Source organism: Amorphoplanes digitatis, from assembly GCF_014205335.1.
Taxonomy (GTDB): Bacteria; Actinomycetota; Actinomycetes; order Mycobacteriales; family Micromonosporaceae; genus Actinoplanes; species Actinoplanes digitatus.
This window is the reverse complement of record NZ_JACHNH010000001.1, coordinates 8,926,309-8,981,954: the sequence shown is the minus strand read 5'-3', so window position 1 is coordinate 8,981,954 and position 55,646 is coordinate 8,926,309. Positions and strand designations below refer to the sequence as shown.

Sequence of the window (55,646 nt, the reverse complement as noted above, 5' to 3'; positions counted from 1 at the left end):
CACAAGGGTGACGAGGCGTTCCCGACCAAGGCCGAGATCGCGATGACCTCCGACCCGGCCAACCCCCGCGTCCTGCTGACCAACTGGAAGATCGCCTACGGCTCGAACTGGGCCAAGGTCGCCAAGGGCGAGCAGGACAAGCGCATCGACGCGTTCGCCGCCCGGATCAAGAAGACCTACGGCGACAAGAAGTTCTTCCTCGTGCTCAACCACGAGCCGGAGAACGACGTCATCGCCAAGAAGGGCTCCGGCTGGGAAGCCAAGGACTTCGCCGCCATGTACCGCCACACCATCAAGCGCCTCGAGAGCAAGGGCGTCGACAACGCGATCAACGTGATGGCGTACATGGGTAACGAGAAGTGGATGGCCCAGTCCTGGTGGGCCGACCTGTACCCCGGCGACGACGTCGTCGACTGGATCGGCCTCGACTCCTACGTCAGCGCGGAGAAGGGCTACTACCACTACGGCAAGTTCGCCGACCTGCTCGACCGTAAGGCCACCGGTAACAAGGGCCTGGGCTGGTACGACTGGGCCACCACCAAGCACGCGTCCAAGCCCATCATGATCGCCGAGTGGGGTGTCTACCACCGCATCGGTAAGCCCACCGACAAGACCGCCGGCTACAACTCGGTGCTGCCGGAGCTGGCCAAGCGGCCCGGGATCAAGGCCATCGTCTACTTCGACACCAAGAACGACGACGAAGGCAACCGCGACATCAGCATCGACAGCACCAAGAACAACCTGGCCGCGTTCAAGAAGCTCGCCGCCAACCCGATCTTCAACGTCAAGATCGGCTGAACCACCCGCACTTCCCCACGAGCCGCCCGGCTGATGCCGGGCGGCTCGACCGCTTTTGTCGTACGCATCGGGCAAGCTGTCCCCATGCACGCGATCACGATCGAGCAGCCCGGCGGACCCGAGGCCCTGCTCTGGACCGAGGTCCCGGACCCGACGCCCGGCGAGGGTGAGGTGGTCGTCGAGGTGACGGCCGCGGCGGTCAACCGGGCCGACGTGATGCAGCGCCAGGGCCACTACCCGCCCCCGCCCGGCGCCCCGCCCTACCTGGGCCTGGAGTGCTCCGGCGTGATCACCGCGATCGGACCGGGCGTCACCGGCCGCCACGTGGGCGAGCGGGTCTGCGCCCTGCTCGCCGGCGGCGGCTACGCCGAACAGGTGGCGGTCCCCGAGGGTCAGCTGCTGCCCGTGCCGCAGGGCATGTCCCTCCAGGAGGCGGCCGCCCTGCCCGAGGTCGCCTGCACGGTCTGGTCGAACGTGGTCGACATCGCCCGTCTCCGCAAGGGCGACACCCTGCTGGTGCACGGCGGCGGCGGTGGCATCGGCACGTTCGCCGTCCAGCTGGGCAAGGCGCTCGGCGCCACCGTGATCGTCACCGCCCGCGAGCCGAAGCACGCCCGGTTGCTGGACCTCGGCGCCGATCTGGCGATCGACTACACGTCGTCCGATTTCGTCGGGGCGACGCTCGACTTCACCGAGGGGCGCGGGGCGAACGTCATCCTCGACATCGTCGGCGCGAAATACCTGGACCGGAACGTGGCGGCCCTGGCGCCCGACGGCCGCATCGCGATCATCGGGTTGCAGGGCGGGCGGCGCGGCGAGCTCGATCTAGGTGCGCTGATGGGCAAGCGCGGCTCGGTCTCGGCGACGACGCTGCGCGCCCGGAGCGTCGCCGACAAGGCACGGATCGTCGCGGGGGTGCGTGAGCGGGTCTGGCCGCTTGTCGACGCGGGGGCGATCCGCCCGATCATCGACCGCGCGGTGCCGATGCGCGACGCCGCGGACGCCCACCGGCTGATGGAGAGCAGCGACCACGTCGGCAAGATCCTTCTACTGCCGTAGTTGCGACGGCGGGTTCAGGATGAGCTGAGGGCCCTCGCCGAGCCGCGCCAGGCGGTCCTCCGGGTTGATCAGGCGGCAGCGTTGCAGGCTCAGGCAGCCGCAGCCGATGCAGCCCGTCAGCTGGTCGCGCAGCCGCTCCATCATCGCGATGCGTTCGTCGAGCGTGTGCCGCCAGCGGGCCGACAGGCGGGCCCAGTCCGCCTTGGTCGGCGTGCGGTTCTCCGGCAGCGCCGCGAGCGCCTCCCGGATCTCGTCCAGCGAGACACCGACCTGCTGGGCGATCCGGATGAACGCGACCCGGCGCAGCTCGTGCCGCTCGTAGCGGCGCTGGTTGCCGCCGGTGCGGGTGGCCCGGATGAGTCCTTCCCGTTCGTAGTAGCGCAGTGCCGACTGCGCCACCCCGCTGCGAGCGGCCATGTCGCCGATCGTGAGAAGCTCCACCCCGAGCACCCTTGAGTTGAAGTGAACTTTAACTAGCAGGCTGAGAATATGACTGCTACGGCCGTTAGATCAAACCTGCTGGGCACCTTGCTGACCCGGCTGACCGGCGACGAGAAGCACGCGCCGAGCGCGTTCTCGACGCTCGACGTGCTGTGGGTGCTGTACGACCGCATCCTGCGCGTCTCGCCCGAGACGGCGGACGAGCCGGACCGGGACCGCTTCCTGCTCTCCAAGGGGCACGGGCCGGCCGCCTACTACGCCGTGCTCGCCGCCAAGGGCTTCATCCCCGTCGACTGGCTCGACGACCTCGGCGGGCCGCACAGCCACCTCGGCCACCACCCCGACCGGGTGCTGATCCCGGGCGTGGAGATCGGCACCGGGTCGCTGGGCCACGGGCTCGGCCTCGCCGCCGGTACCGCGCTGGGGCTGCGCGCGCAGGGCTTCGACGCCCGCACGTTCGTCCTGCTGGGCGACGCCGAGCTGGACGAGGGCTCCAACCACGAGGCCATCGCGTACGCGGCGGCGGCCCGGCTGGACCGGCTCACCGCCATCGTCATCGACAACCAGTCCTCGACGCACGGGTGGCCGGGCGGCATCGCCCGCCGCTTCCCAGGGTGGTCCACCTCCGTGGTGGACGGGCGTGATCACGACGCCATCGAGGATGCCCTGTCCCAGAGCGACGGTGACCGGCCGCACGTCGTCGTCGCCGTCGTCGAACCGAAAGGCTGAGGATCATGCGAGAGACCTTCGTCCGCACCACGACCGCGCTGCTCGACGAGGACCCGCGGACCGCGGTGGTGCTCGCCGACATCTCCGCCGACGCGTTCGCGGCCGCGCACCACAGACACCCGGACCGGGTGCTCAACGTCGGTATCCGCGAGCAGCTGATGACCGGCGTCGCCGGCGGGCTCGCGCTGACCGGGCTGCGGCCGTACGTGCACTCCTACGCGCCGTTCCTGATCGACCGGGCCTACGAGCAGATCAAGCTCGACCTCGGCCACCAGGACGCGGGCGCCGTGCTGGTCAGCATCGGCGCCTCGTACGACGCGTCCGCCGAGGGCTACACGCATCAGTCGCCCGGCGACGTCGCGCTCCTCGACACCCTCGAGGGGTGGACCGTGCACGTGCCGGGTCACCCGGACGAGGTGGCGCCGCTGCTGCGCGCGGCGGCCGGCAACGACGACCGGATCTACGTGCGGCTCTCCTCGCAGCACAACGCCCGCGCGTACGAGCGGACGGACCGGCTACAGGTCCTGCGGCGCGGCTGGGCCGGTGCACCCGTCGTGCTCGCGGTCGGGCCGATGCTCGACCCGGTGCTCGCCGCGACCCGCGACCTCGACGTCACCGTCGCGTACACGCTGACGCCGCGGCCGCTCGACGGTGCCGGGCTGCGCGAGCTGGTGAGCCGCGAGGTCGTCGTCGTGGAGCCCTACCTGGCCGGCACGTCGAGCCGGCTCGTGGCGGCGGCGCTGTCCGACGTACCCCATCGGGAACTGCACCTCGGCGTGGGCCGCGCCGAGCAGCGGCGCTACGGCACCCCCGCGGACCATGCGCGCTGGCACGGCCTCGACCCGGCGGGCCTGCGGGCCTCGATCTCGACGTTCCTGGACCGGGCCTAGGCGGCGGCGGTGAGCCGGCCGGCCGGGCGACGCTCGCGGAAGACGTGCTTGAGCAGCGCGTCGAAGTGCCACACCTGCTCCGGCTGGCCGAGGCGCATCCGGAACCGTTCGCGGACACCGTCCACCGCGGTCGCCGCGACGTCCACGGCGGACATCCGCAGGTCCGGGCGCCAGGTGACGTTGCTCAGGTGACGCAGGTTCGCGTTCAGGTGCAGCCGGAGCCGGTGCAGCACCCGGGTCTCCTGGGTGACGACCAGCCGGCGGTAGGTAAGCAGCAGCAGGAACTCCCCGGACAGGGGCCGGTCCGGGCACACGCACCGGGTCACCAGCACGGTGGAATCGTCCGGTTCCACGCAGCGGCGGAAGATGGGCAGATGCCGGCTCACGGTGGGGATCGTGACCCCGGCTTCGGCGGCGGCGGGGAGGAACGTACGGGAGAACACGTCCATGTGGCGTTTAACGCGGCGCAAAGGGGGAAGCTGCGGCCACGGCACGATGAATATCGAATTACAGAAGCTCGACCACCGTGGCGTTCGCCATTCCGCCGCCCTCACACATGGTCTGCAATCCGTACCGGATGCCGGTCTGTCGCATGTGGTGCAGCATCGTCGTCATGATCCGCGCACCGGACGCGCCGAGCGGGTGGCCGAGGGCGATCGCGCCGCCGAGCGGGTTGAGGCGGGACGGGTCGGCGCCGGTCTCGGCGAGCCAGGCCAGCGGCACGGGCGCGAACGCCTCGTTCACCTCGTACACGCCGATCTCGTCGATGGTGAGGCCCGAGCGGTCCAGCGCCTTGCCCGTCGCCGCGATCGGCGCGGTCAGCATGATCACCGGATCGTCGGCCGCGACCACCGCGGTGTGCACGCGGGCGATCGGCACCAGGCCGTGCGCGGCCGCCCAGCGGGACGTGGTCACCGCCAGCGCGGCGGCGCCGTCGGAGATCTGCGAGGCGGAGCCGGCGGTGACCACGCCGTCGGCCTTGAACGGCGTCTTCAGCGCGCCGAGCTTGTCGAGCGTGGTGTCGCGCCGGATGCCCTCGTCGCGGGTGACCGCGCCGACCGGCACGACCTCGACGTCGAAGACACCGGCGTCCTGCGCCTTGGCGGCCGCGGCGTGGCTGGCCAGGGCGTACTCGTCGAGTAGGCGCCGGGAGAAGCCCCAGCGCGCGGCCATCATCTCGGCGCCGACGCCCTGGTTGAAGACGGACGTGCCGTAGCGCTCGGCGATCGCCGATCCGTACGGGTCGGCGCCGGCCGCGCTCGACCCCATCGGCACCCGGCTCATCGACTCGACCCCGCCGGCCACCACCAGGTCGGCCTGGCCGGAGAGCACGGTCGCCGCGGCGAAGTGCAGCGCCTGCTGGCTCGACCCGCACTGCCGGTCCATGGTCGTGGCCGGCACCGACTCGGGCCAGCCGGCCGCGAGCACGGCGCTGCGCCCGATGTTCCAGGACTGCCCGATGTTCCAGGACTGCTCGCCGACCTGGGAGACGCATCCCCACATGACGTCCTCGACGTCCGCCGGGTCGAATCCGGCGCGCGCGGTGAGTGCCCGCAGCACGATCGCCGACAGGTCGGCCGGGTGTGTCTCCGCCAGCCCTCCGTTACGCCGCCCGACCGGAGTACGGACAGCACCGACGATCACCGCGTCTCGCATACCGCCGACGGTACGCGGGCTGCGATAGTTGTTGCATGTCGCCTCTTCAGTGGCGGGTGAAGCCCGTTCTGCCGATCACCAAGCTGCTGGGCGCGGTGGCGGTGGTGGTCCTGGTCGCGGTGTCCGGCCGCGAGGACCCGGTGCAGTTGGTCCTCGGCGGGGTGGCGACCGCGGCGCTGACCGCCTGGGCGGCCCGGGACCTGATCGCACCGGTCCGGCTGAGCGCGGACACGAGCGGGGTCACCGTGGTCACCGGCTTCCGCCGGCGCCGGCACCTGGCCTGGCCTCAGATCGAACGGGTACGGGTCGAGCGCAGCGAGCGCCTCGGCCTGCGCAGCAGCCTGCTGGAGATCGACGCCGGCGAGAGCCTGCACATGTTCAGCACCAGCGACCTGGGCGCGGAGCCGGAGGAGGTCGCCGAGGCGCTCAACGCCCTGCGCGCGAACGCCCCGTCCTGACGCCCGGGTCAGCTCAGCAGCACGCCGGTGCGGTAGATCGTCAGCGCCACCAGGACCAGGAAGATCCCCGCGCAGCCGGCGCCCTGCACCAGGTTGCGCCGTTCCCTCGGCGCGTAGGCCAGCACCGCCGCCACCGCGCCGCCGACCGCCAGGCCGCCGAGGTGGCCGGCGACCGAGATGTTTGACGCGACGAACGTGAAGATCACGTTGATGACGATCACCGGCAGGATCGGGGCGATGCTCAGGTTCAGGCGCTTGAGCAGCACGAAGATGGCCGACATCAGGCCGAAGACCGCGGTGGAGGCGCCGGCCGTCATGGCGTTCGGCGCCGAGAAGAGGTACGCCGCCACATTGCCGCCCAGGCCCGCGAGCAGGTAGAGGCCGACGAAGCGGAGCGGGCCCAGCTCCCGCTCGATGTCGCGCCCGAGGAACCAGAGGGCGTACATGTTCATCAGCAGGTGCAGCACGCCATAGTGGATGAACATCGCCGTGAACAGGCGGTACCACTCGCCGTGCGCGATGCCGTGCACCGACATGTCGCCGACGGGCCCGTAGAGGGCCTCGCCGAGCACCGCGCCCCACTCGGTGAGCGGGGTGCTGCCGCCGAGCAGGCCGCCCCAGCCGCCGCCGGCGACGGCGCTCGAACCGCCGGAGATGATCGAGGCGACCATCATCAGGACGTTGACGCCGATCAGGACCCGGGTGGCCGTCCCGGCGCGGCCGGCGACGCTCCCGCCGAAGGCGGTGCGCGCCGGCCGCTGGGTGCGCCTGCCTTGGGCGACACACTCCGGGCACTGGTGGCCTACCGAGGCCTCGTTCATGCAATCCGGGCAGATCGGGCGTTCGCAGCGCGTGCAGCGCACGTAGGTCTCTTTTGACGGATGGCGGTAGCAGACCGGAGCCGTCACCGGAGACTCACTCATGCCTCAAACGTACCCGGAAGAGGGCTGCGTTCCCTATGCCCGCTCGATCTCCACGCGCTCGACGACGACATCCTCGCGGGGCCGGTCGCCGGGGCCGGTCGGGGTGGTCGCGATCGAGTCCACGACCTTGGCGGACTGCTCGTCGGCCACCTGGCCGAAGATCGTGTGCCGCCGGTTCAGGTGCGGGGTGGGTCCGACGGTGATGAAGAACTGCGAACCGTTCGTGCCCGGGCCCGCGTTCGCCATGGCGAGCACGTAGGGGCGGTCGAACTGCAGCTCGGGGTGGAACTCGTCGGCGAACTGGTAGCCGGGGCCGCCGCGGCCGGTGCCGGTCGGGTCGCCCAGCTGGATCATGAAGCCGGCGATGACCCGGTGCGAGATCGTCCCGTCGTAGTACGGGCCGCTGCCCTTCTGGCCGGTCCGCGGGTCGACATAGTCCTTGGTGCCCTCCGCGAGCTCCACGAAGTTGCGGACGGTCGCCGGTGCGTGGTCCGGAAAGAGCTGGAGCCGGATCGGGCCGTGGTTGGTGTGCAGGGTGGCGTAAAGAGCGTCGGCCACGGGTACTCCCCCTCAGTGTCGCGGTCGCCGGTCCGCTACGTCGGGGCCGGCGCTGGACAGTTCTTTGCATTCGGATCCTCCCCCATGTGTCAGATCCGGCAACGCGGGGGTACCCAAGAGGGCAACATGGCGTGGGAGAGAACCACAGGAGGTGGGCACTGGTGTTCGCAACGATGCGACGGAAGTACCGCAGCGCTCGGATGAAGCGGGAGCTCGGTCAGAGCGTCGACCACTTCAAGCGCGCGGCAACCATCGCCGCGCACGAGACCAGCTCGACCGTGGGTCCCAAGATCACCGCGGCCCGGGAGCGTGTGCAGCCGACGGCCGCCAAGGCGATGGACGCCGCGTCGCAGAGCTGGGACAGCGCCATAGCGACGCTGACTCCGCTGGTCGTCACCGCGGCGGAGAACGCGCGGCAGGTGAGCTGGCCGGCGGTCGAGGCCGGCTTGAACACCACCAAGGCCGGCCGGAAGAAGGCGAAGCAGCTCAAGCGGCGCGCCCGCGGGCGCCGGCACTCGGGCCTCCGGCTCGCCGGCCTGCTGCTGGCCGGCGCCGCCGTCGGCGCGGCCGGCGCGTACGTGGTCCGCATGCGCCGCCGCGAGCAGTGGGACGAGTACGACCCCGCGGGCCCCCTGCCGACCCCGGTCGCCGGCGCCGACGACGCCGCGTTCGAGCCGGACCTGTCGGGGCCGACGGGCCTGGTCACGCCGATCGACGAGACCGACCCGCTCACGATCGACGAAGGGGCCGACCAGACCTCCTCGGCGCAACACAGCCCGACGGTGGCGCGGATGGCGAGCGGCAAGAACAAGAACTGAACCTGGTGGAAGGCACGGTGAAGGGCGGACCCGCGGGTCCGCCCTTCACTCGTCCGTGGCGTCCGACTGCCGGGCGCGTACCGGATCCAAGGCCGGGCCCTGCGGCAGCAGGGCGACCAGCTGGCCCGGGATCGGGTCGGGCTTGACGCCGCCGTAGCCCAGCCGGGGCAGCACCTCGCGGCTCGCGACCGGATAGCGCCGGCCGATGTCCGTCACGATGCTGACCGTGCCGCTGCCCGCCGGCGCCGTCGGCGACGCCGCGGCGACGACCAGGGCGCCCTTGCCGCGGGGCACGTAGACCAGGTCGGCCTGTACGCCTCCGGGCACGGCCGGGGCCCCGCCGACCGGGCTGCCCTTGGCGACCGTCGGGCCGATCCGGATGCCGACCTCGGGGTTCTCCGCGTCCTTGCCGTCGTGGGTCAGGCAGACCTGGCCCGGGCCGTTCAGCAGCACCGGGACGGCCGGCGGGAAGCCGGCGTTCGCCGCGGCCGCGACCAGCTGGGTCTGCGAGCGCGGCAGGTTGCTGTAGGTGCCGAGGTCCACCTCGCTCCGGTCGTCGGTGTCCCGGTCGACCTGCAACAACCGGGCCTGCACGTCGGTGATGTCGGCGACGCCGTCGCCGAGCACGACGGCCCACTTGTCGCCGGAGTCGCCGCCGATCCGCAGCAGCCGGCCGATCTCGAAGTCGTCGATCGCCGGGGACGCCTCGCCGCGGTCCGGGATCGCGGGCGGCTTCAGGTCCGGCCCGACCGGCACCGCGTTGATCCACGCCGTCGCCACCGGCAGCGGCTGCTGGGTCCAGCCGAAGAAGACCTGGGTCTGCTGCACCCGGCCGGCCGGGATGAGGAAGCGCCGGTTGTTGTAGACCAGGTAGGTGCGCTCGGCCGGGTCGGAGACCAGCAGGCCGCGCAGGTCGGCGGCGGGGGTGTCCGCCCGGGGCACGGGCAGCACCGTCCCGTCGGTGAGCCGGTCACCGACCGACAACAGGCTCCGCGGCGCCGTGGCGCCCTCCGGCGGCAGCGAGCACACCGTCCACACCGGGTCGAGCAGGCCGCCCTTGGCCGCCGGCAGCGAGTCGGGCGCGTCCGGTATTCCGAGCGGGTCGCCGAGCGGCACCTTGGCCAGGCTCTCCGAGGAGGCGTCGACCAGCTTCGGCTCGTTGGTGTTGGCGATCAGCAGCCCGGAGCTGTAGTTGAGCACCGGGTGCATGCGGTCGTCGGACTTCAGGTAGACGTAGCGGGCGCCGGAGCCCTTCTCCAGGAAGACCACGGCCTCGTTGCGCGGCTCCACGGTGCTGCGGCCCTTGAGCAGGCCGTACACCGCCGCGCCGCCGACGGCGAGCGAGGCGACGACCAGGCTGATCAGCGCGGCGCTGCCGGCCCGGCGCAGGGGCGAGCGGTGCGGATCGGGGTCGTGGGTGACCAGCGCGGCCACCACCCGCTGCTGCGAGTACTGGTACGAGTGCAGCTGATCCTGGCGCGACGGCACGCGATTTCCCTCCCCAGGGCGACACCGTCACTCTAAGGCCCGGCGAGAGGCTCCGGGTGCCCGCTCAGAGCCAGCCGTTGCGGCGGAAGGCGCGGTACAACAGGACCGAGACGCCGAGCAGCACGGTGATCAGGCTCGGGTAGCCGTACTGCCAGTGTGTCTCGGGCATGAACTCGAAGTTCATGCCGTAGACGCCGGCGAAGGCCGTCCACACCGTCGCGATACCGGCCCAGGCGGCGATCTTGCGCATGTCGTTGTTCTGGTCGACGGTCACCTGCGCCAGCCGCGCTTGCAGGATCGAGTTCAGCAGGTCGTCGTACGAGGAGACCTGCTCGACCGTCCGGGTGAGGTGGTCCTGCACGTCGCGGAAGTAGCGCCGGATCTCCTTGGGCACCAGCCGGCTCTGCGGCGCGGTGATGGTGGCCAGCGGCCGCTGTAGCGGCACCACGGCCCGGCGGAACTCCACCAGCTCGCGCTTCATCTGGTAGATCTGCTGCACCGGGCTGCCCCTGTCGCGCGAGAACGCGCCCTCCTCGATGATGTCCAGGTCGGCCTCCACCTGGTCGGCGACCTCGACGTACGCGTCGACGACCCGGTCCGTCACGGCGTAGGCGACGGCCCAAGGTCCATGCTCGAGCAGCACGCCGCGCGACTCCAGATCCGCGCGCACCGGCGCGAGTCGCGACGCGTCCCCGTGCCGGACCGTGATCACGAACCGCTCGCCAACGAAGATCATCATCTGGCCGGTCTCGACGACCTGCGAGGTCTCGGTCAGCTCGCTGTGCGGCACGTAGCGCGCGGTGCGCAGCACCAGGAAGTGCACGGTGCCGAACTGCTCCAGCTTGGGCCGCTGCTCCGCCTTGACCGCGTCCTCGACGGCGAGTTCGTGCAGGTCGTAGGTGCGCGCGATGGCGGACATCTCGTCCTCGGTCGGCTCGTGCAGGCCGAGCCAGACGAACGCGTTCTCACGGCTGCACGCCTCGCGCAGCGCCTCGTCGGGCGAGAAGTCGCCGGGCGCGCGCTTGCCGTCGACGTAGACGCCGCAGTCCACCACCGAGGTGCCGGTGAACACCTGGCCGGGCTCGGCGATGCCGTCCGTGGTGCCGAGGAAGCGGTTCATCGCACGCACGGGTGCGGTCCACGCCCGTGACAGTGACCGGTTCACGCCCGTCGCCCGGTTGCGCTGCGCGCTGCTCTCGGTCATGTCTGCCCCCCAAGGGTGGATCCCGGCCGGCCCCCGTAGAGAGGCCCGCACGAGGCTACGCCCAAGGTGGCGCTACTCCCGCCGGCTGGTGGCGCCGAGCGGACCGGCCGCATTTCGGGGGGTGAGGGTGCGATCGGCCCGCCCGGCACCGAGGGGGAGCGGTTGTCCACGCGCCGAACCGCATGGTCATGCAACCCGGCGCCCAGCATTGTGAGCCGGACGCCGGCCCCGGGGGCAACCCCGGAACCGGCGTCCGCGGACTCTCTGTCGGAATCCCGACAGCGGGCCGGTGCGTCAGGCGGTGATCTCGGCGATGGCCGCGGCGAGCCGGCGGACACCCTCGTCGATCTGGTCGACAGTCACGGCCGAGAACGCCAGCCGGACCGAGGACTTGCCGCCGTCCAGCAGGAAGTCGCTGCCCTTGACGATGGCGACGCCCTTCTTCATGGCCGCCGGGAAGAGCTTGTCGACGTCGACCGCCTCCGGCAGGTCGACCCAGAGGAAGTAGCCGCCGTCGGGCTCGGTGAAGGTCGCGCCCGGGATGTGCTCGCGCAGCGAGGCGGCGAGCACCCGGGCACGCTCGGCCAGAGCGGTGCTCACCGTCGCCACCGAGCGCTCGATGTCGCCCGAGACGCAGAACTGGTGCACGATCGCCTCGGAGACCATGCCGGGCGAGATGTAGAGGTTGGTGGCCTTCTTGGCGATCGCGTCGATCAGCGCGGCCGGGCCGACCAGGTAGCCGACGCGGACACCCGGGCACACCGTCTTGGTGAAGCTGGAGGCGTGCACGACCACGTTCTCGGTGTCCATCGACAGCATCGACGGGAGCGCGTCGCCCCGGAAGCGGATGTCGACGTACGGGTCGTCCTCGAAGATCATGAAGCCGTACTGGACCGCCAGGCTCAGCAGCGCCCGCCGCCGCTCCAGCGAGAGGGTGACGCCGGCCGGGTTCTGGTAGTTCGGAATGATGTGGGCGAGCTTCGGGCGCAGGCCTGCCTCGAGCAGCCCGCGCAGCTCGTCGACGTCGATGCCGTCCGGGTCGATCGTCACCTGGTGCACCTTGCCGCCCAGGTTCTGAAGGTTGAGCAGGGTGCGGTCGTAGGTCGGCTTCTCCACGATCACGTCGTCGCCGGCCTGCACCAGGTGGTTGAAGAGGAACGCGTCGGCCTGGAGGGAACCGTTCGTCACGATGACCTGGTCGGCGGAGACCCCGTGCTTGTCGGCGATCCACTTTCGCAGCGGGACGTAGCCGACGGACGTGCCGTAGGCGGTAACTCCGGCCGGATCGGCGTCGAAGGCGCGCGCGGCGGCGGCCTTGAGGCCCGCCACGTCGACGATGTCCAGGGACGGTGCCCCTCTTGCGAACGAGATCAGCTGCTCAGCGGTCATGGCCACAAGCTTACGAGCAGGCTCTATATCATTTTTCGCGTGGTACCTGAACCGCTTCGCGTCGCCGGTGCTCTCGTCGTGGACGACGACGGCCGAATATTCTTCCAACGCCGATCGGCGCAACGGAAGCTTTTCCCGAACGCCTGGGACATCGTCGGCGGCCACCTCGAACCGGGCGAGACGGTCGGCGACGCGCTGGGGCGGGAGATCTTCGAGGAGACCGGCTGGCGGCTCTCTGTGGTGCTGGGGCAGGTCGGCGAATACTCCTACACCGGAGAAGACGGCCTCGAACGGCACGAAACCGACTTTCTCGTACGGGTGGACGGCGACCTGGCGCGCCCGCGGCTGGAGGCCGGCAAGCACACGGAGTATCGCTGGCTCGGTCCGGGCGAACTGGCGGTGCTGGACGAGAGCGCCGAGATCAACGACGGGATGATCCGGCGGATCGCCGAGGACGGCTTCGTGGTCCTGCACACTCTCGGTATGTGAAACCACCGCTATCCTCGTCGGGCACGCCCCTCACTTCGGAAGGAACCATCCCATGATCGGTCTCGTACTCGCCGCCGGCGCCGGACGCAGACTGCGCCCGTACACCGACACGCTGCCGAAGGCGCTGGTCCCCGTCGACGGGGAGACGACCATCATGGATATCTCCCTGCGTAACCTCGCGGCCGCGGGGCTCACCGACGTGACGATCGTCGTCGGCTACTGCGCCGGCGCCGTCGAGGAGCGCAAGGACGCGTTCGAGCAGAAGTACGGCGTCAAGATCACCCTCGTGCACAACGACAAGGCCGAGGAGTGGAACAACGCGTACTCGCTGTGGCTGGCCCGCGACCGGTTCGCCGAGGGCGCGCTGCTTGTCAACGGCGACACCGTGCACCCGGTGAGCGTCGAGAAGACCCTGCTCGACAGCCGCGGCCCGGGCATCCTGCTCGCCGTCGACAACGTGAAGAAGCTCGCCGACGAGGAGATGAAGACGATCTTCTCCGCCGACGGCCGGCTCACGAGGATCACCAAGCTGATGGACCCGGCCGAGGCCTTCGGCGAGTACATCGGCGCGACCGTCATCGAGGCCTCGGCCGCCGCTGACCTCGCCGACGCGCTCAAGACCACCTGGGAGCGCGACCCGAACCTCTACTACGAGGACGGCTACCAGGAGTACGCCGACCGCGGCGGCGAGATCCGCGCGGCGACCATCGGCGACATCCCCTGGGTCGAGGTGGACAACCACGACGACCTCGCCAAGGCGCGGGACATCGCATGCCACTACTAGCCCGCAGCGTCCAGACCCCGCTGCACATCGACGTGCGGCGGGGCGCGGTCGCGGACCTCGGCCGGATCCTCGCCGACGGCCGGATCTCCGCCGGCGGCGACGTCGCCGTGGTGGTCGGCCCCGGCCAGGGCGAACGGATCGCGGAGATGATCCGCCCGTCGCTGGGCTCGGCCGACGTCTACACCACGGCCGGCGGCACGCTGGACGCCGCGCTGGAGCTGGCCACCAAGCTGCGCTCCCGCTCGTACGACGCGGTCGTCGGCATCGGCGGCGGCAAGACCGTCGACACCGCGAAGTACGCGGCCAGCCGGTGGGGCCTGCCGATGGTCTCGGTGGCGACCAGCCTGGCCAACGACGGCATCGCCTCGCCGGTGGCCAGCCTGGTCCACGACGGCATCAAGAACTCCTACGGCGTGCACATCCCGTTCGGCGTCATCGTCGACCTGGACTTCGTCGAGCACGGGCCGGAGCTGGTCAACCGCGCCGGGATCGGCGACGTGATCAGCAACATCAGCGCGCTCGCCGACTGGGAGCTGGGCCGCGAGGTGCGCGGTGAGCCGGTCGACGGCCTCGCCGCGTCGCTGGCCCGGATGGGCGCCGAGGCGATGCTCTCGATGCCGGGCGACATGACCGACGACGCCTTCGTGACCGTGCTCGCCGAGGCGCTGATCTCCAGCGGGCTGGCGATGGCGGTCTGCGGCAGCAGCCGGCCGTCCAGCGGTGGCTGCCACGAGATCATGCACGCGATCGACTCGCTCTTCCCCGACACGGCCTCGCACGGCGAACTCGCCGGCCTCGGCGCGCTGTTCTGCACCTTCCTGCGCGGCGACGAGCGCCGCTTCGCCCAGATGTCGGACTGCCTGGCCCGGCACAGCCTGCCGCGCACCCCCGCCGACGTGGGCCTTACGCCGGAGCAGTTCGTGGAGGCGGTGGACTTCGCGCCGCGGACCCGGCCGGACCGGTACACCATCCTGGAACACCTCGCGATGAGCCAGGATGAGATCCGCCGTAAATTGGACGATTATGTCGATGCCGTCGCTAAGCGCTGACAACGTGGAAAATCCGCCGACCGCCGCCGACTACTACCGGGTCAACCGGGGCGGCGGCCTGTTCAGCGAGGCACTGAGCCAGCGGCTGGGCGCGCGGATCTCGGTCTTCGCGTACCGGCACCGGCTCGCGCCGACCGTGCTCACGGTGGCGAACCTCGGACTCAGCTGCCTGGTCTCGTTCGTGGTGGTCGCGGCCGCGGGGCCGGTGGCGGACGGCCGGGTGCCGGCCTGGCCGATCGGCCTGCTCGCGCTGGTCGGCTGGCAGCTCGCGTACGCGCTGGACTGCTCGGACGGCCAGCTTGCCCGGGTGACGGGCCAGACCAGCGCCGCGGGCGGCCGGGTCGACGTGCTGTGCGACGTCGCCGGGCAGATCGCGCTGGTCGCGGCCCTGTCCGCGGTGGCGGAGGCCCAGGTGCCGGAGACGCCGGCCTGGCTGCTGGCGGCCTTCGCCGGCACCTGGATGGTCAACCTGGTGACCTCGGTGATGCAGTCGGGCGACCAGGCATCCAGCATGGTCACCAGCCGGTCGCTGCCGGTCCGCGTGGTCAAGCTCGTCCGCGACTACGGCGCGGTGATCGCGGTGGCCGGCGTGGTGCTGACCGTAGCCCCGCAGTGGGCGATCTGGCTGATCGGCGCCTTCACCCTGATCAACGGCGCCTTCCTGGCCGCGAGCATCGCGTTCTCCGGCCGGGCGGCCCTGAAGGGCTGACCCGCCCGGTGTGGCCCGACCCGCCCGGTGTGGCCCGACCCGCCCGGTGACCCGGCCCGCCCGGTTGCCGACCGGCCCGGCGGCCGACCGGCCCGGTAGCCGACCGGCCCGGTAGCCGACCGGCCCGGTAGCCGACCGGCCCGGTAGCCGACCGGCCCGGTAGCCGACCGGCCCGGTAGCCGACCGGCCCGGTAGCCGACCGGCCCGGTAGCCGACCGGCCCGGTAGCCGACCGGCCCGTCAGACCCGGACTGGTATCGCCGATGACCGGCCCAGCAGGGCGCCGGCGCTGTCGAGGGCCTCGGCGACGACGTACTCCGGCGTGCCGGGCAGGGTCAGCGTCGTCTCGAAGCCCGTGCGCGGCCCCTCGACCGACTGCGTCAGCGCGCCCGGCTGCCGGCCGGCACGGGCCCGCCACTTCGCGACCCGCGTCGCGCCGTTCCAGCTGGCGCTGACGATCACGTTGCCGCCGTCGACGGCCAGGCCCAGCGTCGGCTGGTCCAGCGGCTCGCCCGGCCACTCGGCCCGGTAGGCCCGGTACGACTGGTTGTCCAGCGGCAGGTGCCCGTCGAGCCGCACGGCCCCATCCGGCGCGTACTCGGTGAAGTACGGCAGCTGGCCCCACCCGACGAAGGATCCGCCGTCGGCCAGTTCGCGGAAGTTGCCCTGTGTCGGCGCGGACAGCTTCAGTGGATGCCGGAACTCGGCGGCGAAGGTGACCGAGCGGGCGGCCTCGTCGACGGTGAAGACCAGGCCGCGGGACTCCGTCCGCTGCGTGGTCACCCCCGCGCCGTTGTCGAAGACGCTGTAGGAGCCGTCGCGCCGGCGTCGGAAGTCGTGCTGCCAGCTGAACCGGGACTTCTCGTCAACGGCGAAATCCGACTTCTTACCGCCGATGCGCCACCGGACGTCGCCCGTGCGCCTGTCGATCTTGTACGCCGTCCAGGTGTGCCGGGCCGACACCAACAGGTCCCCGTCGGCGTCCAGGCCGACCGAGTTCGCGTGGAAGTAGTCGTACGGCAGGTGCGCCGATTCGCCGCCCGGCAGCGGCGCGTACGACTCGTCCGGGCCGACGTGGTCGCGCGCCCGCCACTCGAACAGGCGCCGGCCCGTCCTGATGTCGATCTCCTGGAGCACCCCGTCGTGCAGCACCCCGTCGGCCGGGCCACCGAGCGCCGTCAGGTCGTACGGGATCGGGTCGTAGATCCAGAAGAGTGCGGTGCCGTCCGGGGTGATCACGAAGTCATGCTGGTCGGCCTGCTCCGAGCCGGCCGCCCGGACCCGGGTGATCTCCCGGTAGTTCGTGTCGACGATGACGAACTCGCCCTGCCCGACACCCCGGCCGCCGGTACCGCCGATGGTGCCCTCCCACCAGGTCAGCACGGGCCTGTTCCGGTAGCGCTGGACCTTGAGGTCGATGGCGACCGTCGCCGGGTCGGGCACCTTGCGGAACCAGACCGGAGAGCCGGCCTCGTCGACGATCAGCGGCCCCCACAGCCCGATGCCGGACGCGGGGGTCAGGAAGATGTAGCCCGGTGCGGTGGCGTTCGCCGGCGTCGTGATCGTGACGTCCGGCAGGGCCCGCAGGTCGGGCCGGGAGCGGTACTTCGGCGGGGCGGCCCGTTCGGCCGGGGCACCCGTCGTGCCGCGGCCGCCCGTGTCGGCCAGCGCATAGCCGACGCCGGCGCCGGCCGCGGCGAACACCGCGGCGCCGCCGGCGCCCAGCAGGACGTTTCGGCGCGAGATCTCTGCATCGGTCACGCGATACAGCGTTCCCCGCATCGATCATGATCTACCTGGGTGACGGGTGCGAATTCTCGATCAGCGAGGTGTAGATCTCGATGAGCCGGCGGGTCACCACGTCGGGATGGAAGGCCTGGAGGTAGCGCTTGCGGGCGGCCGGCGCGACGGCCGCGGCGCCGGCCCGGGCGATCGGCAGCGCCTCCGCGAGCGCCGCGGCGTCCGGCTCGACCGTCCAGCCCGCGGCCTCGACCGGCTCGCCGATGCCGAGCAGGTAGCCGATGCCGCCGACGTCGGTGCCCAGCACCGGCCGGCCCGCGGCCATCGCCTCCAGGATCACGGTCGGCAGCACGTCGTTCCAGGTCGGCACGGCAACGATCACCGACGCCCGGGTGCGGGCGGCCACCATGCCGTCCCGGTCGAGCGCGCCCAGGTAGGTGACGTCGCCTCGCTCGGCGTCGGCCCGCTCGGCGAGCGGCCGGAGCTCGCCGTCGCCCGCGATGCGCAGCTGCCCGAGCGAGCCGTCCGGGTGCCGGCGCCACGCCTCCAGCAGCAGCCCGAGGCCCTTCTCCGGGGAGAGCCGGGCCGCGTAGAGGAAGCCGTCGCCGAGGGGCTCGGGCTCGCCCGGGTCCGGCAGCCCGTTCGGCTTGATCACGATGTGCTCGTCCGGGATGCCGTAATCCTTGAGGTGTGCGGCGATCCGCCCGGTGAGTGCGATGTAGCGGTCCACGGACTTCCACGTCGAACGGTGCACGGCGAGCGTGGTCGCCATCAGCGCGCTCTGCGCCGCCGAGCCGCGGTAGCACTTGTGCGCGACGGCCGGCCAGCCGAACGCCTTGCCGCGGCAGTCGACGCAGTTGTGACCGTCGCGGAAGTACAGCCCCGACGAGCACACCTGGCGGTAGTTGTGGACCGTCTGCACGACCGGCACGCCGTGCGCGTGCGCGGTGCGCACCACCCACGGCGAGAGCAGCGGGTACGGGTTGTGCAGGTGCAGCAGGTCCGGCCGCTCCCGCCGCAACAGCTCGTCGAGGTCCCGCTGCGCCGCCCGGCCGTAGATCGGCGAGATGGGCAGCAGCGCCTTCTGCACCAGCGGCAGGTCGCCGATCGAGTCCGAGGCGCGCTGGAACGGCAGCACCTCGATCCCGGCCGCCGTGAGCTGCGCTATCTCCGTGTCGACGATGACGTTCTCGCCGGACGGGATCGCTTCGCGGTACCTGTTGTGCGCTACGACGACCTTCACGGTGCGAAACGCTACCGTTGGGGGCGTGCCCGAGCTTCCCGAGGTCGAGGCGCTCGCCGCATACCTGCGCGAGCGCGCGGTCGGCCACACCGTCGAGCGCTTCGAGGTGTCCTCGTTCAGCGCGTTGAAGACCTACGATCCGCCGCCGAGCGCGGTCGCCGGCCTGGCCGTCACCGGCGCCGGCCGGCACGGCAAGTTCCTCGACCTGTTCCTCGGCACGGACCTGCACCTCGTGGTGCACCTCGCCCGGGCCGGCTGGCTGCACTACCGGGACTCCTTCCGGTCGCCGGCGCCGCTCAAGCCCGGCAGCGGGCCCATCGCGCTTCGGGTACGCCTCGACGACGGCTCCGGCTTCGACCTGACCGAGGCCGGCACGCAGAAGTCGCTGGCCGCGTACCTGGTGCGGGACCCGGCCGACGTGCCCGGCGTCGCCCGGCTCGGCCCCGACGCGCTGGCGGTGGACCGTGACCTGTTCGCCGAGCGGCTGCGCAGCCGCCGCGGCCAGGTCAAGGGCGTGCTCACCGACCAGGAGGTGCTCGCCGGCATCGGCAACGCGTACTCCGACGAGATCCTGCACGCGGCGAAGATGTCGCCTTTCGCGCTGACCGCCAAGCTCACCGACGAGCAGATCACCACCCTCTACGAGGCGATGCGGCAGGTGGAGACCGACGCCGTCGCACGCTCGGTCGGCCAGAAGGCGGCCGAGCTCAAGGGCGAGAAGCGGGCCGGCATGCGGGTGCACGCCCGGACCGGGCTGCCCTGCCCGATCTGCGGCGACACGGTGCGCGAGGTGTCGTTCGCCGACAAGAGCCTGCAGTACTGCCCGACGTGCCAGACGGGCGGCAAGCCGCTCGCCGATCGCAGGCTGTCCAAGTTGATCCGATAGTCACTCAGCGTGCTTGATCGGTTCCCGGAGGAAAGCGGCTGCGCATCCACTTCTTCTCCGCCGTTCCATCGGTATAGTGGCCCGGTCCCACGCTTCGTCCGCGGCGCGCGGGGATTGGCAGCCCCGGCCGGAGCCCCCCAGGGTCGTGGCAGTGCGTAATGTTCTCGGTGTGGGCGGTACGTGATGCGGGAGGACGTAGGCGAGGTGACCACGAGCCTCCAACGCCCGGAAACCAGCAAGAGCCGGAGCGGCATGCCGTACGACAGCTTCGAGTGGCAGCAGGAACCGCCGCCGAGTAACGGGGTACCCAGGTCCGCCTGGACCCGTTCGCATCGCCGGGTGTCCCGCTGGCACCGGCCGTACACGTTGATCCTGGTCCTGCTCGATCTGGTGTCCGCGATCCTCGCCAGCGCGCTCGCGGTGACGTTCATCCAGAAGGCCGACTCCGGCTTCCAGGGCCGGGGAGTAGGCCTGTTCTACTTCGTCGCCCTCGTCGGCCTGCCGCTCGGCTGGCTCTTCATTCTCTGGGCGAACGGCAGCTACGACCGCCGCTATCTCGGGCTGGGCAGCGAAGAGTTCAAACGGGTGGTTCGCGCCTTCGTCACGGTCGTGGCCTGCGTATCGCTGCTGGCCTTCGCCACCAAGACCCAGCTCTCCCGGGTGACGATCGCCTATGTCTCGGTCGCGGCGCTGATCTTCATCCTGTTCTGCCGCTACTCGGCGCGCCAGGTGCTGCACGTGGCCCGCCGGCGCACCGGCCACGGCGCGCACCGGATGGTCCTGATGGGCACGCTGCCGGAGGCGCTCGAGGTCTACACGGCCGTCACCCGCAGCCCGGCGGCCGGCCTGATCCCGGTCGCGATCCACCTCACCGACGGCTACTCCGCGGCCCGGGGCATCGAGACACCCGTGCCCGTGTACGCGAGCCGCGACGTGCTGGCCCTGGTCCGCGAGGTCGGCGCCGACACCATCGCGGTGTGCGGCTCGGCGAGCGCGGAGCCGGGCGAGCTGCGCCGCCTCGCCTGGGCGCTCGAGGGCACCGGCGTGGACCTGGTGGTCGCGCCGCAGCTCACCGACATCGCCGGCCCGCGCGTGCACATTCGCCCGATCGAGGGACTCCCGCTGCTGCACGTCGAGGAGCCGACCCTGTCGGGCCCCGGCTGGCTGGCGAAGAATCTGCTCGACCGGGTGGCCGCCTTCTTCGGCCTGCTCGCCCTCAGCCCGATACTCGGAGTAATCGCCCTCGGCATCCGGCTGGCCAGCCCCGGACCGGTCTTCTTCCGCCAGCCCCGCGTCGGCCACGAGGGCCGCACCTTCCGGGTCTGGAAGTTCCGGACCATGGACGTGGACGCCGAGGAGCGCAAGGCCACGCTGGAGGAGCTCAACGAGGCCGACGGCATGCTCTTCAAGCTCAAGGAAGACCCGCGGATCTTCCGGTTCGGCAGCAAGCTGCGGGCCACCTCGCTGGACGAGCTGCCCCAGCTGATCAACGTGCTGAAGGGCGAGATGTCGCTGGTCGGGCCCCGGCCGCTGCCCGCGGACGACGGCGACTACCTGGGCGACGTACGCCGCCGCCTGCTGGTGCGCCCCGGCATCACCGGCCTCTGGCAGGTCTCCGGCCGCTCCGACCTGTCCTGGGACGAGGCGGTCCGGCTGGACCTCTACTACGTCGACAACTGGTCGCTGACCTACGACCTGAGCATCCTCTGGCGCACGATCTGGGTCGTCCTGCGGCGTAAGGGCGCGTACTAGGCAGGCACCGCCCGCTGGCGTTTCTGGATCGTTACGGTCAGGATGCGTGCGTGGCTGGTCAGATCGGTAACGCGCTCGCGGTGCTGGCTGTGCTCGCCGCACTCGCCGGAGCGGTGATCGCGGTGCTGCGGCTGCGGGCGCGGCGCGGGATCGCCACCGCCGGCCAGCGGGCCACATACGACGTCCTGCACACCGCGTCGCTGGCGGCCGAGCCGCTGCGTACCGGCCTGACCCCGGCCTCGGCGGCCAAGGCCGCGCGGCACCTGCGCCGGCTGGTCGGCGCGCCCGGGCTCAGCATCGTCGACGCGGACCGCTGCCTGGCCTTCGACGGGCACGGCGGCCACCACAGCGCCCAGTTCGCCACGGCTGCCGCGCGCACCCTGCGGACGAACCGCTCGATCGTCCTCGGCGTCGGCGATCTGCCCTGCGACCGGATGGACTGCGAGGTCCGCGGCGCGGTGGTCGCCCCGCTGACCGGCGCCGACGGGCAGGCCCTCGCGGCGCTCGTCGCCGTCGCGGACGATCAGCCGGCACCCGGGCTGGTCCAGGCGACCATGGAGACCGCCCGGTGGGCCGGATCCCAGCTCGCCCTCGCCGAGCTGGAGTCGTCCCGCGAGCGGCTGGCCCGGGCCGAGGTGCGCGCCCTGCGTGCCCAGATCAGCCCGCACTTCATCTACAACGCGCTCACCGCGATCGCCTCGTTCGTGCGTACCGATCCGGAGCGGGCCCGGGAGCTGATCCTGGAGTTCGCCGAGTTCACCCGCTACTCGTTCCGGGCGCACGGCGAGTTCACCACGCTCGCCGAGGAGCTGCGCTCGATCGACCGCTACCTGACCATCGAGCGCGCCCGGTTCGGCGACCGCCTCCAGGTGCGCCTACAGATCGCGCCCGAGGTCCTCCCCGTCGGCCTGCCGTTCCTCTGCCTTCAACCGCTGGTGGAGAACGCCGTCCGGCACGGGCTTTCGCGCAAGCCGGGCGTCGGTATGGTGAGCATCGAGGCGCGGGACTCGGGCGCCGAATGCCACATCACGGTCGAGGACGACGGGGTCGGCATGGATCCGGCGGTGCTGGTCGCGGGCGTCGCCGAGGCGGCCGGCGCCCACGACGACGACGCCGGGCAGCACGTCGGCCTCTCCAATGTGGATGAGCGGCTGCGGTCGGTGTTCGGCGACCGTTTCGGGCTGGTGGTGGAGACCGCGCCGGGCGCGGGGACGAAGGTGAGCATGCGGGTGCCGAAATTCCATCCCGGGGTCAGGGCATGAGCCTTGTGGTGCTGGCGGTGGATGACGAGCCGCCGGCGCTGGACGAGCTCGCCTACCTGCTCGACGCCGACTCCCGGGTCGCCTTCGTGCACCGGGCCGGCGACGCCACCGAGGCGCTGCGCGTCCTGCGCGACACCGAGGTCGACGCGGTCTTCCTGGACATCCGGATGCCCGGCCTGGACGGCATGGAGCTCGCCCGCATCCTGCACCGTTTCGCCCGGCCGCCGGCGATCGTCTTCGTGACCGCGTACGACGACGGGGCGGTGGACGCGTTCGACCTGGGCGTCACCGACTACGTCCGCAAGCCGGTCCGGGCCGAACGGCTCGGCGAGTCCCTGCGCCGCGTCGCCGGCCTGCGGGCCGCGCCCGCGCCGGTACCGGCGAAGCGCGAGGAGGAGCCGAGCATCCCGGTCGAGCTGGCCGGCACGACCCGGATGCTCCCGCGGTCCTCGGTGCGCTGGGTCGAGGCACAGGGCGACTACGCCCGGCTGCACACCTCGGACGCGTCGCACCTGGTCCGGGTCTCGCTGGCGACGCTGGCCGAGCGCTGGGCGGACGCGGGCTTCGTCCGGATCCACCGCTCCTACCTGGTGCAGCTGCGGCTGGTCGCGGAGCTACGCCTCACCCAGTCCGGGTACGTGGTGGCGATCGACGGCGCGGAGCTGCCGGTGAGCCGGCGGCATACCCGCGAGCTGAAGGACAAGCTGATCCGGGCGGCCAAGCACGACTGGACCCGCTGAGCCCTCTGCATCCACAGCGTTATCCACATCCTCACAGGGTTATCCCCAGAGTTATCCACAGGCTGATGATCTTCACAGGTTGTCCACAATCTCACCCCCGCACCCGCACGACCTATCAATAGGCTGCTCAGCGCGGGTGAGATCGGCGGCCACGGGGGCGCGCCGGTCTTGCACCCGCGGCGCACGATACGGGCGAGGCCAGGGGAGAACGGCATGACGGCACAGAAGGTGCTCGTGGTCGAGGACGAGCGGACCATCGCCGAGGCGGTGGCGGCCCGGCTGCGCGCGGAGGGCTTCGTGGTCGAGGTCGCCGGCGACGGCCCGGCCGCGGTCGAGGCCGCCCGCCGGACCCTGCCGGACGCCATCGTCCTCGACGTGATGCTGCCCGGCTTCGACGGCCTGGAGGTGTGCCGCCGCATCCAGGCGGAGCGTCCCGTGCCGGTCCTCATGCTCACCGCCCGCGACGACGAGACCGACCTGCTCGTCGGCCTGGCCGTCGGCGCCGACGACTACCTGACCAAGCCCTTCTCGATGCGCGAGCTCAGCGCCCGGGTGCACGCCCTGCTGCGCCGGGCGACGCGCAACTCGGCGCCGGTCGCGCCGGCGGAGAGCACGATGCTCCGCCTCGGCGACCTGGAGATCAACCTGGCCGAGCGCCGGGTGCTGCGGGCCGGGGTCGAGGCCCGGCTGACCCCGACCGAGTTCGACCTGCTGGTGCACCTGGCGGGCCGCCCGCGCACGGTGCTGCCCCGCGAGCGGCTGCTCGCCGACGTGTGGGGCTGGGCGGACGCCTCGGGCACCCGCACGGTCGACAGCCACATCAAGGGTCTGCGGCGCAAGCTCGGCGCGGACCTGATCCGCACGGTCCACGGCGTCGGCTACGCGCTCGAGGTCCGGCGATGATGCGGCTGCTGCGCGCCGCACTCGGCTGGCTGCCGCGCCCGCTGGACCCGGTCCGCTCGATCAAGGCCAAGCTGGCCCTTGCCCTCGGCCTGGCCGGCGGCGTCGGGCTGCTGATCTTCTGGTGGAGCCTCGACTTCGTGCGGGTCGAGCTCTCCTGGTTCGCGATCGCCGTCGCGCTGGGCCTGGTCACCCTCCAGGTCATCGCGCACGGCGCCACGGTGCCGCTGCGCGAGATGACCGTCGCGGCCAAGGCGATGGCGCACGGCGACTACACCCGCCGGGTCCGCGCGACCTCCCGCGACGAGGTCGGCGAGCTGGCCACGGCGTTCAACCAGATGGCGGCGGACCTGGCGGCGGCTGACCGGCAGCGCCGCGAACTGATCGCCAACGTCTCGCACGAGCTACGCACCCCGATCACCGCCCTGCGGGGCCTGCTGGAGAACATCGTCGACGGCGTCAGCACCGCGGAGCCGGACACCATGAAGACCGCGCTGATCCAGACGGAACGCCTGGGCCGGCTGGTCACCGAGCTGCTCGACCTGTCCCGCCTGGACGCGGGCGTGGTGCCGCTGGCCCGCGCGCCGATCGACGTGCGCCGGTTCCTCGGCGACGTGGTCCGCGAGGCGACGGTCAACGCGGACGGCGCCGGCCACGACGTGCGCTTCCAGGTCTCGGCGCCGGAGATCCGCATCGAGGGCGACCGCGAGCGCCTGCACCAGGTCTTCGCGAACCTGCTGGACAACGCGGCCCGGCACAGCCCGCCGGGCGGCACCGTCACGGTCCGCGCCGAACGCCACGACGAGCACGTCCTGCTGGCGGTGGCCGACGAGGGCGACGGCATACCGGCCGCCGACCGGGACCGGGTCTTCGAACGCTTCACCCGGGGCGAGCGGGCCACCGACGGCGGCACCGGCCTCGGCCTGGCGATCGCCCGCTGGGTGGTCCAACTGCACCACGGCACGATCGCGGTCGTCGACCCGACCGGCGCCCCGGAACCGACCCGGAACCGCCCGGGCTGCCACATCCACGTGACGCTGCCCCTGAGGCCGACCACCTGAAGACGGAGAAGACCGTGCCGACTGACCCGACACCCCCACAGACCAGCCCGGCCGGCCCGCCGCGACCGGCGACCCTCACCTCCCCGGCGACGCCGACGGGCGGGCGGCCGCCGGCCGCGACGCCGCAGCCGGTGCCGCAGCAGCCGGGCGCCATCCACCACCCGCCGCTGCACGGACCGTGGCCCGCGCAGTCCGGATTCGGCCGGCGCTGGCCCGGCCCCGGCCGGGCGGCCACCGCGGCAACCGTCATCGCGGTGCCCCTCGCGGGCCTGATCGGCGCGCTCAGCATCCCGCTCGACCGGGCCGGCCTCGGCTGGCTGATCACCGCGATCGCGGGCGTCGTCGCCCTGATCGTGGCGCGCGCGATGCCGCACCGTGCGCCGGCGACCGCGCCGAAGCCCCTCGTCGGCTGGCGCCCGCGCGCCCTGCCCAAGGCACGCTTCGCCTGGTCGGCGGCGACGGTCGCGCTGCTCGGCGTCGGCACGTTCCGGTCCGCGGGCTGGCTGTTCCTGCTCTGCCTCTGCACGGCCGTGCTGACCGGAGCGCTCGCCGTCGCGGGCGGCCGGTCGTTCCGCGCGATGATCCTCGCCTCCGTCTTCGCCCCGCTGGCGGGCTTCCGCTCGCTGCCGTGGGCCGGGCGCGGCATCGCCGCCGTCGGCCGGCGCGGTGGCGGCGGCAACGCCCTGCGGATCACGGCGACGGTCGCGGTCTCGATCGCCCTGCTCGTCGTCTTCGGTTCGCTGTTCGCCTCGGCGGACGCGGCCTTCGCCGACCTGATCGAGAACGCCTTCCCCGACATCAGCGGCGGCACGATCGCCCGGTGGATCTTCGTCTCCCTCGTGACGACCTTCATCCTCGGCGGCGCGGCGTACCTGCGGGCGGCCCCGCCGGACCTGACCGGGCTGGACGGCCCGGGCACGCGCCGGGTGGCACGCCTGGAGTGGGCGGTCCCGCTGACCCTGCTGGTCCTGCTCTTCGCGATGTTCGTCGGTGTGCAGCTCACCGTCCTGTTCGGAGACTCCAAGCACGTCCTGGACACCGAGGGCCTGACCTACGCGGAGTACGCCCGCAGCGGCTTCTGGCAGCTCCTGGTGGTCACGGGCCTCACCCTGGCGGTGCTGGCCGGCGCGGCACGCTGGGCGCCCCGGGAGACCCGCACCGACCGCGTGCTGATCCGCGCCGTCCTCGGCACCCTCGCGGCGCTGACCCTGGTCATCGTCGCCTCGGCACTGCACCGCATGGACCTGTACGCGGACAGCTACGGCCTGACCCGCCTGCGGGTGCTGGTCGCCGTCTGCGAGATGTGGCTGGGCCTGACCTTCGTCCTGGTCCTGATCGCCGGCATCCGCCTCAAGGCGCTCTGGCTGCCCCGGGCGGTCGTGGCCGCCGGAGTCCTGGCCCTGCTGAGCCTGGCCGCGGCCAACCCGGACCGGCTGATCGCCGACCGCAACGTCACGCGCTACGAGCAAACCGACCGGATCGACACCGCCTACCTCTCGAACCTCTCGCCGGACGCGGTCCCGGCCCTGAACCGCCTCACCGGCGACAAGCGCGCCTGCGCGCTGTACCCGGTCGCCCGCGATCTGGCCGTCGACCCGGACGACTGGCGCGGCTGGAACCTCTCCCGCCGGCAGGCCCGGGAAGAGCTGGCTGCCAACCCGCCGAGGCCCACCACGAGCTGCCCGGACGGCTACGGAACCCGATAGGCCGCCCGGGCTTGACAATGGACACGCGTCGGCGAGACTGCCGGGCATGGACGGCGAAGCGAAGCCCCCGAGGACCCGGGTGGTCCTCGGGGAGGTAGCGGCTCGCCGCCCACCGGCGGATCGCGCCAAGGTGGACCTCGCGGAGCAGACCCCGGTGGGCGAGGCCCTGGTCAAGGGCCTGGTCCGGGCCCAGCTCGCCCTGGCACTGCGGCTCTCGCTGGTGGTGGTGGCGGGCCTCGGCGCCCTGCCGCTGCTCTTCGCCGTCGCCCCGGCGGTCGGCAAGGCCAAGGTCTTCGGCGCCAACCTGCCCTGGGTGCTGCTCGGCGTGCTCTCGTTCCCGTTCCTCGTCGGCGTCGGCGTCGCGTACGTCCGCTGGGCCGAACGGAACGAGCAGGACTTCGCCGCCGTGATCAACAGGCCGGAAGCGTGAACCCGTACGTCATTCCGGGGCTGATCCTGGTCACCGCGATCACGATCGGCATCGGCGCGTACGGGCTGCGGTTCGCCCGGACCACCTCGGACTTCCTGGTCGCCTCCCGGTCGGTCAGCCCCACCTGGAACGCCGCCGCGATCGGCGGCGAATACCTCTCCGCGGCCTCATTCCTCGGCGTGGCCGGCCTGATCCTGCGCTACGGCGTCGACGTCCTCTGGTACCCGGTGGGCTTCGCCGCCGGCTACCTGGCCCTGCTGCTCTTCGTCGCCGCACCGCTGCGGCGTTCCGGCGCGTTCACCCTGCCCGACTTCTGCCAGGTGCGGCTCCGGTCGCCGCTGCTGCGCCGGCTCGCGACCGTGTTCGTCATCTTCATCGGCTGCCTCTACCTCGTACCCCAGTTGCAGGGCGCCGGCCTGACCTTCGCCACGCTCACCGGCGGCCGGTACGAGTGGGGTGCGCTGCTCGTCGGGATCATCGTGACGGCCAACGTCGCCCTCGGCGGCATGCGCGCCATCACCTTCGTGCAGGCCTTCCAGTACTGGCTCAAGCTGACCGCTCTGGCCGTACCGGTGATCTTCCTGATCCTGCAATGGCAGGCGGACGGACGCCCGGCAGTGACACCGCCGGCCGGCCCGGCCTTCTCGACCACCACCACCGTGACGTTCTCCGAGGCGGCGACCCTCACCCTGCCGGACGGCTCGCACGAACGAGTCGAGGCCGGCGAGGAGCGGACGTTCGCCGCGGGTGAGCCGGTGCCGGAGGTCAGCTCCGTCGACGATCGCCGGGGCACGGACTGGCTGCTGCCGGGCGACGGCGCGACGCTGTTCGCCACCTACTCGCTGATCCTGGCCACGTTCCTCGGCACCATGGGCCTGCCGCACGTGCTGGTCCGCTTCTACACCAACCCGGACGGCGCCTCGGCGCGGCGCACGACCCTCGTCGTGCTCGGGCTGGTCGGCCTCTTCTATCTCCTGCCGACCATGTACGGCGTGCTCGGCCGCGTCTACACGCCGCAGCTGTTGATGACCGGCCGGACCGACGCCGTGGTGCTGCTCCTGCCCGAGGCGGCGCTCGGCGGCGGCCACCTTGGCCAGTTCCTCGGCGCGCTGGTCACGGCCGGCGCGCTCGCCGCGTTCCTCTCCACCTCGTCCGGGCTGCTGACCAGCGTCGCCGGGGTGGTCTTCACCGACGTGCTGCACGCCGATCGCGGCGGCGGCTCGGTGCGCGACTTCCGGCTCGCCACGGTGCTGGCCGCGCTCCTGCCGATGGCGTTGTCCATCTCCGTGGCGAACATGGACGTCTCGCGGGTCGTCGGGCTCGCCTTCGCGGTCGCCGCGTCGAGCTTCTGCCCGTTGCTGGTGCTCGGCATCTGGTGGCGCGGGCTCACCGACGTCGGCGCGGTCGCCGGCATCCTGGCGGGCGGCGGCGCGGCGATGGGCGCGGTGTTGTTCACCGTCCTGGGGCCGCCGCTCAGCGGCTGGCCCGCACAGCTCGTCGGGCAGCCCGCGGCCTGGACCGTGCCGCTCGCCTTCCTGGTCATGGTGCTCGGGTCGCTGATGACCCGGCGACGGCTGCCGGGCGACATCGGCGCCACCATGCTGCGCCTTCACGCTCCGGAGTCGCTACAACCATAAATATATTTAAGGAGACTTTCCTGAACCCTCCACGGCGCGGGCCCCGTAGCTATCGGTGCTGCAACGGGGCAGTTCGACTAGCGCTAAGGAGCGGTGCATGTACCGGAAGAGCAAGATCAGCGGGCGGACTCGGAAACTGCTGATCGGCGTCGCCGCGGCGGCACTGGCCGGCGGGGCATTCGCGGTCAGCACGGGTCTGAGCAGCGCCGGTGAGAACTGCGCCGGCCTCGACCAGGCGCTGAAGAACAACCTGGACTTCATCGCCGAACAGCAGCCCGGCGGGAAAGCCCGGGACGCGCTCTCCGACGCACGCATCGCGAACCGCCAGGCGGTAGTCGACCTGATCAACCAGCGCCGCGCGGCGGCCGGCTGCACCGGCAACGTCCAGGCCCAGCCCCCTGCCGCCAAGCCGCCGGCGCAGGCACCCGCCAAGCCGCCCGCGCAGGCACCCGCCAACCCGCCCGCGGCCGGCAACGCCGGCACCGGCACCGGCACCGGCGAGGTCGTCTGCAAGGGCTCGACCGTCACCCTGTCCGGCGAGGGCGGCGCGCCCGCCGCGTCCAGCGGCACGTTCCCGATCGGAACGACCCTCAAGGTCACCAACCTGGACAACAACAAGAGCATCACCGTCAAGGTGGCGACCACCTCCGGCAGCTGCGTGCTGCTCAACAACGCAGCCTTCGAGGGAGTCCGCGAGGCGGGCAAGTTCCTCATCCGGCGCGCCGTCATCGAGCGGGTGGGCGCGGCCGCCAACCCGCCCGCGGCCACCAAGCCGCCGGCGGCTGCCAACCCGCCCGCGGCCGGCAACGCCGGCAATGGCAACGCCGGTACCGGCACCGGCGAGGTCGTCTGCAAGGGCTCGACCGTCACCCTGTCCGGCGAGGGCGGCGCGCCCGCCGCGTCCAGCGGCACGTTCCCGATCGGAACGACCCTCAAGGTCACCAACCTGGACAACAACAAGAGCATCACCGTCAAGGTGGCGACCACCTCCGGCAGCTGCGTGCTGCTCAACAACGCAGCCTTCGAGGGAGTCCGCGAGGCGGGCAAGTTCCTCATCCGGCGCGCCGTGATCGAACGGGTGGGGTGAACGGGGGTCCACCCGTTCCCGAAGTGAAAGTGGCCCGGACCGCCCTGGGGGTGGCCGGGCCACTTACTTGCCGTTAGGTTCTTCGCATGACCGTCCCCGACCAGCGCACGAGCCCGGAACCGGCGCTCGCGTTGCGGGGTCTCGTCAAGCATTTCGACACAAAACTGGCGGTTGCCGGCATCGACCTCGAGGTGCCCGCCGGCTCGTTCTTCGGGCTGCTCGGCCCGAACGGCGCCGGCAAGACCACCACTCTGTCCATGGCGGTCGGCCTGCTGCGGCCCACCGCCGGTCAGGCCGCCATCCTCGGACACGACGTGTGGGCCGACCCGGTCGCCGCGAAGGCCCGGATCGGCGTGCTGCCCGACGGCGTACGCCTCTTCGACCGGCTCACCGGCACGGAGTTGCTCGCCTACCACGGGTTACTGCGCGGGATGGACGCCGACGTCGTCAACCGGCGGTCCGCCGAGTTGCTGGACGTGCTCGCCCTCGGCGCCGACAACCGCACCCTGGTCGTCGACTACTCCGCCGGCATGAAGAAGAAGATCGGCCTGGCCTGCGCGATGCTGCACGCGCCCCGGCTGCTGGTGCTGGACGAGCCGTTCGAGGCGGTCGACCCGGTGTCGGCCGCGCTGATCCGCGACATCCTCCAGCGGTACGTGTCGGGCGGCGGCACCGTCGTCTTCTCCAGCCACGTGATGGCGGTGGTCGAGCGGCTCTGCACCCACGTCGCGATCATGGCCGACGGCACGATCCGGCTGCGCGGCTCGCTCGCCGAGGTGCGCGGCGAGCGGTCGCTCGAGGACGTCTTCGTCGAGGTCGTCGGCGGCCGCACCGCGACCGGCTCGGAACTCGCGTGGCTGTAGGCGTCCGGCACTTCGTCAAACTGAAACTCCGCATCACCGCCAACGGCCTGCGCGGCCAGGGCTGGCGCTGCGCCCTCTTCGTGTTCGGGGCGGTGATGGCGGCGTGCGCGGCCGTCGGCGGGTACGCGATGCTGGCCATCCCCGGCCTGCTGGACGACCAGCGTGCCGCCGAGACCGTCCTGCCGTTGGCCGGCGCGGCCGTGATGCTCAGCTGGCTGTTCCTGCCGCTGGTGTTCTTCGGCGTGGACGAGTCGCTCGATCCGGCCCGCTTCGCCCTGCTGCCGCTGCGCCACCGCACGCTGATCGGCGGCCTGTTCGCGGCCTCGCTGGTGGGCCTGCCGGCGGCCGCGACCCTGGTCGGCACCCTCGGCATGGTCGACACCGCGGCCCGGCTCGGCGGACCGGTCGCCGCCGGCGTCCAGCTCGTCGGCGTCGCCGCCGGGCTGCTGCTCTGCGTCGCGATCAGCCGGGCCCTGACCAGCGCGTTCGCCACCGCCCTTCGCTCGCGGCGTGCCCGGGACCTGGCGACGGTGCTGCTCGCCGTCCTCGCGGCGCTGGTCGGCCCGCTGCAACTGGCCGCGGCCACCGGCGCCGGGAACGCGGTACTGGGCCGGCCTCGCCCGGGTCGCCGACGTCGTCGCCTGGACGCCGTTCGGCGCGCCGTACACCCTGGGTCTGGACATTGTGGCCGGCCGGGCCTGGGCCGTGCCGATCAAGCTGGTGATGGTCCTCGGGGTGCTCCTGCTCCTGCTCCGGTGGTGGTCCGCGACGCTCGAGGGCGCGATGCTCGGTGCGGTCGGCCACTCCGGCCCGCGCGAGCGGGCCGCGTCGGGGCGCGAGCCGGTCGCCCAGCTCGTGCCGCGCTGGCTGCCGCACAACCGGTTCGGCGCGCTGACCGCCCGCGAGGTGCGCTACTGGTGGCGCGACAGCCGGCGGCGGGCCAGCCTCATCACGTTCGGCGTGGTCGGCTTCTTCCTGCCGGTGTTCATCGCCGTGAGCAGCGATTCCGCCGGCACGCCGACCACCATCCTCGTCGTCGTCGGCGCGCTCGCCGCGGCGAGCCTGGCGAACCAGTTCGGCTTCGACGGCAGCGCATACGCGGCAAACGTCGTGGCCGGCGTCCCCGGCCGGGTCGAGCTGGCCGCGCGGGTCACCGGCCTCTCCGTGTACGTGCTCCCGGCGCTGCCGGCCATCGCCCTGATCGTCGGGTCCGTGGTCGGCGAACCGGAAGCAATCCCGTCGGTGATCGGCATGCTCGCCGCCGCGTACGGGGTGGGCCTCGCCCTGGTCCTGCCGATCTCGGTCCGCCTCGCGTACGCGCTGCCGGACGCCGCCAACCCGTTCGCCCTGTCCTCCGGCGGCGGCACCGCGAAGGGCCTGCTCAGCCTCGGCGCCCTGTTCGGCGCGATGATCATCACCGTGCCGCTACAGCTCGCCGCCGGCCTGGCCGAGGACTTCTGGCGCTGGGCCGGCCTGCCCCTCGGCCTGCTGTACGGCGGCGGCGCCCTGCTGCTCGGGCTCCGCCTGACCGGCTCACTGCTGGACCGGCGGATGCCCGAACTGCTGGCGACGGTCACCGCCCGTCAGTAGCGGGTGCCCATCGCCTCCCGCACCTCACCCAGGGTCCGCTCCGCGACGACGTTCGCCCGCGCGTTGCCGGCCCGCAGCACCTCCCGGATGAGCCCGGGCTCCCGCGCGTACGCGGCCCGCCGGGCCCGCATGGGCGCCAGGAACTCGTTCGCGGCGTCGGTGACCGTGCGCTTCAGCGCGGCGGCACCGGCGTCCCCGATCTCCGCGGCGACGTCGTGCAGATCCCGGTCGAGGCAGAGCGCGGCGAGCTGCACCAGCCCCGACACCCCCGGCCGCGCCACCGGGTCGTAGGTGATGCGCCGGTCCGCGTCGGTCTTCGCCGCCCTGATCAGCCGCGCCGTCTCGTCCGCCGAGGCGGAGATGGCGATGGCGTTGCCCCGGCTCTTGCTCATCTTGGTGCCGTCGGTGCCGAGCAGCAGCGGCGCGACGCCGAGCAGCGCCTCCGGCACGGGAAAGACCGGCCCGTACCGCTCGTTGAAGCGCCGGGCGACGGTACGCGTGACCTCCACGTGCGGCAGCTGGTCCCGCCCGACCGGCACGAGGTTGCCCTTGCAGAACAGGATGTCGGCGGCCTGATGCACCGGATAGGTGAACATGAGCCCGCTGACCGCGCGCTGCCGCGAGTGCGCGATCTCGTCCTTGACGGTCGGATTGCGCTGTAGCTCGGGCACGCTGACCAGGCTGAGAAACGGCAGCAGCAGCTGATTGAGCGCGGGAACGGCGCTGTGCGTGAAGATCGTGGCCCGGTCCGGGTCCAGCCCGACGGCGAGATAGTCGAGTATCAGCCCGTCGACGGTCTCGCCCAGCCGCTCGGCGACGTCCCGGTCGGTCAGCACCTGATAGTCGGCGACGATCACGAACAGGTCGACGCCGGCGCGTTGCAGCCGTACCCGATTGCGCAGCGTGCCGAAGTAGTGCCCGAGATGCAGCGGGCCGGTGGGCCGGTCCCCGGTCAGCACCCGGAAGTCGCCGGGCCGGTCGGCGATGCGGTCCTCGAGGCTCAGCGCCAGTGCGGTCATCTCTGTCTCCTCAGGTCGATGGACGCCCCGGGAACAAAGAACGGGCCGTCCGATGGGACGGCCCGCGCGCGATGAAGGCAGCCGTCTCTAGGACGGCCACCAACCCTGCACACGAACGCTGATCACGAGCCGAATTCTACCGCTCAGCGGGCAGAATGCTTCGTGTGAATCCTGTCGAGCCCGGCGCGCACATCTACTCCGGCGATCCGTTCGCCACCCCGGAGCAGGACAGGTCCGCCGTGCGGCGGCTGCGGGGGCGGCTCGCCTCGCCGGTCTCGCTGTGGACCGTGCCCGGGCCGTCCGGGCTCACCGTCTCGTCCGTGCTCGTCGCCGACGGTGAACCCGGGCGGGTGCTCGGGCTGGTCGACGAGGAGAGCGACTTCTGGGACGCACTCTCGGTCGCGAAGCGCTTCGCCGTCACCCCGCTCGGCGTCGCCGATCAGCAACTCGCCGACCGGTTCGCCGGGCTCATGCCCTCGCCCGGCGGTCTGTTCGCCCTCGGCGACTGGATCGAGACCGACTTCGGGCCGGTACCGGCCGGCGCCGGAACCTGGGCCGGGTGCAGGCTGGACGGCGAGCGGCAGTACGGGTGGGGCCTGCTCGTCGAGGCCACCATCGAGTCGATCCACCTCGACGAGTCGCCGTCGGCGCCCCTGCTGCATTTCCGCGGCCGGTACCGGGGCCTCGACCGGTAAGCGCAACAGGGCAGCCACTCGGCGCACCCGCTGACCAGCGGTCAGTGACGGCCGCCACCTCTTCGTACCGTGCGGAAAAAGACCCGCCCCCACGAAGGTGGTGAGCCACGTTGACAACCGAAGCGACCCCGACCGAGAAGTATCTCGAGGTCCAGCAGTCGGACGAGTTCGTCCGACTACGCCGCAGGCTGCGTAACTTCATCTTCCCGACGACGATCGCGTTCTTCCTCTGGTACGCGCTCTACGTCCTGCTGTCCGCGTACGCCCGGGACTTCATGTCCATAAAGATCATCGGGAACATCAACGTCGCGCTGCTGCTCGGTCTCCTGCAGTTCGTCTCGACGTTCGTGATCGCCTGGTACTACTCCCGCTTCGCGGCGAGGGAGATCGACCCGATCGCCGACAAGATCCGCGGAGAGATGTCGGCCGCCGCCGTGACCCCGGACGCCGGGGACACCGAGACGAAGCCGGAGGCGGCCAAGTAATGGAGAGCCACTCGCTTCTGGCTGCCGAGGCCTCCACCTCGACGAGCCGCACCCTGACCATCACGCTCTTCCTGGTCTTCGTCGCCATCACCCTGGGTATCACGGTCTGGGCGAGCCGGCAGACCAAGACGGCGACGGACTACTACGCCGGCGGCCGGTCGTTCTCCGGCTTCCAGAACGGCATGGCGATCGGCGGCGACTACATGTCGGCCGCGTCGTTCCTCGGCATCGCCGGCCTCATCGCCCTCTACGGCTACGACGGCTTCCTCTACTCGATCGGCTTCCTGGTCGCCTGGCTCGTCGCGCTGCTGCTGGTCGCGGAGTTCCTGCGCAACTCGGGCCGGTACACGATGGCCGACGTCCTCGCGTTCCGGATGCGCCAGCGCCCGGTACGCACCGCGGCGTCCGTCTCCACCATCGTCGTGTCGATCTTCTACCTGATCGCTCAGATGGTCGGCGCCGGAGCCCTGGTCAGCCTGCTGTTGGGCATCAAGCCCGGCGCCACGTTCCTGGGCATGGACGCCGACACCGCCAAGGTCGCGACGATCATCCTGGTCGGCGCGCTGATGATCGTGTACGTGGTGGTCGGTGGCATGAAGGGCACCACCTACGTGCAGATCGTCAAGGCGTTCATGCTGATGTCGGGCGCCCTGATCATGACCTTGCTGGTGCTGGCGCACTACAAGTTCAACCTGTCGTCCCTGCTCGGCGACGCCGCCGAACAGTCCGGCAAGGGCGCCGCGTTCCTGGAACCGGGCCTGCGGTACGGCGTCGAGTCCGCCGACGCCGCGAAGACCTTCTACAGCAAGATGGACCTGCTCTCGCTCGGCATCGCCCTGGTGCTGGGCACGGCCGGCCTGCCGCACATCCTGACCCGGTTCTACACCGTTCCGACCAGCAAGATCGCCCGCAAGAGCGTGCTCTGGGCGATCGGCATCATCGGCACCTTCTACCTGTTCACCCTGGCGCTGGGCTTCGGCGCGGCGGCCCTGGTCGGCAGCAAGGCGATCACCGAGCAGGACAAGGCGGGCAACACGGCCGCACCGCAGCTCGCCCAGGCGCTCGGCATCGACTACCTGGGTGGCGAGACCGGCGGCGCGGTGCTGCTGGCGATCATCGCGGCGGTCGCGTTCGCCACGATCCTCGCGGTGGTGGCCGGCCTGACCCTGGCGTCCTCGTCGAGCGTCGCGCACGACTTCTACGCCAGCGTCATCAAACGGGGGCAGGCGTCGGAGCGTGACGAGGTGCGGGTCGCGCGGATCGCGGCGTTCGGGATCGGCGCGGTCGCGATCGTGCTGTCGATCTTCGCGCAGAGCCTGAACGTCGCGTTCCTGGTGGCGCTCGCGTTCGCGGTGGCGGCCTCGGGCAACCTGCCGGCGATCCTGTACAGCCTGTTCTGGAAGGGTTTCAACACCTCCGGAGCGCTGTGGGCCATCTATGGCGGTCTGACCTCCGCCGTGGTGCTGGTGTTCTTCTCGCCCGTCGTCTCCGGTTCCCCGACGGCGATGTTCCCCGACAGTGACTGGCACTGGTTCCCGCTGAACAACCCGGGCATCATCTCGATCCCGTTCGGCTTCCTGTGCGGATACCTCGGCGCGAAGATCTCCAAGGAGTCCGACCCGAACAAGTACGCCGAGCTCGAGGTCCGTTCGGTGACGGGCTACGGAGCCCACTGAACGGAAGTGGAACGAGGAGGGGCCGATGTGCGAATTCGCGCGTCGGCCCCTCTCCCTTAGAGTGGCCAACATGTCAGTGCAGCAGCGGTACGGCGCAGGTCATCGGATCCTCATCAGCGGCGGCGCCGGGTTCGTGCCGTCACACGTGGTTGATGCCCTCATCGACCGGGGCTGCACGGTTGTCGCGATCGACAACTTCGTCACGGGCGCCCGGGACAACGTCGCGCACCTGGCGGCCGAGCCCCGCTTCACGCTCATCGAGGCCGACATCACCGAGGGCCTGCCCGCGCACCCGGCGCTGGCCGAGCGCTTCGACGCGGTAATGCACATGGCCTCGCCGGCCAGCCCCACCGACTTCGCCAAGCTGCCGATCGAGATCCTCAAGGTCGGTTCGCAGGGCACGATGACCATGCTCGACCGGGCCCTGGCGGACGCGGCCCGCTTCCTGATGGCCTCCACCTCCGAGGCGTACGGCGACCCGCTCGTGCACCCGCAGCCGGAGAGCTACTGGGGCAACGTCAACCCGATCGGCGTACGCGCGGTCTACGACGAGTCGAAGCGGTTCTCCGAGGCCGCGACGATGGCGTACCACCGCTTCCACGGGCTCTCGACGGCGATCGTGCGCATCTTCAACACCTACGGCCCGCGGATGCGGCCCGACGACGGCCGGGCCATCCCGACCTTCATCGACCAGGCCCTGCGCGGCGCGCCGATCACCGTGCACGGCACCGGTTCGCAGACCCGCTCGATCACCTACGTCGACGACCTGGTCCGCGGCATCCTGCTGCTGCTCGACTCGAACGAGACCGGCCCGATCAACTGCGGCACCGAGCACGAGCTGACAATGCTCGAGCTGGCCGAGCTGATCGTGCGCCTCTGCGGCAGCGACTCGAGGATCGACCTGGTCGCGCGCACGGCCGACGACCCGGAGAAGCGCCGCCCCGACCTCACGCTGGCCCGCAATCTGCTCGGCTACGAGCCGCGGGTGGGGCCGGAGGACGGCCTGCGCCGGACGATCGACTTCTTCAAAGCGTGAGCAATTAGACACTGTAGTGAACGTTTCACAAGCAGTAATTGCCTCCTCCCTTCGTGCCGCACCGATGTCGGTGCACGCTTTGCCTGGTTCGAGGTACGTAATCTGAAGTCATGTCTGCGACCACGTCCCCCTGGGGTAGCTCGTCCGGCCGGGCTTCGGTGTCGGGTTCGGTGAGCACGCCGGGCTTCATGAGCCGGGCCTCCGTGCCCGGACCGGGCCGCGACGGGGCGGGCCGGCCCACGTCGGGCCGCGCGGGTGTGCCCGGCGCGCGCAACGATCGTCAGGGCGGCGGCTGGCGGCCGCAGGGCCCCGGTGGACCCGGTGGCCCGCCGTACGGCCCGGGGGGCAACCGCCCCGGCCGGCCGTACAAGGGCAAGCGCAAGCCGCGCTGGGGACGGATCGCACTGGTGGTGGCCGCGGTGGTCGCCGCCGGCGCCCTGTTCGCCGGCTTCTCGCTGTACGGCTACGCGAACAACCTCAACGACGACCTCAAGCGCACCGACGCGTTCTCGGACATCACCGGCGGCCGCCCGGCCAAGACGGTGGACGGCGCGATCAACATCCTGCTGGTCGGCAGCGACTCGCGAGACCCGGACGCGACCAAGGAAGACACCAACGCCTGGCGCGCGGACACGCTGATCGTGATGCACATCCCGGCCGACCACAAGTCCGCTCAGCTGGTCTCGATCCCGCGTGACCTGTGGGTGCAGATCCCGTCGGGCAACTCGGCCGATTGCAGCAGCGGCAGCCGCGCCAAGATCAATGCGGCGTTCGCCTTCGGCGGCCTGCCGCGCGCCGTACGCACCGTCGAGTGCATGACCGACGTGCACCTTGATCACGTGCTGGCAATCGACTTCGGCGGCTTCAAGGAGGTCACCGACGCGCTCGGCGGCGTGGACCTGAAGGTGGAGCAGAGCATCACCTCGATCCACAAGCCGTTCCGCAAGTTCAAGAAGGGCACCATGCACATGGACGGTGCCCAGGCGCTCGACTGGATCCGGCAGCGCAAGCAGTTCGCCCGCGGCGACTTCGCCCGCATGCAGCACCAGCAGGAGTTCCTGAAGGCGCTGATGGACAAGGCGGCCAGCTCGGGCACGCTGAGCAACCCGGCCAAGCTGAACAGCTTCCTCAAGGCGACCACCAGCGCCATCACCGCCGACCAGGACTTCTCGCTGACCGACATGGCGCTGCAGTTCCGCAGCCTGCGCGGCGAGAACCTCACGTTCATCACCAGCCCCAACCTGGGCAGTCAGACCATCGCCGGACAGAGCGTCGTGGTCTCCGACCGGGAGAAGGCACTGGCTTTGTACAAGGCTGTCGCTGCCGACAAGATGGATGAGTGGATGACGTCGACCAAGCCGCCGTCGAGCCAGGCCGGCGGCTGACACCCTCGGCAATCGGGCAAACGGCACGGGTCGGCGATAACCGCCGACCCGTGTCCTAAATAAACACTGTGCGTCATTGATCTGAAACCGACAAGGCCTCGCGGTTGATCCAAGTTGAACGTACAGTGATTTCCGCCCCGATGCCGAAACGCTTGGAGACCGCATGACCGTCCAGACCCCCCGACGTGCTTCGTCGATGGATCGGGACGCCGCAACGGCCCCCAAGCGCACCGATCGTCCGGTTTCGGCCGCGCAGACCGGTAAGAAAAAGAAGAAGGACCCGGTCTGGGCGAAGCTCACCGTCGTCCTCGGCGCGCTCCTGATGATGGGCAGCGGGGCCGGCATCGTCGGCACCAAGTGGATGGTCAGCAGCACCAACAGCGCGGTCACCCAGGAGAACCTGCTCGGCGACACCAAGAAGGGCGCCGCCGAGGGCGGTAGCGACCTCAACGGCCCGATCGACCTGCTGCTGATGGGCGTTGACGCGCGCAAGCGCTGGGCGGTCGACGAGCTGCACGCCGACACGATCATCATCCTGCACATCCCGGCGAGCCACGACCAGGCATACCTGGTCTCGATCCCGCGCGACACCGAGGTGGACGTCCCCGCCTTCCCGAAGGCCAGGTACCCGGGCGGCAAGGCGAAGGCCACCGAGGCGTTCTTCCACGGCGCGCAGAACGGCGGCGGATGGGCCGGCGGCGCGCAGCTCATGGCGCAGACGCTGAAGAACGCGACGGGCATCAGCTTCGACGGCGCGGCGATCATCGACTTCAACGGCTTCAAGGGCGTCATCGACAGCCTCAACGGCGTGAAGATGTGCGTCGACCAGCGGGTCAAGTCGCACCACATGGTCACGGTCGACGGCAAGCCGATGTACCTGGCCGAGGCCCGCAAGACCGGCAAGACCCAGACCCCGATCTACCACGAGAAGGGCTGCCGGGACATGGAGGGCTGGGAGGCCCTTGACTTCGCCCGCCAGCGCTACGGCCTCACCCACGGCGACTACGACCGCCAGCGCCACCAGCAGCAGCTGATCAAGGCGATGGCCAAGAAGGCCAGCACCAGCGGCGTCCTCACCAACCCGGTAAAGATCAATTCGCTGATCAAGTCGGCCGGTCAGGCGTTCGTGCTGGACACCGGCGGCGTGCCGGTTGCCGACTTCATCTTCACCCTCAAGGGTGTCGCCGCGAACGACCTGGTGCTGCTGCGCAGCAACAACGGCACGTTCGCCGGCAACGGCAGCGGCCGCGAGACCATCACCGAGAAGAGCCGGGCGATGTACCGGGCCGTCAAGCAGGACAAGCTGGCCGACTTCATCATCAGCAACCCGGACGTCGTGGCCAAGGAGAAGTAGCTCTACCCTGGATGCGTGTTCGGACCACAGGTACCCAGCGTGACGCCGCCCCAGGTTGAGGCCTCGGCCTACCTGCTCGATGTGCGGGAGCCCGACGAGTGGGCGGCCGGGCATGCGCCCGACGCTCACCACCTGCCGATGATGGAGGTCCCGGCCCGCATCGCCGAGATCCCCCAGGAGACCGAGGTCGTGGTGGTGTGCCGCTCCGGCGGGCGCTCCGGCCAGGTGGTGTCCTACCTGATGGGCAACGGCTGGGACAACGTGCGCAATCTCGACGGCGGCATGCAGGCGTGGGCCGGCGACGGCCGCGATGTCGTCAGCGAGAACGGTCAGCCGCCCCGCATCCTGTGAGCCACGACCGCCCGCTGGTCTTCGCCCACCGCGGTGGCGCGGAGGCCCTTCCCGAGCACACCCTCGCCGCGTACCTCCGTGCGCTGGACGAGGGTGCCGACGGCGTGGAGTGCGACGTCCGGCTGACCCGCGACGGGCATCTGGTCTGCGTGCACGACCGGCGGCTCAACCGGACCAGCAACGGCACCGGCCTGGTGAGCGCGAAGACCCTCGCCGAACTGGAGGCGCTGGACTTCGCCTCGTGGCACCCCGCCGCGGCCACCGAGGACCTGTCGGCGGAGCACACCCGGCTGCTCACCCTGGAGCGGCTGCTCGACGCGCTGCGTGACCGCGGCCGCCCGGTCCGGCTACTCATCGAGACCAAACACCCATCACGGTACGGCGCGGAGGTCGAACGCCGCCTGGTGGAGATGTTGCGCCGGTACGGGCTGGCCGAGCCGGCGCCGGATGATCCGATCCGGGTGACGGTCATGTCCTTCGCAGCGCTCGCGCTGCGCCGGATCCGCACGATGGCGCCCGGCATCCCCACGGTCTACCTCATGGAGATACTGCCGCCGGGGGTCGGGCGGGGACGGCTGCCCTTCGGCGCGAGGATCGCCGGGCCCGGGGTCGGCCTGGTCCGGGCGCGACCGAATCTGGTACCGAACCTGCGCGCGGCCGGCCACGGTGTCTATGTCTGGACGGTCAACGGGGATGAGGACGTAAGTCTCGTGCTGGCGCACCAGGTCGACGGGATCATCACGGATCGCCCGCGGTTCGTGCTGGACCGCCTCGAGAAGGTGCCACCGGTGTGACACGGACCACTCTTGGCCCGGTTGGCAGCAAGATCCACACCAACCGCTCTGCCCAAAACGCCTGAAGCGAGGCAGACTCGCAGACATGCCGGATCGACCCGACTACGCCGCGCTGACGCGAGGACAGATCGCGCTGCTCGACCGGATCAACTCCGGCGAGGCCGGTCTGGCCGTCCTCACCCAGCTCGTCCGGCTCGCACAGGACGTCCTCGGCGGCCGCGGCGCCGGTTTCGCCGAATACAGCCCCGGCCACGGCCGGGTCATCGCCGCCAGCGGCGGCTGCGAACACGCGCTCGGCCTCCGGGTCGAGCGCGACGACGCCCGGCTCCGGGAGGGCCCGCGCACCCTGCTCGTCCCGATCACCTCCCTCGACGAGGAGTTCGCCGGCGAGATCGAGGGCGGTGACCGGATCCTCGGTACGCGGTGCGAGACCGGCGGCCTGATCGTCGGCTTCCTGTACGTCTCCTACAGCGGTGACGACCCCGACCCGACCACCGAGCACCACGCGGTGCTCGAGCTGCTCGCCGCCAACATCGGCCACATGTACGGCGACCAGGCCGGCCTCCCGGTGCACGGCGACGGCCCGGTGGTGGCCGCACTCTCCGACGGGCTGGCGATCATCGACCGCCACGGCGTCGTGCAGCTCTGGAACCCGGCGGCCGAGCAGCTGACCGGCCGCAGCGCCGCCGAGATGCTCCAGCGCGAGCTGCACCTGCCGGTCCCGCCGCCCGGACAGGTACTCGTGCACCGGCTGCCCTCCGGCCGCTGGCTCAAGGTCACCGCCGGGGACCTGCCGGGCACCCCGGCCATGCGGGTGGTGACCTTCCGCGACTCCACCGACCAGGACCGCCGCCACGAGGACCGCGACCTGTTCGTCGCGGTGACCAGCCACGAGCTGCGCACCCCGGTCACGGTGATCAAGGGATACGCCGACACCCTCACCAATCACTGGGACTCCCTCGGCGAGGACGGCCGCCAGGAGGCCGTACGCGTCATCGGCGCCCGGGCCGGCGAGCTCGCCCGGCTGGTCGACCGGCTGCTCTCCGCGACCAGCGACGACGGCGAGGTCGGCGGCTCGGCCGCCGGGCCGTTCGATCTGGTCGACGGCCTGCGGGCCGCGGCCCGCAACCTCCCCGCCGACCTGCACCGCCGCCTGATTCTGGACCGGCTGCCGGCCGAGCTGCCGAAGGCGTTCGGCGACCGCGACTCGCTCGCCACGATCCTCACCGAGCTGGCCACCAACGCGGACCGGTATTCGGCGCCGGACACCGAGGTCGAGGTGACCGCGGCCGCCGACGACACGACGGTGACCTTCCGGGTCGCGGACCGCGGCATCGGCGTCAAGCCCGAGCACGTCGAGCGGGCCTTCGAGCGCTACTGGCAGGGCGAGTCGGCCGACCGGGGCCGCAACCCGGGCGCCGGGCTCGGCCTCTACCTGGTACGGCGCATCGTCGAGCGGCAGAACGGCTGGGTCTCGCTGCGCCCCCGCGAGGGCGGCGGGACGGTCGCCGAGGTCCGGCTGCCGCGGGCCTGACCGAGATATGTGTGAGCAATTTTCAACCTGGCCACGGGCCAGCGGTGTCCGGGCCGTCGATCTGCGCCGGGCGCTGCCGCCCGGGCCACGTTGAAAAAGGCTCAATCGACACGGACCCACGGAGTGCCCGGATCGACCGGTAACCGCCTAGGCTGGTTCGCCGTGAGCAAGCGTCGAAACCCGAAAGCCACCGCGAACGCGGCCCCCAAGCGCCAGAAGGTGCGCGACATCTTCGTCGCCCGACCCTTCGAGAGCCTGGCCGACGAACCCGAATGGATCGCGCTGCGCGAGCTGGTTCCGGCCGCCTCCGCGCCGCTGGCCCTCAAGCCCGAGATCATCGAGGAGTACGGGGACCGCCCCGTCACGCTCTCGACGGTCCTGCCGATGGCCTGGCCCGCGATGGCCCGCCAGGACGGCCAGGTCTTCGTCGGCCTCCAGCGGCACGTGCAGTCCGGCGACGTCTCCCGCGACATCGCCGTGGCGATCCTGTGCGCGCTCAAGACCGAGCCCGGCGGCACCGTTGCCGTACCCGCGCTGCCCGGCGAGGGCCCGCGCCTCCAGGACATCCTGGTGGACGGCGCGCTGGATGTCACGATGCACGAGGGTTTCGAGTACTGGCTCGACGCCGAGCAGGCCGAGGACGCGAACGTGAAGGCGTCGCTCGAGCGGGCCAACGCGTCGATCTACCCGACCGTGCGGCTCGGCCAGCCGGCCGCGTACTGGTGCCGGGTGCAGCCGGACAAGTCGCACGTGCGGTGGGTGCTCCCGCAGGACGAGGACACCGCGCTGGACGCGCTGGCCCGCCTCTCCGCCGGCGGCGACCTGCTGCTCGGCGAGAACACCAAGTTCGCCGGCATGTTCCGCGCGCACGGCCTGCTCGTCCCGGTCTGGGATGTGCCGGGCGAGCCGGAGGGCGTGGACTTCGAGGCCCCGCTGAGCGACTTCGCCAAGCGCTACACGGACATCCTCGCCGAGACGGGCCCGCTGGACGCCGCCGGACGGCGCGCCAAGCAGGGACTCGTGGGACGGCAGCTCACCCTGCGGTAGGTAGGCAGCCCGCGCGTCGCCGGCGAACCGGCGGCGCGCGCGGTGCGGGCCGCGTGCATGCCGTGCCTCTGGCGGTCCACGCCGTGCCTCCGTTGGTTCACGCCGGGCCTCCGCCGGGCCTCCGCCGGGCCTCTGGTGGTCCGCGCCGGCTAGAGCGGCACCCGTTCGATCGGGCAGCTCATGCATCGCGGGCCACCGCGGCCGGAGCCCAGCTCCGAGCCGCTGATCGCGATGACCTCGATGCCGGCGCGCTCCAGCTGTGCGTTGGTCTCCACGTTGCGCTCGTAGGCCACGCAGAGCCGGGGCGCGATCGCCAGCGTGTTGTTGCCGTCGTCCCACTGCTCCCGCTCGGCCGTGACCGGGTCGAGGCCCGTGTCGATGATGCGCAGCCGGTCGATGCCCATCGCCTCCGCCGCCGCGTCCAGGAACGGCCGGGACGGCCCCACCACCGGCTCGCCGTCGTATCCGGGCGTCACCGGGTACGCCCGCAGGGTGTCCGCGATGTTGGGATACATGACCACGGCGTCGACGTCGACCATCGTGCAGACCGTGTCGAGGTGCATCGTGGCGCGCTCCTGCGCGATCGGCACGGCCAGGATGGTGTCGGCCAGCCCCGCCGCGAAGACCCGCCGGGCCAGCCGCTCGGCACCGGCCGGGGTGGTGCGCTCGCCGACGCCGATCGCCAGCACGTTCGGCGCGAGCAACAACACGTCGCCGCCCTCGACGTGTTCGAGCCCCGGCTCGTAGAGCAGCTTGGTGCCCGCGAAGCGCGGATGGTGGGTGTAGATCGCCCGGGTCAGCGTGGTCTCGCGGTCGCGGGCCGGCATGGCGAGGCTGGTCACGGCCACCCGGTCGCGCACCCAGACCGAGGAGTCCCGGGTGAAGAGCAGGTTGGGCAGCGGGTCGATGACGAAGTCGTGTCGGTCCATGAGCTCATAGACCAGCCCGCCCATCCGGCCCGGGCCCGGCTTGATCTCCTCGTGCGCGAGGCCACCCATCAGCGTCCGGGCGAGCTCGGGCGGGCCGAGGTCGGCGAGATGCGCACCGACCCGGTCCCGCAGGGAGTCGCCCAGCCGCGGGTCCGCCAGGACGCTGTCGGTCAGCACCGCGCGCGCCTCGGCAACGGCGAGCGTCTGCTCGAGCAGCTCGCCCAGGTAGAGGACCTCCACGCCGCGATCGCGCAGGGCCGCGGCGAACCGGTCGTGCTCCTCCTGCGCGCGTCCGACCCAGGGGATGGCGTCGAACAGCAGCGAGTCGTTGTTGCGTGGGGTCAGCCTGGCAAGCTCGGCGCCCGGCCGGTGCAGCATGACCGTGGCGAGCCGGCTCACTTCGCTGTCGACGTAGTGGACCACGGGTCGAGCCTAGGTGCTGGGGGCCGATCAGGCGCGGGACCCGAGGCAGACCGCACGCCCCGCAGCCGTCATGTGACTTTGAGCTCTTGATTTTGAGACAACGCTGCGCGATCAAGGTAGGTAAGGCTAACTTGGCGGGGACGTTTCGGATTCCAGGGGAGCCCTAGGTCGCGTGATGCACCATACGGAAAAAGAACTATTGCGTGAATGCGGCATTCATCCCTACTCATTCCGCTTTCTTTCCGTTTCGATGACTTGCTTGAGTACCGGGTCCAACACTTACCGTAGTGGAAAGAGAGCCCGATGGACCTTTTGCCGGAGGTCGCAGTGACTGTCTTCCCAGCACGTCCCGCCCTGCCCATCTCATCTCGCAGCTATCCCCCCGCCATCGACCCCCGACGTGCGGCACCACCCGCGGCCCTCGAGCCCCGCCAGAGTCCCGTCGAGTGGGCCCGCCGTCGCCGCGCGGAGCGGGAGGCCCGCCGCCTCGAAGCGGCCGGCGCCCGGGCACTCACCCGCCTCGACCGCCTCGGGCCCGCCTGGCACGTCGTCGACTGGCCCCGCACCGACTCGCACGGCTACGAACACGACCCCAGCGACGACCGCGCCGGGTTCCTCGCCATCGGCCCCGGTGGCATCTACGCCGTCACCGTCGCCGACCACGGCCGGGCCCGGGTGCTCATCGCGGGAGACGTCGTGCAGATCAACGGGAAGCGCCCGGCGTACGTCGCCGAGGCCCGCCGGGACGCCAAGCGCGCCGGCCGGGCCATGAGCTCCGCCGTCGGCCTGAGCGTGCCCGTCACCCCCGTGCTGGCGTTCGTCGGCTCGGGCGTGATCAGCGTGCACGGCCTCCCGAAGGACTGCCTCGTGGCCACCCACAAGGAGCTCGACCGGCTGCTGATCGCCGGCGGCGCCAGAATTTCACCCGCGACGGCGAGTAAACTGTCGGCGGTGGCACAGCGCTCCGCGACCTGGGCAAACGCGCCCTATCGGCCCGCTGGCGACTACCGGTGGCACGCGAGCGGCCAAACGGCCGCTGACAAGCGGGCGACCCGCCGGTAACGTTTCTTCCGGAGCACCGCTTGCCGTCGAGGGTTGACGTGAGCAACACCGGCCGGACACTCGAGGAGTCGAGGCTTAAGCTTCGGACCCGAGCAAGTCCGGCCGGAGTCAGGTCCGGCCGACGGCACGGATGATGAGGGAGGTGCGGGTGGCGCACGTCGAGCTCTCACTCTCGGGAGCGTTTGTGCCGCAGGCGCGTACGCCGGACGAGTCCGAGTTCGTCTCGAGCGTCGACCGCTGGGCGGCGACGGTATGGCAGGCCGTGGAGCCCTGTCTGGTCATCGACTCGGCGTTCAGAATCGTGGCCGTTTCGCCCTCGGCGAGCGACCTGCTCGGCCTGGGCAAGGGGCTCGACGCGGTCGGACAGCCGCTGCTCGGCGGCGAGGGCGCGCTCCGGCTGATCGACTTCACGGCCGGCGGCGGCGACCTCACCGAGCAGGAGATCGAGAAGATCCCGCCGCTGCTCGCGCTCACCAGCGAGCGGCTGGCCCGCGGCCTCATGCGGGTCCAGCCGACGGACGAGGAGAGCCACCTGACGGTCGACGCCATCGCGGCGCCCCTGTCGGAGGCGGGCCGCGTGGTCGCGTCATTGACCTTTTTCTCGGCGATCCGTTACTAGTCACTCGTTCGTGTGGCGATCAACGCACCGGATACCCATTGGGATCGTGGGGTCTGGACCGTAGTGTTCCCACCATGCTCGACCTAGATCTGCTACCAGAGGAGTACGCGGTGTGCCGGCTGCCGGCCGGTTCCGCGCTGCCCGCCTCCCTGAGCAGCGGGCCGGACGTCAAGGGCGTCATCTCGGTGACCTGGGCACCCGACGAGCTCTCGATCATCTGCCCGGCCGACCGCGTGCCGGAGGATGCCACCGTCGAGGCGTCCTGGCGCTGCCTGCGGGTCGTCGGACCGCTGGACCTGGCGCTCACCGGGGTGCTGGCCTCGCTGGCCGGCCCGCTCGCCGAGGCCCGGGTGAACATCGTCGCGTTCTCGACCTACGACACGGACTACCTGCTGGTCCCGGCCGTTCGCCTCAGCGAGGCCCTGGACACGCTCACGGCGGTCGGGCACCGGATCGCCGCGTAGCCGCGGGCGCCGCATACGACCCGAATCGTGACGGTCGTCGATGCCGGGTCGCCATTACCATGTTCGCGTGCTCCGCAATGTCCGACGCCTCGCGGCCGCCCCGCGTACCAGGTCCGGCTCCGGCCGTCCGGCCGGCCCCGGCGCCGTAAGGGTTGTGCCGCTGCTGTCGGCCGCCGGGGTTCTCGCCTCGGTGCTGCTTCTCGCCGCCTGCGGGATGCCGCCGGAGCCCCCGCTCAGCGCGCCTCCCGAGGCGCCGGGCAACGGGTCGGCGGATGCCTCCTCGTTCCCGTCGCCGGGCGTCGTACCGGGCCTGCCGACCGCGCTGCCCACCGCCGGGGTGCCCACCTATCCGACCGCGGGCGTGCCGACCTATCCGACGGCCACGACCACGCCGGCGACGGTCACCACCACGCCAACGACGGTCCGGCCGTCGCCCGCCCCGAAGTGCGTGAACGGGCCGAGCGGGCAGCAGGTGCTCACGGCGGTCAAGGGCCGCCCGGGGGTGCCGGCGACCGAGCTGAAGGTCATCGACGGGCCGTTCTGCGCGAAGTCGTGGCAGTTCACGATCGTGCAGATCGCGGAGGCCGACTCGGACACCCCGGCCGAGCCCCTGCTGGTCGTCACCAAGGGCAGTCCCGCGACGATCAAGGTCATCGAGGCCGGCACCGACGTGTGCAGCATCAAGGTCCGCACCGAGGCGCCCACGGGCATCCGCGTGTGGGCCTGCGGGGCCTGAGGGTGCCGGGCCTTAAGGTGGGTGACATGCCGGGAACCCCGCCCACCCGTTTCGTCTACCTCGGCCCGGAAGGCACCTTCACCGAGCAGGCGCTGCGGACGATTCCCGCCGCCGAGCACGGCATCCGGACCCCCGCCCGCAGCGTGCCCGAGGCGCTCGAGGCGGTGCGCTCCGGCGACGCCGACGCGGCGCTGGTGCCCCTGGAGAACTCCGTCGGCGGGGCCGTGCCGGTCACCCTCGACGAGATCGGCACCGGCGACCCGCTGGTGATCACCCGCGAGGTCGTGCTCCCGGTGGAGTTCGTGCTCGCCGCGCCGCGGCCGCTGCCGCTACCCGAGATCCGCTCGGTGGCGGCGCACCCACAGGCATCGGCGCAGTGCCGCAACTGGCTGCTGGCGAACCTGCCCGATGCCGTCGTGGTCGACGTGCTGTCGAACGCGGCCGCGGCGATCAGCGCGGCGACGGGCGTTCACGACGCGGCGATCTGCGCGCCGATCGGGGTGCCGCGAAACGAGCTGACGGTGCTGGCGGACAAGATCGCCGACCACCCGGACGCGGTGACCCGCTTCGCGCTGCTGTCCCGCCCCGCGCCGCCGGGGCCGCCGACGGGCGACGACGTGACGTCGCTGGCGGTGATGATCGACCGCGACCGGGTCGGCGCCCTGCTGTCGGTGCTCACGGAGCTGGCGGTCCGCGGCATCAACCTGTCCCGCATCGAGTCGCGGCCGACCGGCGAGCAGCTCGGGGTCTACATCTTCTTCCTCGACTGCACGGGCCACGTGGCGGAGCCGCGGCTGGGCGAGGCGCTACAGGGGCTGCGGCGGATCTGCGCGGAAGTGCGTTTCCTCGGGTCCTACCCGCGGCATCGCTGGTCGAAGGCCGCCGCGGAGGCACCCCTGCCGTCGCAGCCGGGACTCACGGACGCGGACTTCGCCGACAGCGCCGCCTGGCTGTCCCGCCTTCGCTCCGGCCGACCCGACTGACCCGCCCGCCTTCGTTCCGGCCGGCCCGCCCCGGCAAGGAGCGCTCCGCTCCTCGCCGGGCTAGGTTCTGTCCCGCGGGACAGAACCTAGGCGTGTCCTCGGTCAGCCGAGCAGGTTGCCGAGGATGCCGCCCTGCTGCTGCTGACCCTGTGCCGCGCCGCCGACGAGGCCGCCGGGGGGCTCCTCGGACGGCTGCACGACCACGAAGCCCTGGCCGGCGAAGCTCATCGTGAAGCGCTCGCCGGTGCTGCGGCCGAGCAGGGTGCCCAGGCCCATCTGCTCGGCCCGGTGGTAACCCGTCTGCAGGTTGGCCGACCAGCAGATCGCCGCCTGCGGGTCCACATAGGTCGGCTGGTCGACGCTCAGCACGACCGGGGTGCCCTTGGTCGTCACCGCGATCCGGCCGTAGCCGGAGAAGACGCAGTTGAACAGGCCAGCATTGGACATCATGCCGACGCCCTGGACCATCTTGATGTCGTAATTCAGGGTCGAGTCGAAGGCCAGCACGTTCGCGCCGTTGATCGACAGGGCGTCGCCCGGCTCGAGGTCGATGATGTGGATGTCGGCGGCGTTCTCGGCGAGGAAGACGTCGCCGCGGCCGCTGATCTTCATCAGGGGTACGCCCTCGCCGGTCAGCTTCTGCTTCAGGAACTTGCCGATGCCGCCCGAGCCGAGCGCCTCGAACTGAACCTGGCCCTGGTAGGCGACCATCGACCCGACCCGGGCCATGAACTCGCCGTTGAGCTCGGCCTTGAGAAGTTTGGAATTCTGCAGCCTGAGCCCGGGCTGGTTCGACTCCTTCTCGAGGTTTTCCGCCGAGAACAGTTCGCTGCGCATCAAGGTCCTCCTGTAAGCGTGGAACACCAGGGTAGGCGCAGGCGGCAACGCCACAGGTCGGCCTTTCAGCCCCATCCCAGCTCGTGCAGCCGCTGGTCGTCGATGCCGAAATGATGCGCGATCTCATGCACGACGGTGATCGCCACCTCGTCGATGACGTCCGTCTCCGTATCGCAGACCTGCAACGTCGGCAGGCGGTAGATGGTGATGCGGTCGGGCAGCACGCCGGCGTAGTCCCAGCCGCGCTCGGTCAGCGCCGTGCCCTCGTAGAGGCCGAGCAGGTCCATGCCCCCGTCGGGCGGCAGATCCTCCACGAGGATGACCACATTGCTCATGACCTTGAGCAGTTCGGGCGGCACCTCGTCCAGCGCCTCGCCGACCAGGTCCTCGAAGCGTTCACGGCTCATCTCGACCGGCACGCCGCCCATTGTGCTCCACCCGCGAGCATGCGCGGGCGGAGCACGGTCGGGCGTCAGGCGAGCCGGGCGCTCAGGCTGATCTCGGCGCCGGGCGACAGCAGGCGGGAGATCGGGCAGTTCTCCTTGGCACCCTCGGCGATCTTCAGGAAGGTGCCCTCGTCGATGCCGGGTACGTTGCCGACGGTCTCGAGGTCGATGCGGGTGACGCCGAAGCCGGCGTCGCCCTTGTCCAGGTGGACCTTGGCGGTGGTCTCGACGGAGGTCGGCGTGAAGCCGGCGTCGGCGAGGCCCTTGGAGAACGCCATCGAGAAGCAGCCGGCGTGCGCGGCGCCGATCAGCTCCTCCGGGTTCGTCCCCTCGCCCTCCTCGAAGCGGGACTTGAAGGAATAGTTCCCTTCGTACCCACCCTTACCGGTCTTGATCGTTCCGGAGCCTTCGGTGAGATTGCCCGACCAGCGGGCGGAAGCAGTGCGAATAGGCATGGCCTGACGCTAGTCCATGACTCGGGCCGCTGGCCGGTGGACGGGCCGGGGGTGATGATGGATCTCATGCCGGAAACACCAGCCGAGGCCGTCGTCCAGTTCGGCCCCGACGAGGACGTCGCGCCGCGGCGAACCCGCATCCGTCCCGGCGCGCAGCTGGCCGAGCTCGCGGGCGACCGCCGCGTGGTGCCGCTCGCCGCCGCGCTCGGCGGCGTCGCGCTGTTCGGCTCGCTGGTGTCCGAATGGCAGATCACCAACGTCGACGGAACCTTCTGGGGCGACGGCGAGGTGGGCACCCGGCCGCTGGAGACCACCGTCGCGGATCTGGGCGGCTGGGGCGGCGGATACCTGACCGGGCTGCTCCTGCTCGTGCCCGCGGTCGTCCTCACGTTGTTCGGGCCGGCCGCCGGCCGGCGGTACACCCGGCTCACCGCCCTCAGCGTCGGCGGCGCCCTGCTGGGGATGCTGGCCGCGGTGGGGTCGTACCTGGGCGACACGAGCCGCATCGTCGGCCAGATCGGCGCGACAAACCTCAAGGAGGAGCAGGTCACGATCTCGCAAGGCCGGGGCATCTGGTGCGCCGCCGCCGGGGTGGTGCTGACTCTGCTGGCCATGTACCTGGCGGGCCGGGTGTCCGGAGCCGAGCCGGCGCGGCAGGGCGAGGAGCCGGAGCCGGAGCCGGTCTGGTCCTGGCGAAGGCCGGCGGACGACGCGGAGGACGGGCCGCCCGACGCGCCGATCGGCCTCACCGTGACCTCCGCCAAGCCGTTCACGCCGACCCAGGACAACCGGGACAAGCCCAGCTGATGCATATCGGGGTGAAAGCGGGACATCGTCGCCGGTAGGCTCGACGTCGTGATTGACCTGCGGCTGCTCCGCGAGAACCCAGACCTCTTCCGTGCCAGTCAAGAGCTGCGCGGCGAGTCCGCCTCGGCGGTCGACGACCTGCTGCGCGCCGACGAGGAGCGCCGGGCCGCCACACAGCGGTTCGAGGCGGTACGCGCCGAGCAGAAGTCCCTGGGCACCGCGGTGTCGAAGGCCAAGGGCGACGAGCGCGCGGCGCTGCTCGCCCGCACCAAGGAGCTCTCGGCCTCGGTGAAGGCGACCCAGGCCGCGGCGACCGAGGCCGACCAGGCACTGCGCCAGGCCCACCTCGCCGTGCCCAACCTGGTGCAGGACGGCGTGCCGCCCGGCGGCGAGGACGACTTCGTCGTGCTGCGCGAGGTCGGCGACCTCCCCAAGATCGATAACCCGAGGGACCACCTCGAGATCGGCGAGGCACTCGGCGCGATCGACACCGAGCGCGGCGCCAAGGTGTCGGGCTCGCGCTTCTACTTCCTCACCGGCGTGGGCGCGCTGCTCCAGCTCGGCATGCTCCAGATGGCGATCGCACAGGCGGTCGAGCACGGCTTCACCCCGACGATCACCCCCGCGCTGGTCAAGCCGGAGGCGATGGAGGGCACCGGCTTCCTCGGCGCGCACGCGAGCGAGATCTACCGGCTCGAGGCCGACGACCTCTACCTGGTCGGCACGTCGGAGGTGGCGCTGGCGGCGTACCACTCGAACGAGATCCTGGATCTCGCCGACGGTCCCGAGCGCTTCGCCGGCTGGTCGTCGTGCTTCCGCCGGGAGGCCGGCTCGTACGGCAAGGACGTCCGCGGCATCCTGCGCGTGCACCAGTTCGACAAGGTCGAGATGTTCTCGTTCTGCCGGCCCGAGGAGGCCGCCGAGGAGCACCGGCGCCTGCTCGCCATGGAGGAGGAGATGCTCGCCAAGGTCGAGATCCCGTACCGGGTGATCGACGTGGCGGCCGGCGACCTCGGTTCGAGCGCGACCCGCAAGTTCGACTGCGAGGCGTGGGTGCCGTCACAGGGCCGCTACCGCGAGGTCACCTCGACGTCGAACTGCACCACGTTCCAGGCGCGGCGGCTCAACATCCGCTACCGCGACGAGGACGGCAAGGCGCAGACGGCGGCGACCCTCAACGGCACGCTCGCCACGACCCGCTGGCTGATCCCGATCCTGGAGAACCACCAGCAGCCGGACGGCTCGGTCCGGGTACCCAAGGCGCTCCAGCCGTACCTGGGCGGGCGGGACGTTCTCGAACCTGTTCGCTAACGAGTGAGACACCGGCCCGTTACCAAAAGTCATAGCCGCTGGTAGCCGGGCCGGTGTAACGTTTTCCTTCCGCCCTCCGCGGGGGCCGTCATCCCCCTCGGAGGTATTGATGGCCAGGCCCGGTCTCCCCAAGCTCATCGCGACCGACCTCGACGGCACCCTGGTGCGCAGCGACGACACGGTGTCCGCCTACACGCACGAGGTCCTGGATCGGGTCCGGGCCGCCGGCATCCGGCTCGTCGCCGCCACCGGCCGCGGCCCCCGGCTGACCCGGCTTACCCGCGAGGACATCCGCAACGCCGACTTCCTCGTGCTGGCACAGGGCGGCTGGGTGATCGACCAGGGTGAGGGCCAGATCCTGCGCAGCGAACGGCTACCCGGTCCGGACCTCGCCGCCGTGCTGGCCGATCTGGAGGCCGAGATCGGGCCGCTGTCGGTGATGGTCGAGGCGCTGGAGCACGACGACTCACCGCTCTGGGGCGACTACGACCCGACCTGGCGCTATCCGGTCGTCGTCGAGCAGCGGCCGCGCGCCGGGTGCCTGACCGGCGACGTGATCAAGGCCTTCGCCCGCTCCTTCGACCGGCACGTCGACGATCTGCTCGCCGCCGCCCAGCGGATCGTGCCGCCGCACGTGGCATCGGTCACTCAGGCCGGTCTGAACTATGTGGAGATCTGCCCGCCGGGCGTCGACAAGGGCACCGGCCTCGCGGTCGTCGCGCAAGCCGTCGGCGTCGACCCCGCGGACGTGCTGGTCTTCGGTGACATGCCCAATGACCTGCCGATGTTCGCCTGGGCCGGTTGGAGCCGGGTGGCCGTGCGGAACGCCCATCCGACGGTGCTGGCGGTCGCCGACGAGGTCACATTGACCAACGACGAGGACGGCGTGGCCGTCTATCTCGACCGGCTACTGTCGAGGTGATGCCACCTTTTCGTCTCGTCGCCTCCGACATCGACGGCACCCTGATCCGGTCCGACGGCAAGCTCAGCCCCCGCACCACCGAGATTCTCGACCAGCTCTACTCCCGCGGGATCCCGACGGTCCTGGTGACCGGCCGCCCAGTGCGCTGGCTGCGCCAGCTTTACGACCAGATGGTCGAGCCGCTGCCGGCGGTCTGCGCCAACGGCGCCGTGGTCTACGACCCCGACACCGACGAGATCCTGCGGGCGGCGCCGCTCTCCGTCGATCTGCTGCTCGACGTGACCCGGAAGCTGCGCGAGGCCGTACCGGACATCACGCTCGCCGTCGAGGTCGAGAACGGCCGGAGCTTCCGGTACGAGCAGAGGTGGCCGCTGCACTGGGACGGCGAGCACAAGACGGTACGCGTGGTCGCCTCGCACGAGGAGCTGATCTCGGTGCCGGCGGTGAAGCTGCTGGCCCGCTCCGCCAGCTACGGGCCGGACGAGTTCGCCGCGCTGGTGAGCAGCACTCTCGGTGGGCTCGCCGAGGCGACGCACTCGTCGTCGTCGGCGCTGGTGGAGATCTCCGCGGCCGGTGTCACCAAGGCCGCCGGGCTCGCCTGGCTCTGCGAGCGCGAGGGCTTCACCGCGCAGGACGTGGTGGCCTTCGGGGACATGCCGAACGACCTGCCCCTGCTGTCCTGGGCAGGCCGTTCCGTGGCGATGGGCAACGCCCACCCCGCCGTCCGGGAGGTCGCCGACGAGGTGACGCTCACGAACGACGAGGACGGCGTGGCCGTTTACCTCGAGAAACTCTTCGACCTCTAGCTGCTTAGAGGTACTGGCCGGTGCGGCCGGAGCCGTCGGTATGTGCGGGCATGCCGGGGATGACGCCGTTCGGGCTCATCGGCAGCGCCGGGCGGCCGGCGTTGCCGCCACGCATCTGCTCGAGCTGGAGCCGGGCCGCCATCTGCTGCGCGACGAGCGCCGCCTGGATCCCGTGGAACAGGCCCTCCAGCCAGCCCACGAGCTGGGCCTGCGCGATCCGCAGCTCGGATTCGCTCGGCGGGGCCTCACCCTCGAACGGCAGCGAGAGCCGCTCGAGCTCCTCCTGCAACTCCGGCGCCAGGCCGTCCTCGAGCTCCTTGATCGAGCGCTGGTGGATCTCCCGCAGCCGCCCCCGGCTGGCCTCGTCGAGCGGCGCCGCCCGGACCTCCTCGAGCAGCTGCTTGATCATGCTGCCGATCCGCATGACCTTTGCGGGCTGCTCGATCAGGTTGCCGGGCTCCTCGGGGTTGAGGGTGCCGTCGGACTCCACCGTGCCCAGGGGTCGGCCGTCGGGGCCCACCACCATGACGGAACCGTCTTCCTGCGTGTCTGGGTTTCGGGTGTCGTCGGTCATGCGATCCATCTTCCCGCACGCCGGCCAGGCAACCGTCAAGGGCGTAGTTCGGCCACCGCGCACTTCACCGAGCCGCCGCCGCGCTTGAGCTCGCTCAGCTCGACGTGCACGGGGCTGTAGCCCGCGGCGCGGACCTTCTCGGCCATCGCCGTCGACTCGGTGTTGAGGATGACGTGGCGTCCGTCACTTACCAGGTTGAGGGCGAACGCCTCGGCGTCCGCACGGTCGGCGATCACCGCGTCCGGGAAGAGCTGGCGCAGGACGCGCTGCGACGCCGCCGAGAACGCGTCCGGGTAGTACGTGATGTGCTTGTCGTCGAGGGCCGCCAGCGCGGTGTCGAGGTGGTAGAACGCCGGGTCCACCAGCCTGAGCGAGATCACCGGGCGCCCGAGGACCTCCTGCGCCTCCGCGTGCGCCGCGGGATCGGTACGGAATCCGTGCCCGGCCAGGATCAGGCCGCCGTACGCGCCCGGCAGGTACGCGAAGTCGCCCTCACCCTCGTTGACGTGCACACCTTCGGCGAAATTCCACGTGCCGCCGGCGTAGAAGTGCTGGTGC

The 55,646-nt window shown here is 71.3% G+C and carries 57 protein-coding genes and 1 pseudogene (2 of these 58 only partly in view); 41 read left to right on the top strand and 17 right to left on the bottom strand.

Features of this window, described 5'->3' with window-relative positions:
* Both BJ971_RS39765 and BJ971_RS39760 read left to right on the top strand, forming a co-directional pair.
* Positions 1–798, top strand: the 3' portion of a protein-coding gene (locus BJ971_RS39765; protein ID WP_311772857.1) for a glycoside hydrolase family 26 protein. The gene continues 252 nt to the left of window position 1, outside the view; the window shows 798 of its 1,050 coding nt (coding positions 253–1,050); its start codon lies off the left edge, out of view; it ends in the stop codon at positions 796–798.
* A gap of 84 nt (positions 799–882) precedes the next feature.
* Entirely contained in the window at positions 883–1,857 is a 975-nt protein-coding gene (locus tag BJ971_RS39760; protein ID WP_184998417.1) for an NAD(P)H-quinone oxidoreductase, read from the top strand.
* Here BJ971_RS39760 and soxR read toward each other — a convergent pair.
* Positions 1,846–2,298, bottom strand: a complete 453-nt coding sequence (soxR, locus tag BJ971_RS39755; protein ID WP_275411402.1) for a redox-sensitive transcriptional activator SoxR — start codon at positions 2,296–2,298, stop codon at positions 1,846–1,848. The genes BJ971_RS39760 and soxR overlap by 12 nt on opposite strands.
* A 48-nt stretch (positions 2,299–2,346) precedes the next feature.
* Here soxR and BJ971_RS39750 point away from each other — a divergent pair, with 48 nt between their 5' ends.
* Both BJ971_RS39750 and BJ971_RS39745 read left to right on the top strand, forming a co-directional pair.
* A complete protein-coding gene (locus BJ971_RS39750) occupies positions 2,347–3,027 on the top strand; it encodes a thiamine pyrophosphate-binding protein (protein WP_184998416.1) in 681 nt (226 codons plus the stop codon).
* A gap of 5 nt (positions 3,028–3,032) precedes the next feature.
* The gene (locus BJ971_RS39745; RefSeq protein WP_184998415.1) at positions 3,033–3,917 is read left to right on the top strand and encodes a transketolase family protein; all 885 of its coding nucleotides are present in this window, start codon (positions 3,033–3,035) and stop codon (positions 3,915–3,917) included.
* Here BJ971_RS39745 and BJ971_RS39740 read toward each other — a convergent pair.
* Positions 3,914–4,366 carry a hypothetical protein gene (locus BJ971_RS39740; RefSeq protein ID WP_184998414.1) on the bottom strand — a complete coding sequence of 151 codons (453 nt, stop codon included), beginning with the start codon at positions 4,364–4,366 and terminating at the stop codon, positions 3,914–3,916. The two genes, BJ971_RS39745 and BJ971_RS39740, sit on opposite strands and share 4 nt — an antisense overlap.
* A gap of 58 nt (positions 4,367–4,424) precedes the next feature.
* Complete coding sequence (locus BJ971_RS39735; RefSeq protein ID WP_184998413.1) at positions 4,425–5,573, bottom strand: acetyl-CoA C-acyltransferase; 1,149 nt, start codon at positions 5,571–5,573, stop codon at positions 4,425–4,427.
* Between the two features lie 35 nt (positions 5,574–5,608).
* Between BJ971_RS39735 and BJ971_RS39730 the strand changes: the two genes are divergently transcribed.
* The gene (locus BJ971_RS39730) at positions 5,609–6,031 is read left to right on the top strand and encodes a PH domain-containing protein (RefSeq protein ID WP_184998412.1); all 423 of its coding nucleotides are present in this window, start codon (positions 5,609–5,611) and stop codon (positions 6,029–6,031) included.
* A gap of 8 nt (positions 6,032–6,039) precedes the next feature.
* On the opposite strand, the gene BJ971_RS39725 is transcribed toward BJ971_RS39730, so the two are convergent.
* Positions 6,040–6,954 (bottom strand): rhomboid family intramembrane serine protease, encoded by a 915-nt coding sequence (locus BJ971_RS39725; protein WP_184998411.1) that lies wholly within the window; start codon positions 6,952–6,954, stop codon positions 6,040–6,042.
* 33 nt (positions 6,955–6,987) lie between these two features.
* A complete protein-coding gene (locus BJ971_RS39720; RefSeq protein WP_184998410.1) occupies positions 6,988–7,512 on the bottom strand; it encodes a peptidylprolyl isomerase in 525 nt (174 codons plus the stop codon).
* A gap of 173 nt (positions 7,513–7,685) precedes the next feature.
* Here BJ971_RS39720 and BJ971_RS39715 point away from each other — a divergent pair, with 173 nt between their 5' ends.
* Positions 7,686–8,330, top strand: a complete 645-nt coding sequence (locus BJ971_RS39715; protein ID WP_221478950.1) for a hypothetical protein — start codon at positions 7,686–7,688, stop codon at positions 8,328–8,330.
* 45 nt (positions 8,331–8,375) lie between these two features.
* Here the strand turns inward: BJ971_RS39715 and eccB are convergent, their stop codons facing one another.
* From eccB to BJ971_RS39700, 3 genes are all read right to left on the bottom strand, one after another.
* A complete protein-coding gene (gene eccB / locus BJ971_RS39710; RefSeq protein ID WP_184998408.1) occupies positions 8,376–9,818 on the bottom strand; it encodes a type VII secretion protein EccB in 1,443 nt (480 codons plus the stop codon).
* Between the two features lie 64 nt (positions 9,819–9,882).
* Complete coding sequence (locus BJ971_RS39705) at positions 9,883–11,022, bottom strand: magnesium and cobalt transport protein CorA (RefSeq protein WP_184998407.1); 1,140 nt, start codon at positions 11,020–11,022, stop codon at positions 9,883–9,885.
* Positions 11,023–11,316: 294 nt separating this feature from the next.
* Positions 11,317–12,411 carry an aminotransferase-like domain-containing protein gene (locus BJ971_RS39700; protein ID WP_184998406.1) on the bottom strand — a complete coding sequence of 365 codons (1,095 nt, stop codon included), beginning with the start codon at positions 12,409–12,411 and terminating at the stop codon, positions 11,317–11,319.
* Between the two features lie 39 nt (positions 12,412–12,450).
* On the opposite strand from BJ971_RS39700, the gene BJ971_RS39695 reads away from it, so the two are divergent.
* Genes BJ971_RS39695 through BJ971_RS39680 form a run of 4 tightly spaced genes read left to right on the top strand, consistent with a single transcriptional unit; the run spans position 12,451 to position 15,442 of the window.
* Positions 12,451–12,900, top strand: a complete 450-nt coding sequence (locus tag BJ971_RS39695; protein ID WP_184998405.1) for an NUDIX domain-containing protein — start codon at positions 12,451–12,453, stop codon at positions 12,898–12,900.
* Between the two features lie 52 nt (positions 12,901–12,952).
* Positions 12,953–13,684: a phosphocholine cytidylyltransferase family protein gene (locus tag BJ971_RS39690; protein WP_184998404.1), complete on the top strand. Its 732-nt coding sequence runs from the start codon at positions 12,953–12,955 to the stop codon at positions 13,682–13,684.
* Complete coding sequence (locus BJ971_RS39685; protein ID WP_184998403.1) at positions 13,672–14,733, top strand: iron-containing alcohol dehydrogenase family protein; 1,062 nt, start codon at positions 13,672–13,674, stop codon at positions 14,731–14,733. The genes BJ971_RS39690 and BJ971_RS39685 overlap by 13 nt, the downstream gene beginning before the upstream one ends.
* Positions 14,714–15,442 (top strand): CDP-alcohol phosphatidyltransferase family protein, encoded by a 729-nt coding sequence (locus tag BJ971_RS39680; protein ID WP_184998402.1) that lies wholly within the window; start codon positions 14,714–14,716, stop codon positions 15,440–15,442. Before BJ971_RS39685 ends, BJ971_RS39680 begins: the two co-directional genes overlap by 20 nt.
* A 239-nt stretch (positions 15,443–15,681) precedes the next feature.
* On the opposite strand, the gene BJ971_RS39675 is transcribed toward BJ971_RS39680, so the two are convergent.
* Together BJ971_RS39675 and BJ971_RS39670 are read right to left on the bottom strand one after the other, a co-directional pair.
* Positions 15,682–17,202: an arylsulfotransferase family protein gene (locus tag BJ971_RS39675; protein WP_239087757.1), complete on the bottom strand. Its 1,521-nt coding sequence runs from the start codon at positions 17,200–17,202 to the stop codon at positions 15,682–15,684.
* A 31-nt stretch (positions 17,203–17,233) separates the two neighbouring features.
* Positions 17,234–18,424: a glycosyltransferase family 4 protein gene (locus BJ971_RS39670; RefSeq protein ID WP_184998400.1), complete on the bottom strand. Its 1,191-nt coding sequence runs from the start codon at positions 18,422–18,424 to the stop codon at positions 17,234–17,236.
* Positions 18,425–18,449: 25 nt separating this feature from the next.
* Here BJ971_RS39670 and BJ971_RS39665 point away from each other — a divergent pair, with 25 nt between their 5' ends.
* From BJ971_RS39665 to BJ971_RS39610, 12 genes and pseudogenes are all read left to right on the top strand, one after another.
* A complete protein-coding gene (locus BJ971_RS39665; protein WP_184998399.1) occupies positions 18,450–19,310 on the top strand; it encodes an Fpg/Nei family DNA glycosylase in 861 nt (286 codons plus the stop codon).
* A gap of 252 nt (positions 19,311–19,562) precedes the next feature.
* Positions 19,563–21,062: a sugar transferase gene (locus tag BJ971_RS39660; protein ID WP_184999349.1), complete on the top strand. Its 1,500-nt coding sequence runs from the start codon at positions 19,563–19,565 to the stop codon at positions 21,060–21,062.
* 50 nt (positions 21,063–21,112) lie between these two features.
* Positions 21,113–22,324, top strand: coding sequence for a sensor histidine kinase (locus tag BJ971_RS39655; protein WP_184998398.1), 1,212 nt, complete (start codon positions 21,113–21,115; stop codon positions 22,322–22,324).
* Positions 22,321–23,064 carry a LytR/AlgR family response regulator transcription factor gene (locus tag BJ971_RS39650; RefSeq protein WP_184998397.1) on the top strand — a complete coding sequence of 248 codons (744 nt, stop codon included), beginning with the start codon at positions 22,321–22,323 and terminating at the stop codon, positions 23,062–23,064. Before BJ971_RS39655 ends, BJ971_RS39650 begins: the two co-directional genes overlap by 4 nt.
* Before the next feature lie 213 nt (positions 23,065–23,277).
* Positions 23,278–23,967, top strand: coding sequence for a response regulator transcription factor (locus tag BJ971_RS39645; protein ID WP_184998396.1), 690 nt, complete (start codon positions 23,278–23,280; stop codon positions 23,965–23,967).
* Complete coding sequence (locus BJ971_RS39640; RefSeq protein ID WP_184998395.1) at positions 23,964–25,025, top strand: HAMP domain-containing sensor histidine kinase; 1,062 nt, start codon at positions 23,964–23,966, stop codon at positions 25,023–25,025. Before BJ971_RS39645 ends, BJ971_RS39640 begins: the two co-directional genes overlap by 4 nt.
* A 14-nt stretch (positions 25,026–25,039) precedes the next feature.
* On the top strand, positions 25,040–26,731 hold the full coding sequence (locus BJ971_RS39635) for a DUF4153 domain-containing protein (RefSeq protein ID WP_239087758.1): 1,692 nt from the start codon (positions 25,040–25,042) through the stop codon (positions 26,729–26,731).
* 46 nt (positions 26,732–26,777) lie between these two features.
* Positions 26,778–27,161, top strand: a complete 384-nt coding sequence (locus BJ971_RS39630) for a DUF485 domain-containing protein (RefSeq protein WP_184998394.1) — start codon at positions 26,778–26,780, stop codon at positions 27,159–27,161.
* Entirely contained in the window at positions 27,158–28,798 is a 1,641-nt protein-coding gene (locus tag BJ971_RS39625; protein ID WP_184998393.1) for a sodium/solute symporter, read from the top strand. Before BJ971_RS39630 ends, BJ971_RS39625 begins: the two co-directional genes overlap by 4 nt.
* A gap of 97 nt (positions 28,799–28,895) precedes the next feature.
* Positions 28,896–29,885 carry an SCO2207 family protein gene (locus BJ971_RS39620; RefSeq protein ID WP_184998392.1) on the top strand — a complete coding sequence of 330 codons (990 nt, stop codon included), beginning with the start codon at positions 28,896–28,898 and terminating at the stop codon, positions 29,883–29,885.
* 86 nt (positions 29,886–29,971) lie between these two features.
* Positions 29,972–30,748, top strand: a complete 777-nt coding sequence (locus BJ971_RS39615; protein WP_184998391.1) for an ABC transporter ATP-binding protein — start codon at positions 29,972–29,974, stop codon at positions 30,746–30,748.
* A pseudogene (locus BJ971_RS39610) lies at positions 30,739–32,338 on the top strand (ABC transporter permease). The gene BJ971_RS39615 and the pseudogene BJ971_RS39610 overlap by 10 nt, the downstream one beginning before the upstream one ends.
* Here the strand turns inward: BJ971_RS39610 and trpS are convergent.
* Positions 32,332–33,357, bottom strand: a complete 1,026-nt coding sequence (gene trpS, locus BJ971_RS39605; protein ID WP_184998390.1) for a tryptophan--tRNA ligase — start codon at positions 33,355–33,357, stop codon at positions 32,332–32,334. The pseudogene BJ971_RS39610 and the gene trpS sit on opposite strands and share 7 nt — an antisense overlap.
* Positions 33,358–33,512: 155 nt before the next feature.
* On the opposite strand from trpS, the gene BJ971_RS39600 reads away from it, so the two are divergent.
* The 10 genes from BJ971_RS39600 to BJ971_RS39555 all read left to right on the top strand — a co-directional run bounded on the left by BJ971_RS39600 (position 33,513) and on the right by BJ971_RS39555 (position 43,714).
* Positions 33,513–34,052 carry a flavin reductase family protein gene (locus BJ971_RS39600; protein ID WP_184998389.1) on the top strand — a complete coding sequence of 180 codons (540 nt, stop codon included), beginning with the start codon at positions 33,513–33,515 and terminating at the stop codon, positions 34,050–34,052.
* Positions 34,053–34,162: 110 nt separating this feature from the next.
* Positions 34,163–34,537 (top strand): DUF485 domain-containing protein, encoded by a 375-nt coding sequence (locus tag BJ971_RS39595; RefSeq protein ID WP_184998388.1) that lies wholly within the window; start codon positions 34,163–34,165, stop codon positions 34,535–34,537.
* On the top strand, positions 34,537–36,213 hold the full coding sequence (locus BJ971_RS39590) for a monocarboxylic acid transporter (protein ID WP_184998387.1): 1,677 nt from the start codon (positions 34,537–34,539) through the stop codon (positions 36,211–36,213). Before BJ971_RS39595 ends, BJ971_RS39590 begins: the two co-directional genes overlap by 1 nt.
* A 70-nt stretch (positions 36,214–36,283) precedes the next feature.
* A complete protein-coding gene (locus tag BJ971_RS39585; protein WP_184998386.1) occupies positions 36,284–37,249 on the top strand; it encodes an NAD-dependent epimerase/dehydratase family protein in 966 nt (321 codons plus the stop codon).
* A gap of 110 nt (positions 37,250–37,359) precedes the next feature.
* On the top strand, positions 37,360–38,634 hold the full coding sequence (locus tag BJ971_RS39580) for an LCP family protein (RefSeq protein ID WP_239087760.1): 1,275 nt from the start codon (positions 37,360–37,362) through the stop codon (positions 38,632–38,634).
* 163 nt (positions 38,635–38,797) lie between these two features.
* Positions 38,798–39,988 carry an LCP family protein gene (locus BJ971_RS39575; RefSeq protein WP_184998385.1) on the top strand — a complete coding sequence of 397 codons (1,191 nt, stop codon included), beginning with the start codon at positions 38,798–38,800 and terminating at the stop codon, positions 39,986–39,988.
* A gap of 15 nt (positions 39,989–40,003) precedes the next feature.
* Entirely contained in the window at positions 40,004–40,339 is a 336-nt protein-coding gene (locus BJ971_RS39570; protein WP_184998384.1) for a rhodanese-like domain-containing protein, read from the top strand.
* A complete protein-coding gene (locus tag BJ971_RS39565) occupies positions 40,336–41,133 on the top strand; it encodes a glycerophosphodiester phosphodiesterase (RefSeq protein WP_184998383.1) in 798 nt (265 codons plus the stop codon). The genes BJ971_RS39570 and BJ971_RS39565 overlap by 4 nt, the downstream gene beginning before the upstream one ends.
* An 85-nt stretch (positions 41,134–41,218) precedes the next feature.
* Entirely contained in the window at positions 41,219–42,667 is a 1,449-nt protein-coding gene (locus BJ971_RS39560; protein ID WP_184998382.1) for a sensor histidine kinase, read from the top strand.
* A gap of 162 nt (positions 42,668–42,829) precedes the next feature.
* Positions 42,830–43,714: a DUF5926 family protein gene (locus BJ971_RS39555; RefSeq protein ID WP_184998381.1), complete on the top strand. Its 885-nt coding sequence runs from the start codon at positions 42,830–42,832 to the stop codon at positions 43,712–43,714.
* Between the two features lie 149 nt (positions 43,715–43,863).
* On the opposite strand, the gene BJ971_RS39550 is transcribed toward BJ971_RS39555, so the two are convergent.
* On the bottom strand, positions 43,864–45,066 hold the full coding sequence (locus tag BJ971_RS39550) for an arginine deiminase (protein WP_184998380.1): 1,203 nt from the start codon (positions 45,064–45,066) through the stop codon (positions 43,864–43,866).
* Positions 45,067–45,393: 327 nt separating this feature from the next.
* Between BJ971_RS39550 and BJ971_RS39545 the strand changes: the two genes are divergently transcribed.
* The 5 genes from BJ971_RS39545 (at position 45,394) to pheA (ending at position 48,930) form a co-directional block, all read left to right on the top strand.
* Positions 45,394–46,128 carry a hypothetical protein gene (locus BJ971_RS39545; RefSeq protein WP_184998379.1) on the top strand — a complete coding sequence of 245 codons (735 nt, stop codon included), beginning with the start codon at positions 45,394–45,396 and terminating at the stop codon, positions 46,126–46,128.
* A gap of 148 nt (positions 46,129–46,276) precedes the next feature.
* Positions 46,277–46,747 (top strand): hypothetical protein, encoded by a 471-nt coding sequence (locus BJ971_RS39540; RefSeq protein ID WP_184998378.1) that lies wholly within the window; start codon positions 46,277–46,279, stop codon positions 46,745–46,747.
* A 74-nt stretch (positions 46,748–46,821) separates the two neighbouring features.
* A complete protein-coding gene (locus tag BJ971_RS39535; protein WP_184998377.1) occupies positions 46,822–47,211 on the top strand; it encodes an ACT domain-containing protein in 390 nt (129 codons plus the stop codon).
* Positions 47,212–47,278: 67 nt separating this feature from the next.
* On the top strand, positions 47,279–47,947 hold the full coding sequence (locus tag BJ971_RS39530) for a hypothetical protein (RefSeq protein ID WP_184998376.1): 669 nt from the start codon (positions 47,279–47,281) through the stop codon (positions 47,945–47,947).
* Positions 47,948–47,973: 26 nt separating this feature from the next.
* The gene (gene pheA, locus BJ971_RS39525) at positions 47,974–48,930 is read left to right on the top strand and encodes a prephenate dehydratase (protein ID WP_184998375.1); all 957 of its coding nucleotides are present in this window, start codon (positions 47,974–47,976) and stop codon (positions 48,928–48,930) included.
* Between the two features lie 102 nt (positions 48,931–49,032).
* Here the strand turns inward: pheA and BJ971_RS39520 are convergent, their stop codons facing one another.
* The 3 genes from BJ971_RS39520 to BJ971_RS39510 all read right to left on the bottom strand — a co-directional run bounded on the left by BJ971_RS39520 (position 49,033) and on the right by BJ971_RS39510 (position 50,668).
* The gene (locus tag BJ971_RS39520) at positions 49,033–49,767 is read right to left on the bottom strand and encodes an AIM24 family protein (RefSeq protein WP_184998374.1); all 735 of its coding nucleotides are present in this window, start codon (positions 49,765–49,767) and stop codon (positions 49,033–49,035) included.
* Positions 49,768–49,832: 65 nt separating this feature from the next.
* Complete coding sequence (locus BJ971_RS39515; protein WP_184998373.1) at positions 49,833–50,195, bottom strand: metallopeptidase family protein; 363 nt, start codon at positions 50,193–50,195, stop codon at positions 49,833–49,835.
* 44 nt (positions 50,196–50,239) lie between these two features.
* On the bottom strand, positions 50,240–50,668 hold the full coding sequence (locus BJ971_RS39510; RefSeq protein ID WP_184998372.1) for an OsmC family protein: 429 nt from the start codon (positions 50,666–50,668) through the stop codon (positions 50,240–50,242).
* A gap of 66 nt (positions 50,669–50,734) precedes the next feature.
* Between BJ971_RS39510 and BJ971_RS39505 the strand changes: the two genes are divergently transcribed.
* The 4 genes from BJ971_RS39505 to BJ971_RS39490 all read left to right on the top strand — a co-directional run bounded on the left by BJ971_RS39505 (position 50,735) and on the right by BJ971_RS39490 (position 54,514).
* Positions 50,735–51,475 (top strand): hypothetical protein, encoded by a 741-nt coding sequence (locus tag BJ971_RS39505; RefSeq protein WP_184998371.1) that lies wholly within the window; start codon positions 50,735–50,737, stop codon positions 51,473–51,475.
* A 48-nt stretch (positions 51,476–51,523) separates the two neighbouring features.
* Complete coding sequence (gene serS / locus BJ971_RS39500; protein WP_184998370.1) at positions 51,524–52,786, top strand: serine--tRNA ligase; 1,263 nt, start codon at positions 51,524–51,526, stop codon at positions 52,784–52,786.
* A gap of 109 nt (positions 52,787–52,895) precedes the next feature.
* Entirely contained in the window at positions 52,896–53,708 is an 813-nt protein-coding gene (locus BJ971_RS39495) for an HAD family hydrolase (protein WP_184998369.1), read from the top strand.
* Positions 53,708–54,514, top strand: coding sequence for an HAD family hydrolase (locus tag BJ971_RS39490; protein WP_184998368.1), 807 nt, complete (start codon positions 53,708–53,710; stop codon positions 54,512–54,514). Before BJ971_RS39495 ends, BJ971_RS39490 begins: the two co-directional genes overlap by 1 nt.
* A gap of 4 nt (positions 54,515–54,518) precedes the next feature.
* Here the strand turns inward: BJ971_RS39490 and BJ971_RS39485 are convergent, their stop codons facing one another.
* Together BJ971_RS39485 and ddaH are read right to left on the bottom strand one after the other, a co-directional pair.
* Positions 54,519–55,088 (bottom strand): bacterial proteasome activator family protein, encoded by a 570-nt coding sequence (locus BJ971_RS39485; protein ID WP_184998367.1) that lies wholly within the window; start codon positions 55,086–55,088, stop codon positions 54,519–54,521.
* A gap of 35 nt (positions 55,089–55,123) precedes the next feature.
* Positions 55,124–55,646, bottom strand: partial view of a dimethylargininase gene (gene ddaH / locus BJ971_RS39480; RefSeq protein ID WP_184998366.1) — the 3' portion only. The gene runs 305 nt beyond the window's last position; only the last 523 of its 828 coding nucleotides appear in the window; its start codon lies off the right edge, out of view; it ends in the stop codon at positions 55,124–55,126.

Excerpts from the sequence above, each read along its gene's own strand:
- BJ971_RS39760 (WP_184998417.1), top strand. The coding sequence starts at position 883 with ATGCACGCGATCACGATCGAGCAGCCCGGCGGACCCGAGGCCCTGCTC.
- BJ971_RS39750 (WP_184998416.1), top strand. The coding sequence starts at position 2,347 with ATGACTGCTACGGCCGTTAGATCAAACCTGCTGGGCACCTTGCTGACC.
- BJ971_RS39745 (WP_184998415.1), top strand. The coding sequence starts at position 3,033 with ATGCGAGAGACCTTCGTCCGCACCACGACCGCGCTGCTCGACGAGGAC.
- BJ971_RS39740 (WP_184998414.1), bottom strand. The coding sequence starts at position 4,366 with ATGGACGTGTTCTCCCGTACGTTCCTCCCCGCCGCCGCCGAAGCCGGG.
- BJ971_RS39735 (WP_184998413.1), bottom strand. The coding sequence starts at position 5,573 with ATGCGAGACGCGGTGATCGTCGGTGCTGTCCGTACTCCGGTCGGGCGG.
- BJ971_RS39730 (WP_184998412.1), top strand. The coding sequence starts at position 5,609 with ATGTCGCCTCTTCAGTGGCGGGTGAAGCCCGTTCTGCCGATCACCAAG.
- BJ971_RS39725 (WP_184998411.1), bottom strand. The coding sequence starts at position 6,954 with ATGAGTGAGTCTCCGGTGACGGCTCCGGTCTGCTACCGCCATCCGTCA.
- BJ971_RS39715 (WP_221478950.1), top strand. The coding sequence starts at position 7,686 with ATGCGACGGAAGTACCGCAGCGCTCGGATGAAGCGGGAGCTCGGTCAG.
- BJ971_RS39705 (WP_184998407.1), bottom strand. The coding sequence starts at position 11,022 with ATGACCGAGAGCAGCGCGCAGCGCAACCGGGCGACGGGCGTGAACCGG.
- BJ971_RS39700 (WP_184998406.1), bottom strand. The coding sequence starts at position 12,411 with ATGACCGCTGAGCAGCTGATCTCGTTCGCAAGAGGGGCACCGTCCCTG.
- BJ971_RS39690 (WP_184998404.1), top strand. The coding sequence starts at position 12,953 with ATGATCGGTCTCGTACTCGCCGCCGGCGCCGGACGCAGACTGCGCCCG.
- BJ971_RS39685 (WP_184998403.1), top strand. The coding sequence starts at position 13,672 with ATGCCACTACTAGCCCGCAGCGTCCAGACCCCGCTGCACATCGACGTG.
- BJ971_RS39680 (WP_184998402.1), top strand. The coding sequence starts at position 14,714 with ATGCCGTCGCTAAGCGCTGACAACGTGGAAAATCCGCCGACCGCCGCC.
- BJ971_RS39660 (WP_184999349.1), top strand. The coding sequence starts at position 19,563 with ATGCCGTACGACAGCTTCGAGTGGCAGCAGGAACCGCCGCCGAGTAAC.
- BJ971_RS39650 (WP_184998397.1), top strand. The coding sequence starts at position 22,321 with ATGAGCCTTGTGGTGCTGGCGGTGGATGACGAGCCGCCGGCGCTGGAC.
- BJ971_RS39645 (WP_184998396.1), top strand. The coding sequence starts at position 23,278 with ATGACGGCACAGAAGGTGCTCGTGGTCGAGGACGAGCGGACCATCGCC.
- BJ971_RS39640 (WP_184998395.1), top strand. The coding sequence starts at position 23,964 with ATGATGCGGCTGCTGCGCGCCGCACTCGGCTGGCTGCCGCGCCCGCTG.
- BJ971_RS39630 (WP_184998394.1), top strand. The coding sequence starts at position 26,778 with ATGGACGGCGAAGCGAAGCCCCCGAGGACCCGGGTGGTCCTCGGGGAG.
- BJ971_RS39620 (WP_184998392.1), top strand. The coding sequence starts at position 28,896 with ATGTACCGGAAGAGCAAGATCAGCGGGCGGACTCGGAAACTGCTGATC.
- BJ971_RS39615 (WP_184998391.1), top strand. The coding sequence starts at position 29,972 with ATGACCGTCCCCGACCAGCGCACGAGCCCGGAACCGGCGCTCGCGTTG.
- trpS (WP_184998390.1), bottom strand. The coding sequence starts at position 33,357 with ATGACCGCACTGGCGCTGAGCCTCGAGGACCGCATCGCCGACCGGCCC.
- BJ971_RS39600 (WP_184998389.1), top strand. The coding sequence starts at position 33,513 with ATGCTTCGTGTGAATCCTGTCGAGCCCGGCGCGCACATCTACTCCGGC.
- BJ971_RS39590 (WP_184998387.1), top strand. The coding sequence starts at position 34,537 with ATGGAGAGCCACTCGCTTCTGGCTGCCGAGGCCTCCACCTCGACGAGC.
- BJ971_RS39585 (WP_184998386.1), top strand. The coding sequence starts at position 36,284 with ATGTCAGTGCAGCAGCGGTACGGCGCAGGTCATCGGATCCTCATCAGC.
- BJ971_RS39580 (WP_239087760.1), top strand. The coding sequence starts at position 37,360 with ATGTCTGCGACCACGTCCCCCTGGGGTAGCTCGTCCGGCCGGGCTTCG.
- BJ971_RS39575 (WP_184998385.1), top strand. The coding sequence starts at position 38,798 with ATGACCGTCCAGACCCCCCGACGTGCTTCGTCGATGGATCGGGACGCC.
- BJ971_RS39560 (WP_184998382.1), top strand. The coding sequence starts at position 41,219 with ATGCCGGATCGACCCGACTACGCCGCGCTGACGCGAGGACAGATCGCG.
- BJ971_RS39535 (WP_184998377.1), top strand. The coding sequence starts at position 46,822 with ATGCTCGACCTAGATCTGCTACCAGAGGAGTACGCGGTGTGCCGGCTG.
- pheA (WP_184998375.1), top strand. The coding sequence starts at position 47,974 with ATGCCGGGAACCCCGCCCACCCGTTTCGTCTACCTCGGCCCGGAAGGC.
- BJ971_RS39520 (WP_184998374.1), bottom strand. The coding sequence starts at position 49,767 with ATGCGCAGCGAACTGTTCTCGGCGGAAAACCTCGAGAAGGAGTCGAAC.
- BJ971_RS39515 (WP_184998373.1), bottom strand. The coding sequence starts at position 50,195 with ATGGGCGGCGTGCCGGTCGAGATGAGCCGTGAACGCTTCGAGGACCTG.
- BJ971_RS39510 (WP_184998372.1), bottom strand. The coding sequence starts at position 50,668 with ATGCCTATTCGCACTGCTTCCGCCCGCTGGTCGGGCAATCTCACCGAA.
- BJ971_RS39505 (WP_184998371.1), top strand. The coding sequence starts at position 50,735 with ATGCCGGAAACACCAGCCGAGGCCGTCGTCCAGTTCGGCCCCGACGAG.
- BJ971_RS39495 (WP_184998369.1), top strand. The coding sequence starts at position 52,896 with ATGGCCAGGCCCGGTCTCCCCAAGCTCATCGCGACCGACCTCGACGGC.
- BJ971_RS39490 (WP_184998368.1), top strand. The coding sequence starts at position 53,708 with ATGCCACCTTTTCGTCTCGTCGCCTCCGACATCGACGGCACCCTGATC.
- BJ971_RS39485 (WP_184998367.1), bottom strand. The coding sequence starts at position 55,088 with ATGACCGACGACACCCGAAACCCAGACACGCAGGAAGACGGTTCCGTC.